This window comes from Streptomyces sp. NPDC003036, assembly GCF_040611175.1.
GTDB lineage: Bacteria > Actinomycetota > Actinomycetes > Streptomycetales > Streptomycetaceae > Streptomyces.
Window position 1 is genome coordinate 1 of the sequence record NZ_JBEXNO010000038.1, and the last position, 56,821, is coordinate 56,821.

General features: G+C 71.6%; 52 protein-coding genes and 1 pseudogene (1 of these 53 cut by a window edge). 38 read left to right on the plus strand and 15 right to left on the minus strand.

Going from position 1 to position 56,821, the window contains the following annotated elements; genetic code table 11:
- The 3 genes and pseudogenes from ABZX67_RS25200 to pucD form a co-directional block, all read left to right on the plus strand.
- Positions 1–134 (plus strand): annotated as a pseudogene (locus ABZX67_RS25200) (xanthine dehydrogenase family protein subunit M); the annotation flags it as partial.
- Between the two features lie 2 nt (positions 135–136).
- Positions 137–739, plus strand: a complete 603-nt coding sequence (locus ABZX67_RS25205; RefSeq protein ID WP_355363998.1) for a (2Fe-2S)-binding protein — start codon at positions 137–139, stop codon at positions 737–739.
- Positions 740–741: 2 nt separating this feature from the next.
- Positions 742–3,132, plus strand: a complete 2,391-nt coding sequence (gene pucD, locus ABZX67_RS25210) for a xanthine dehydrogenase subunit D (RefSeq protein WP_355364001.1) — start codon at positions 742–744, stop codon at positions 3,130–3,132.
- Between the two features lie 89 nt (positions 3,133–3,221).
- Here pucD and ABZX67_RS25215 read toward each other — a convergent pair whose 3' ends face one another.
- Positions 3,222–3,605: a DUF5997 family protein gene (locus ABZX67_RS25215; RefSeq protein ID WP_355364004.1), complete on the minus strand. Its 384-nt coding sequence runs from the start codon at positions 3,603–3,605 to the stop codon at positions 3,222–3,224.
- Between the two features lie 58 nt (positions 3,606–3,663).
- On the opposite strand from ABZX67_RS25215, the gene ABZX67_RS25220 reads away from it, so the two are divergent.
- Positions 3,664–4,482 carry a LysR family substrate-binding domain-containing protein gene (locus tag ABZX67_RS25220; RefSeq protein WP_355364007.1) on the plus strand — a complete coding sequence of 273 codons (819 nt, stop codon included), beginning with the start codon at positions 3,664–3,666 and terminating at the stop codon, positions 4,480–4,482.
- Between the two features lie 22 nt (positions 4,483–4,504).
- Here the strand turns inward: ABZX67_RS25220 and ABZX67_RS25225 are convergent, their stop codons facing one another.
- A complete protein-coding gene (locus ABZX67_RS25225; RefSeq protein ID WP_355364010.1) occupies positions 4,505–4,753 on the minus strand; it encodes an SCO4226 family nickel-binding protein in 249 nt (82 codons plus the stop codon).
- 499 nt (positions 4,754–5,252) lie between these two features.
- On the opposite strand from ABZX67_RS25225, the gene ABZX67_RS25230 reads away from it, so the two are divergent.
- The 7 genes from ABZX67_RS25230 (at position 5,253) to ABZX67_RS25260 (ending at position 13,126) form a co-directional block, all read left to right on the plus strand.
- Positions 5,253–6,830 (plus strand): S8 family peptidase, encoded by a 1,578-nt coding sequence (locus ABZX67_RS25230; protein ID WP_355364013.1) that lies wholly within the window; start codon positions 5,253–5,255, stop codon positions 6,828–6,830.
- Between the two features lie 135 nt (positions 6,831–6,965).
- Positions 6,966–8,162: a DUF4190 domain-containing protein gene (locus ABZX67_RS25235; protein WP_355364016.1), complete on the plus strand. Its 1,197-nt coding sequence runs from the start codon at positions 6,966–6,968 to the stop codon at positions 8,160–8,162.
- 100 nt (positions 8,163–8,262) lie between these two features.
- Positions 8,263–9,015 carry a GntR family transcriptional regulator gene (locus ABZX67_RS25240; RefSeq protein ID WP_355364019.1) on the plus strand — a complete coding sequence of 251 codons (753 nt, stop codon included), beginning with the start codon at positions 8,263–8,265 and terminating at the stop codon, positions 9,013–9,015.
- A 196-nt stretch (positions 9,016–9,211) separates the two neighbouring features.
- A complete protein-coding gene (locus tag ABZX67_RS25245; RefSeq protein ID WP_355364022.1) occupies positions 9,212–9,391 on the plus strand; it encodes an SPOR domain-containing protein in 180 nt (59 codons plus the stop codon).
- A 53-nt stretch (positions 9,392–9,444) separates the two neighbouring features.
- Positions 9,445–9,846, plus strand: coding sequence for a (deoxy)nucleoside triphosphate pyrophosphohydrolase (locus ABZX67_RS25250; RefSeq protein WP_355364025.1), 402 nt, complete (start codon positions 9,445–9,447; stop codon positions 9,844–9,846).
- A gap of 171 nt (positions 9,847–10,017) precedes the next feature.
- A complete protein-coding gene (locus ABZX67_RS25255) occupies positions 10,018–10,437 on the plus strand; it encodes an ATP-binding protein (RefSeq protein ID WP_355364028.1) in 420 nt (139 codons plus the stop codon).
- A 178-nt stretch (positions 10,438–10,615) separates the two neighbouring features.
- Complete coding sequence (locus tag ABZX67_RS25260) at positions 10,616–13,126, plus strand: SpoIIE family protein phosphatase (protein ID WP_355364205.1); 2,511 nt, start codon at positions 10,616–10,618, stop codon at positions 13,124–13,126.
- A gap of 18 nt (positions 13,127–13,144) precedes the next feature.
- Here the strand turns inward: ABZX67_RS25260 and ABZX67_RS25265 are convergent, their stop codons facing one another.
- From ABZX67_RS25265 to ABZX67_RS25285, 5 genes are all read right to left on the minus strand, one after another.
- Positions 13,145–13,855: a PspA/IM30 family protein gene (locus ABZX67_RS25265; RefSeq protein ID WP_355364031.1), complete on the minus strand. Its 711-nt coding sequence runs from the start codon at positions 13,853–13,855 to the stop codon at positions 13,145–13,147.
- A gap of 90 nt (positions 13,856–13,945) precedes the next feature.
- Entirely contained in the window at positions 13,946–14,737 is a 792-nt protein-coding gene (locus ABZX67_RS25270) for a succinate dehydrogenase/fumarate reductase iron-sulfur subunit (protein ID WP_355364034.1), read from the minus strand.
- Positions 14,734–16,641 (minus strand): fumarate reductase/succinate dehydrogenase flavoprotein subunit, encoded by a 1,908-nt coding sequence (locus ABZX67_RS25275; RefSeq protein WP_355364037.1) that lies wholly within the window; start codon positions 16,639–16,641, stop codon positions 14,734–14,736. Before ABZX67_RS25275 ends, ABZX67_RS25270 begins: the two co-directional genes overlap by 4 nt.
- Complete coding sequence (locus ABZX67_RS25280; protein WP_355364040.1) at positions 16,641–17,480, minus strand: hypothetical protein; 840 nt, start codon at positions 17,478–17,480, stop codon at positions 16,641–16,643. Before ABZX67_RS25280 ends, ABZX67_RS25275 begins: the two co-directional genes overlap by 1 nt.
- A 61-nt stretch (positions 17,481–17,541) precedes the next feature.
- Positions 17,542–17,772, minus strand: a complete 231-nt coding sequence (locus ABZX67_RS25285; protein ID WP_355364043.1) for a hypothetical protein — start codon at positions 17,770–17,772, stop codon at positions 17,542–17,544.
- Positions 17,773–18,032: 260 nt separating this feature from the next.
- Here ABZX67_RS25285 and ABZX67_RS25290 point away from each other — a divergent pair, with 260 nt between their 5' ends.
- The 12 genes from ABZX67_RS25290 (at position 18,033) to ABZX67_RS25345 (ending at position 35,184) form a co-directional block, all read left to right on the plus strand.
- Complete coding sequence (locus tag ABZX67_RS25290) at positions 18,033–20,354, plus strand: ABC transporter substrate-binding protein (RefSeq protein WP_355364046.1); 2,322 nt, start codon at positions 18,033–18,035, stop codon at positions 20,352–20,354.
- Positions 20,355–20,667: 313 nt separating this feature from the next.
- Positions 20,668–22,575 carry a translational GTPase TypA gene (gene typA / locus ABZX67_RS25295; protein WP_355364049.1) on the plus strand — a complete coding sequence of 636 codons (1,908 nt, stop codon included), beginning with the start codon at positions 20,668–20,670 and terminating at the stop codon, positions 22,573–22,575.
- A gap of 558 nt (positions 22,576–23,133) precedes the next feature.
- Positions 23,134–24,165, plus strand: a complete 1,032-nt coding sequence (locus ABZX67_RS25300) for an ABC transporter permease (RefSeq protein ID WP_355364051.1) — start codon at positions 23,134–23,136, stop codon at positions 24,163–24,165.
- A 96-nt stretch (positions 24,166–24,261) separates the two neighbouring features.
- A complete protein-coding gene (locus ABZX67_RS25305) occupies positions 24,262–26,067 on the plus strand; it encodes an ABC transporter substrate-binding protein (protein WP_355364054.1) in 1,806 nt (601 codons plus the stop codon).
- A 115-nt stretch (positions 26,068–26,182) separates the two neighbouring features.
- Positions 26,183–27,160 (plus strand): ABC transporter permease, encoded by a 978-nt coding sequence (locus ABZX67_RS25310; protein WP_355364057.1) that lies wholly within the window; start codon positions 26,183–26,185, stop codon positions 27,158–27,160.
- 10 nt (positions 27,161–27,170) lie between these two features.
- Positions 27,171–28,232, plus strand: a complete 1,062-nt coding sequence (locus ABZX67_RS25315) for an ABC transporter ATP-binding protein (RefSeq protein ID WP_355364060.1) — start codon at positions 27,171–27,173, stop codon at positions 28,230–28,232.
- Between the two features lie 24 nt (positions 28,233–28,256).
- Positions 28,257–29,393 (plus strand): dipeptide ABC transporter ATP-binding protein, encoded by a 1,137-nt coding sequence (locus tag ABZX67_RS25320; RefSeq protein ID WP_355364063.1) that lies wholly within the window; start codon positions 28,257–28,259, stop codon positions 29,391–29,393.
- Positions 29,394–29,604: 211 nt separating this feature from the next.
- Positions 29,605–31,224 carry an ABC transporter substrate-binding protein gene (locus ABZX67_RS25325; protein WP_355364066.1) on the plus strand — a complete coding sequence of 540 codons (1,620 nt, stop codon included), beginning with the start codon at positions 29,605–29,607 and terminating at the stop codon, positions 31,222–31,224.
- 63 nt (positions 31,225–31,287) lie between these two features.
- Positions 31,288–32,211 (plus strand): ABC transporter permease, encoded by a 924-nt coding sequence (locus tag ABZX67_RS25330; RefSeq protein ID WP_355364069.1) that lies wholly within the window; start codon positions 31,288–31,290, stop codon positions 32,209–32,211.
- The gene (locus ABZX67_RS25335) at positions 32,204–33,157 is read left to right on the plus strand and encodes an ABC transporter permease (RefSeq protein WP_355364072.1); all 954 of its coding nucleotides are present in this window, start codon (positions 32,204–32,206) and stop codon (positions 33,155–33,157) included. The genes ABZX67_RS25330 and ABZX67_RS25335 overlap by 8 nt, the downstream gene beginning before the upstream one ends.
- Before the next feature lie 10 nt (positions 33,158–33,167).
- Positions 33,168–34,160 (plus strand): ABC transporter ATP-binding protein, encoded by a 993-nt coding sequence (locus tag ABZX67_RS25340; RefSeq protein WP_355364075.1) that lies wholly within the window; start codon positions 33,168–33,170, stop codon positions 34,158–34,160.
- A complete protein-coding gene (locus ABZX67_RS25345; protein WP_355364078.1) occupies positions 34,144–35,184 on the plus strand; it encodes a dipeptide ABC transporter ATP-binding protein in 1,041 nt (346 codons plus the stop codon). The genes ABZX67_RS25340 and ABZX67_RS25345 overlap by 17 nt, the downstream gene beginning before the upstream one ends.
- Before the next feature lie 140 nt (positions 35,185–35,324).
- Here ABZX67_RS25345 and ABZX67_RS25350 read toward each other — a convergent pair whose 3' ends face one another.
- On the minus strand, positions 35,325–37,472 hold the full coding sequence (locus tag ABZX67_RS25350) for a prolyl oligopeptidase family serine peptidase (RefSeq protein WP_355364081.1): 2,148 nt from the start codon (positions 37,470–37,472) through the stop codon (positions 35,325–35,327).
- Between the two features lie 157 nt (positions 37,473–37,629).
- On the opposite strand from ABZX67_RS25350, the gene ABZX67_RS25355 reads away from it, so the two are divergent.
- The 5 genes from ABZX67_RS25355 (at position 37,630) to ABZX67_RS25375 (ending at position 42,298) form a co-directional block, all read left to right on the plus strand.
- Complete coding sequence (locus ABZX67_RS25355; protein ID WP_355364084.1) at positions 37,630–37,824, plus strand: hypothetical protein; 195 nt, start codon at positions 37,630–37,632, stop codon at positions 37,822–37,824.
- A gap of 61 nt (positions 37,825–37,885) precedes the next feature.
- A complete protein-coding gene (gene mshB, locus ABZX67_RS25360) occupies positions 37,886–38,794 on the plus strand; it encodes an N-acetyl-1-D-myo-inositol-2-amino-2-deoxy-alpha-D-glucopyranoside deacetylase (protein WP_355364087.1) in 909 nt (302 codons plus the stop codon).
- Positions 38,791–39,159, plus strand: coding sequence for a DUF6113 family protein (locus tag ABZX67_RS25365; protein WP_355364090.1), 369 nt, complete (start codon positions 38,791–38,793; stop codon positions 39,157–39,159). The genes mshB and ABZX67_RS25365 overlap by 4 nt, the downstream gene beginning before the upstream one ends.
- Positions 39,160–39,310: 151 nt before the next feature.
- On the plus strand, positions 39,311–41,203 hold the full coding sequence (locus tag ABZX67_RS25370) for a hypothetical protein (protein ID WP_355364093.1): 1,893 nt from the start codon (positions 39,311–39,313) through the stop codon (positions 41,201–41,203).
- Positions 41,204–41,605: 402 nt separating this feature from the next.
- Complete coding sequence (locus ABZX67_RS25375; RefSeq protein WP_355364096.1) at positions 41,606–42,298, plus strand: PepSY domain-containing protein; 693 nt, start codon at positions 41,606–41,608, stop codon at positions 42,296–42,298.
- A gap of 30 nt (positions 42,299–42,328) precedes the next feature.
- Here the strand turns inward: ABZX67_RS25375 and ABZX67_RS25380 are convergent, their stop codons facing one another.
- Positions 42,329–43,156, minus strand: coding sequence for a transglutaminase-like domain-containing protein (locus ABZX67_RS25380; RefSeq protein ID WP_355364099.1), 828 nt, complete (start codon positions 43,154–43,156; stop codon positions 42,329–42,331).
- Positions 43,157–43,161: 5 nt separating this feature from the next.
- On the minus strand, positions 43,162–44,193 hold the full coding sequence (locus ABZX67_RS25385; RefSeq protein WP_355364102.1) for a GNAT family N-acetyltransferase: 1,032 nt from the start codon (positions 44,191–44,193) through the stop codon (positions 43,162–43,164).
- Between the two features lie 115 nt (positions 44,194–44,308).
- Between ABZX67_RS25385 and fdxA the strand changes: the two genes are divergently transcribed.
- Positions 44,309–44,632, plus strand: coding sequence for a ferredoxin (gene fdxA, locus ABZX67_RS25390; protein ID WP_355364105.1), 324 nt, complete (start codon positions 44,309–44,311; stop codon positions 44,630–44,632).
- Between the two features lie 122 nt (positions 44,633–44,754).
- The gene (gene dapC / locus ABZX67_RS25395) at positions 44,755–45,867 is read left to right on the plus strand and encodes a succinyldiaminopimelate transaminase (RefSeq protein WP_355364108.1); all 1,113 of its coding nucleotides are present in this window, start codon (positions 44,755–44,757) and stop codon (positions 45,865–45,867) included.
- Between the two features lie 110 nt (positions 45,868–45,977).
- On the opposite strand, the gene ABZX67_RS25400 is transcribed toward dapC, so the two are convergent.
- Positions 45,978–46,409, minus strand: coding sequence for an ATP-binding protein (locus ABZX67_RS25400; RefSeq protein WP_355364111.1), 432 nt, complete (start codon positions 46,407–46,409; stop codon positions 45,978–45,980).
- A 301-nt stretch (positions 46,410–46,710) separates the two neighbouring features.
- Positions 46,711–47,655, minus strand: coding sequence for a hypothetical protein (locus tag ABZX67_RS25405; RefSeq protein WP_355364114.1), 945 nt, complete (start codon positions 47,653–47,655; stop codon positions 46,711–46,713).
- A 42-nt stretch (positions 47,656–47,697) separates the two neighbouring features.
- Here ABZX67_RS25405 and dapE point away from each other — a divergent pair, with 42 nt between their 5' ends.
- Positions 47,698–48,789 (plus strand): succinyl-diaminopimelate desuccinylase, encoded by a 1,092-nt coding sequence (dapE, locus tag ABZX67_RS25410; protein ID WP_355364208.1) that lies wholly within the window; start codon positions 47,698–47,700, stop codon positions 48,787–48,789.
- A 77-nt stretch (positions 48,790–48,866) separates the two neighbouring features.
- Positions 48,867–49,637 carry a TIGR00730 family Rossman fold protein gene (locus tag ABZX67_RS25415; RefSeq protein ID WP_355364117.1) on the plus strand — a complete coding sequence of 257 codons (771 nt, stop codon included), beginning with the start codon at positions 48,867–48,869 and terminating at the stop codon, positions 49,635–49,637.
- A gap of 44 nt (positions 49,638–49,681) precedes the next feature.
- On the opposite strand, the gene folP is transcribed toward ABZX67_RS25415, so the two are convergent.
- Positions 49,682–50,542, minus strand: coding sequence for a dihydropteroate synthase (folP, locus tag ABZX67_RS25420; RefSeq protein ID WP_355364120.1), 861 nt, complete (start codon positions 50,540–50,542; stop codon positions 49,682–49,684).
- Positions 50,543–50,646: 104 nt separating this feature from the next.
- Between folP and ABZX67_RS25425 the strand changes: the two genes are divergently transcribed.
- A complete protein-coding gene (locus ABZX67_RS25425; protein ID WP_355364123.1) occupies positions 50,647–51,018 on the plus strand; it encodes a hypothetical protein in 372 nt (123 codons plus the stop codon).
- A complete protein-coding gene (locus ABZX67_RS25430) occupies positions 51,015–51,599 on the plus strand; it encodes a DNA-3-methyladenine glycosylase I (protein ID WP_355364126.1) in 585 nt (194 codons plus the stop codon). The genes ABZX67_RS25425 and ABZX67_RS25430 overlap by 4 nt, the downstream gene beginning before the upstream one ends.
- 9 nt (positions 51,600–51,608) lie before the next feature.
- On the opposite strand, the gene ABZX67_RS25435 is transcribed toward ABZX67_RS25430, so the two are convergent.
- The gene (locus ABZX67_RS25435; RefSeq protein WP_355364129.1) at positions 51,609–52,397 is read right to left on the minus strand and encodes an enoyl-CoA hydratase-related protein; all 789 of its coding nucleotides are present in this window, start codon (positions 52,395–52,397) and stop codon (positions 51,609–51,611) included.
- A 308-nt stretch (positions 52,398–52,705) separates the two neighbouring features.
- Here ABZX67_RS25435 and ABZX67_RS25440 point away from each other — a divergent pair, with 308 nt between their 5' ends.
- Entirely contained in the window at positions 52,706–52,873 is a 168-nt protein-coding gene (locus tag ABZX67_RS25440; RefSeq protein WP_003985072.1) for a DUF3117 domain-containing protein, read from the plus strand.
- Between the two features lie 82 nt (positions 52,874–52,955).
- On the opposite strand, the gene ABZX67_RS25445 is transcribed toward ABZX67_RS25440, so the two are convergent.
- Complete coding sequence (locus ABZX67_RS25445; protein WP_355364133.1) at positions 52,956–53,621, minus strand: O-methyltransferase; 666 nt, start codon at positions 53,619–53,621, stop codon at positions 52,956–52,958.
- 136 nt (positions 53,622–53,757) lie between these two features.
- On the opposite strand from ABZX67_RS25445, the gene sigE reads away from it, so the two are divergent.
- From sigE to ABZX67_RS25460, 3 genes are all read left to right on the plus strand, one after another.
- Positions 53,758–54,528 (plus strand): RNA polymerase sigma factor SigE, encoded by a 771-nt coding sequence (gene sigE / locus ABZX67_RS25450; protein ID WP_355364136.1) that lies wholly within the window; start codon positions 53,758–53,760, stop codon positions 54,526–54,528.
- The gene (locus tag ABZX67_RS25455; protein WP_355364139.1) at positions 54,525–55,364 is read left to right on the plus strand and encodes a zf-HC2 domain-containing protein; all 840 of its coding nucleotides are present in this window, start codon (positions 54,525–54,527) and stop codon (positions 55,362–55,364) included. Before sigE ends, ABZX67_RS25455 begins: the two co-directional genes overlap by 4 nt.
- A gap of 106 nt (positions 55,365–55,470) precedes the next feature.
- Positions 55,471–56,821: the 5' portion of a trypsin-like peptidase domain-containing protein gene (locus ABZX67_RS25460; protein ID WP_355364142.1), read on the plus strand. It continues 260 nt past the right edge of the window; only the first 1,351 of its 1,611 coding nucleotides appear in the window; it begins with the start codon at positions 55,471–55,473; its stop codon lies beyond the right edge, outside the window.

A 56,821-nucleotide genomic window follows, 5' to 3' on the forward strand; every position in this document is an offset into this window, starting at 1 on the left:
CGATCGACGACGTACGAGGCACGGCCAAGTACCGCCGTCACGCCGTCGGGATCATGGCCCGCCGCACGCTCGGCTGGACCTGGGAGCAGTACCGCAACGGCACGGGCCGTGGCGTCGCGGAAGGAGTGGCGTGACCATGCGCGTCAATTTCACGGTCAACGGACGTCCGCAGGAAGCCGACGACGTCTGGGAGGGCGAGTCCCTCCTCTACCTGCTGCGCGAGCGAGTGGGTCTGCCCGGCTCCAAGAACGCGTGCGAGCAGGGCGAGTGCGGCTCCTGCACCGTGCGCCTGGACGGCGTCCCGGTGTGTTCGTGCCTGGTCGCCGCCGGCCAGGTCGAGGGCCGCGAAGTCGTCACCGTCGAGGGCCTCGCCGACTACGCCGAACAGCGTGCCGCGCACGGGGGTCGCGGCACCCACGACGGCAAGGCAACCCACGACAGCACTGCCACCGGCGCGCGGACCGGCGACGAGGCCAGCCCCTCCCCGCGGGCGACGCTCTCGCCGATCCAGCAGGCGTTCATCGACGCGGGCGCCGTCCAGTGCGGCTTCTGCACCCCGGGCCTCCTCGTCGCGGCCGACGAGATGCTGGAGCGCAACCCCTCCCCGACGGACGAGGACATCCGCGAGGGGCTCTCCGGAAACCTCTGCCGCTGCACCGGCTACGAAAAGATCCTCGACGCGGTCCGCCTGGCGGCCGCCCGTCGGGAAGCTCAAGGACTCCAGGAAGGCGTGATCTGATCATGGCCGGAACCACCACGGGTATCCCCACCAACGTCACCCAGCGCTCGCGGGCCAAGGGCGGTATCGGCGAGTCGACGCTCCGCCCCGACGGCACCCTCAAGGTCACCGGCGAGTTCGCCTACTCGTCGGACATGTGGCACGAGGACATGCTCTGGGGCCAGATCCTCCGCTCGCCCGTGGCGCACGCCGAGATCGTGTCCATCGACACCTCCGAGGCCCTGGCCACGTCCGGCGTCTCCGCGGTGATGACGTACGACGACCTGCCGGCCCCGATGAAGTACTACGGCATGGAGTTCCAGGACACCCCGGTCCTCGCCCACGGCAAGGTCCGGCACCACGGCGAGCCGGTCGCGCTCGTGGCCGCCGACCACCCGGAGACCGCCCGCCGCGCCGCCGCGAAGATCAAGGTCGAGTACCGGGAGCTGCCGCTCGTCACCGACGAGGCCTCCGCGCTCGCCCCCGACGCCGTACTCGTGCACGAGAACCGCGTCGACCACCATGCCGCGCACGTTCCCCACCCCAACATCGTGCACCGCCAGCCGATCATCCGCGGCGACGTGGAGGAGGCCCGCAAGCGCGCCGATGTCATCGTCGAGGGCGAGTACACCTTCGGCATGCAGGACCAGGCCTTCCTCGGCCCGGAGTCCGGCCTCGCCGTGCCCGCGGAGGACGGGGGTGTCGACCTCTACGTCGCCACCCAGTGGCTGCACTCGGACCTCAAGCAGATCGCCCCGGTCCTCGGCCTGCCCGAGGAGAAGGTCCGCATGACGATGGCCGGTGTCGGCGGCGCCTTCGGCGGCCGCGAGGACATCTCGATGCAGATCCACGCCTCCGTGCTCGCGCTCCGGACGGGCAAGCCGGTCAAGATCGTCTACAACCGCTACGAGTCGTTCTTCGGCCACGTGCACCGGCACCCGGCGAAGCTGTACTACGAGCACGGCGCCACCAAGGACGGCAAGCTCACGCACATGAAGTGCAAGATCGTGCTGGACGGCGGCGCGTACGCGTCGTCCACGGCCTCGGTCGTCGGCAACGCCGCGTCCCTCTCGGCCGGTCCGTACGTCATCGACGACGTCGACATCGAGGCGGTCGGCCTCTACACGAACAACCCGCCCTGCGGCGCCATGCGGGGCTTCGGCGCGGTCCAGGCGTGCTTCGCGTACGAGGCCCAGATGGACAAGCTCGCGGCGAAGCTGGGCATGGACCCGGTGGAGTTCCGCCGGCTCAACGCCATGGAGCAGGGCACGCTCATGCCGACCGGTCAGCCGGTCGACTCGCCCGCCCCGGTCGCCGAGCTGCTGCGGCGCGTCAAGGAGCGTCCGCTGCCGCCGGAGCGCCAGTGGGAGACCACCGCGGGCGCCGACGTCCGCGCGCTGCCGGGCGGTCTGTCCAACACCACGCACGGCGAGGGCGTCGTCCGCGGCGTCGGCTACGCGGTCGGCATCAAGAACGTCGGCTTCTCCGAGGGCTTCGACGACTACTCCACCGCCAAGGTCCGCATCGAGGTGATCAACGGCGAGGCCGTCGCCACGGTCCACACGGCCGCGGCGGAGGTCGGCCAGGGCGGTGTCACGATCCACGCGCAGATCGCCCGTACCGAGCTCGGCGTCCAGCAGGTCACCATCCATCCTGCCGACACCCAGGTGGGCTCGGCCGGTTCGACGTCGGCGGCCCGCCAGACGTACATGACCGGGGGCGCCATCAAGAACTCCTGCGAGCTCGTCCGCGAGAAGGTCCTGGAGATCGGCCGCCGCAAGTTCGGCACCTACCACCCCGCGTGGGCCACCGCCGAACTCCTCCTGGAGGGCGGCAAGGTCGTCACCGACGGCGGCGAGGTCCTCGCCGACCTGGTGGACGTCCTGGAGGACCAGGCGGTGGAGGTCGAGGAGGAGTGGCGGCACCGCCCCACCGAGCCCTTCGACCTGCGCACGGGCCAGGGCAACGGCCACGTCCAGTACTCCTTCGCCGCACACCGCGCGGTCGTGGAGGTCGACACCGAGCTGGGCCTCGTCAAGGTCATCGAGCTCGCCTGCGCCCAGGACGTCGGCAAGGCCCTCAACCCGCTGTCCGTCGTCGGCCAGATCCAGGGCGGCACCACCCAGGGCCTGGGCGTCGCCGTGATGGAGGAGATCATCGTCGACCCGAAGACCGCGAAGGTGAAGAACCCCTCCTTCACGGACTACCTGATCCCCACCATCCTCGACACCCCGACCATCCCGGTCGACTACCTCGAACTGGCGGACCCGAACGCGCCGTACGGCGTGCGCGGCATCGGCGAGGCCCCGACCCTGTCGTCCACTCCGGCCGTCCTCGCGGCGATCCGGAACGCGACGGGCCTGGAGCTGAACAAGACGCCGGTACGGCCGGAGCACCTCACGGGCACGCTGTAAGGGCGCCTGTTGGAGAGAAGGGCCGGCTCCCTCGGGAGCCGGCCCTTCCGTTACGTACCGTAAGCGCGGTCAGGAACGTGCGTCGCGGGCTACTCGCCCTGCTCCGCCTGCTTCGCCTTCAGGCGCGCCGCCTCCTTGCGGACCTCGGCCTGCGTGGCGCGCTCCTTCTGGAGCCACTCCGGGGACTCCTGCTTCAGCGCCTCGATCTGCTCGGTGGTGAGGGCCTCCGTCACTCCGCCGCGGGCGAGGCCCGAGATGGAGACGCCCAGCTTGGCGGCGACGACGGGGCGGGGGTGCGGGCCGTTGCGGCGCAGTTCGCGCAGCCACTCCGGGGGGTCGGACTGGAGGGCGGTCAGCTCGTCGCGCGTGACGACACCCTCACGGAACTCGGCGGGGGTGGCCTCGAGGTACACACCCAGCTTCTTCGCCGCGGTCGCGGGCTTCATCGTCTGGGCGGTCTTGTGCGACGTCATGATGTCAAGGATATCGAGCATGCGCGCGACCGCCGACCACGCCCGGTAACCTGGCCGGGTGACAGGCTCGGAAGCACTTCCCTCGTTCCGGCTCGCGTACGTCCCGGGCGTGACCCCCGCCAAGTGGGTGCGGATCTGGCAGGAGCGCCTGCCCCACATCCCGCTGGAGCTCGTCGCGGTGCCGGCCGCCGAAGCCCCCGGCGTACTGCGCCGGCGCGATGCCGACGCCGGTTTCCTGCGGCTGCCGGTCGACGGGACGGACCTCAGCGCGATCCCCCTCTACACCGAGACGACGGTGGTCGTGGTCCCGAAGGACCACATCGTGGCGGCGGTCGAGGAGGTCTCCGCCGACGAGCTGGCCGACGAGGTCGTCTTCCACCCCCTCGACGACACCCTCGACTGGGAGCACCCGCCGGGGCGGCCCGCGATCGAGCGCCCCGCCACGACGGCGGACGCCATCGAGCTGGTGGCGGCAGGGGTGGGCCTGCTCCTCGTCCCGCAGTCGCTGGCGCGTCTGCACCACCGCAGGGACCTCACGTACCGGCCGGTGACCGGTGTTCCGCAGTCGCGTGTCGCGCTGTCGTGGCCGGAGGACGCCACCACCGACATGGTGGAGGACTTCATCGGGATCGTCCGGGGGCGGACCGTCAACAGCACCCGGGGCCGCGCCGCCGCCCCGGCCGCTCAGCCGAAGCAGCGCAAGCGCCCCGAGACGACGGGCACCGGCGCACGGCGGAAGCCCGCCGCCGGAGGCTCGGCCGGGAAGTCGACCGGGAAGTCGACCGGGAAGTCGGCCGGAAAAGCCTCCGGAAAGTCGACCGGGAAGCCGGCCGGCCGCAGCGGCGGCAAGAGCGGGAAGCCCCGCCGCCGGTCGTAGTCCGGGATCGGTGATCCTGGCGTCACACCGACAGCGGCACCTCGTGGATCTCGTCGGCCGCGTGGCCGGTCCGTTCGTGGATGCGCTTCACGGCGTCCGCCGAGGGGCCGGTGGACAGGCAGTAGACCGTGCCGGACTGCGGGTCGGCCCATGCCCTCTCGAAGTGGACCCCTTCCTCCTTCTCGATGGCGAGGTCCGCCTCGTGCGCCTCGCGCAGCTGGTCGGACGTGATGCCCTTCATTCCGCGGTGGACGTCCATGTACGTGCCCATGGCTCCCACACCTCCGGGGTCGTCGTTGTGGGCCTCTCTTCCATGCTGCACCGGTAACCGGCCCCCTGCGCGCCGCACGCCACGCCGCACACCCGCGGGCTCGGCGAACAGGCTCCGTTCGGCCAAGTCTCCGCACGGGGTACGGAACTGATTTCCGGCCACGGTCGGGAAGGCGCCGCCGTCGCGGACGCCCCGGCGTGCGGAGGCCAGACCCAGGTCAGGGCGGATACGGGGCAGCGGACTCCGCAATGCGGACAGGCGCAGCCCCCTGCCGGGACCGGGGGCTCCGGTATGGCGGCCGTGTGGCGACCTTGTTACCGGAGCGTCGGCACCCTTGTGCGATTCCTATGGATCAGCCAATCTTTCGCTCGGCAGTCAGGTACGGGAAACGCCGCGTACGCGGCGGCGTCTCCTTGACGTGCGGCTTGTCATGCGCATGTCCGTACCTGGGTGCCGCACCCCCACAGCAGCGCACCACCCGATGAGGAGGACCCCTCACATGTCAGTGATGCGTACCTCGCGGCGAAGACTCGCCGCGGCCAGCGCCATAGCCGTCGCCGCCCTGGCTCTCGGCACCGCGTCCGCCCTGCCGTCCGCCGCGGCAGAGCAGGCCCCGGAAGGCGTCATCCAGTACGCGGGCGCTCCCAACGCCGTCGCGGGCAGCTACATCGTCACCCTGGACGAGTCCGAGGCTCCCGCCGAGTCCAAGGCGGGCCGCGCGGTCGCCGCGAAGTACGGCGCGAAGATCGAGAAGACGTTCACCTCGGCCCTCAACGGTTACGCCGTCGAGCTCTCCGAGGCCCAGGCGAAGAAGCTCGCCGCCGACCCGGCCGTGGACTCCGTCGTCCAGAACCGCGTCTTCAGCATCAACGGCACCCAGCCGTCGCCGCCCTCCTGGGGCCTGGACCGCATCGACCAGCGCGCCCTGCCGCTCAACCAGAGCTACACCTACCCCGAGCCGGCCGGGGACGGCGTCACCGCGTACATCATCGACACCGGCGTACGCATCACCCACGGCGACTTCGGCGGGCGGGCCACGTACGGCTACGACGCCGTCGACAACGACAACACCGCGCAGGACGGCAACGGCCACGGCACGCACGTCGCCGGCACCGTCGCCGGCAACGCGTACGGCGTGGCCAAGAAGGCCAAGATCGTCGGCGTCCGCGTGCTCAACAACTCCGGCTCCGGCACCACCGCCCAGGTCGTCGCCGGCATCGACTGGGTGACCCGCAACGCCGTCAAGCCGGCCGTCGCCAACATGAGCCTCGGCGGCGGCGCCGACTCGGCGCTCGACACGGCCGTACGCAACTCCATCGCCTCCGGCGTCACGTACGCCATCGCGGCGGGCAACGACGGCCGCGACGCGTCCAGCACCTCGCCGGCCCGCGTCAGCGAGGCCATCACGGTCGGCTCCACGACCAACAGCGACGCGCGGTCCAGCTTCTCCAACTACGGCAGCATCGTGGACATCTTCGCGCCGGGCTCCTCCATCACCTCGGCCTGGAACACCGGCGACTCCGCCACCAACACCATCTCCGGTACGTCGATGGCCACCCCGCACGTCGCGGGCGCCGCCGCGCTGTACCTGGCCAACAACCGGACGGCGACCCCGTCCCAGGTCGCCTCGGCGCTGACCTCCGCCGCCACCACCGGCGTGGTCACCAACCCGGGCACCGGCTCCCCGAACCGCCTGCTGTACGTCGGCGACGGCGGCACCACGCCGCCTCCCGGCAAGCGGTTCGAGAACACCGCCGACTACGCGATCAACGACAACGCCACCGTCGAATCGCCGGTCACCGTCTCCGGCGTCACGGGCAACGCCCCGTCCGCCCTCCAGGTGCCCGTGAACATCGTCCACACGTACATCGGCGACCTCCAGGTGCAGCTGATCGCGCCCGACGGCACCGCGTACACGCTCAAGGCCTACGGCACCGGCGGCAGCGCCGACAACATCAACACCACGTACACCGTCGACGCCTCCTCGGAGGTCGCGAACGGCACGTGGAAGCTGCGGGTGAGCGACAACGCCAACTACGACACCGGGAAGATCGACTCCTGGGCCCTGCAGTTCTGACGTTCTGACGCTCCCGTCCCACCGCACGTGAAGGGCGGCCGCCATCCCATGGCGGCCGCCCTTTCGCGTGTCGCGTACGATGCCGCGCGCCCCGTTCAAATGATCGATTCCGCCCCGACAGGAGCACCGCAAGCCGTGGAACCGTCCTCCCAGGGGTGGCCCCCGCCCCAGCAGCCCCACCCCGCCTACGGGATACCGGGTTACGGCATCCCCGGCGCACCCGGCCCGCTCCCGCCGCCCGTGCCCCCCATCAACGGGCTCTCCATCGCGTCCCTGATCGTGGGCATCCTCTGCTGCGTACCGCCGCTCGGCATGATCCTGGGGGCCATCGCCCTCGCGCGGATCAAGAAGAAGGGCGAACGCGGCAAGGGGCTGGCCATCGGGGGCATGGTCATGTCCCTGGTCGGCACGCTGCTGGTGACGGCCGGGATCGCCAGTGGTGGCTTCCGCGAGGCCTACGACGGTGTGCGGGAGGCGATGCGGGAGGAGCGGAGCTCCCGCTCCACGTTCGACCTCCGCAAGGGGCAGTGCTTCGACCGGACCGCCGGCGGGCCCGAGTCGGAGGCGGCCGAGGTGGAGATCGTCCCGTGCTCCCGGCCGCACGACGGCGAGATCACCGGCTCCTTCAAGCTCACCGGTTTCGGCAAGGAGTGGCCGGGCGAGAAGGCGCTCGACGCCCAGGCCGAGGAGCGCTGCGAGACGATCAGCAACGCGTACGCGATGGACGCCTGGGCCCGCCCGGACAACGCCTGGCTGTACTACTACCAGCCGAGCAAGGACAGCTGGCGGTACGGCGACCGCGAGGTGAGCTGCTCGGTCGCCGCCGAGACCGGCAAGCTGACCGGGTCGGTGCGCGCGGACTCCACGACCCTCGACGCGCACCAGTTGGTCTATCTGCAGGCGATGAACCCGATCGACACCGTCCTGATGGAGGAGCCGGAGGACAGCGTCGAGGACGACCCGGAAGGCAACGCGGCCTGGGCCCGTGACGTCGAGGCGACGCTGACGGCGTCGGCCGCGGCGCTGGAGAAGTACCAGTGGCCGGCCGTGTCCAAGAAGGCCGTGACGGAGCTCGTGGCGCAGCTGAAGTCCGCCCGCGGGCACTGGAGGAAGGCGGCCGACACCTCGGACCCGGACGCCTTCTGGGAGCACTACGAGCGGGGGTACGACGCCCTTCCGTACGACCTGGGGGCCGAGGCGCGCACCGCGCTGGGGCTGGCGGACACCCCGCCGGACGACCCGAGCGAGGACCCGGAGGACCCGGAGGACCCGGAGGACCCGGGGCAGTCGGGGGGGTCGGGCTCGGGTTCCGGTGCGGGGACGGCCGTCTGAACGGCCGTCATCACTTTGGGTGAATCTCTGGCTCATGCTTGCGGCGCTCAACCGTCGGTTGCCACGCTGTAGCTGTCTGTCAAGCTGATGGGAGTGGCCCGTGACATTCGGTGAGCAGCCCGCCTATCTGCGCGTCGCGAGCGATCTTCGGCAGAAGATCGTCAATGGCTCGCTGCCGCCGCACACCCGTCTCCCCTCGCAGGCCCGCATCCGCGAGGAGTACGGGGTCTCGGACACCGTCGCCCTGGAGGCCCGCAAGGTGCTCATGGCCGAGGGTCTGGTGGAGGGCCGCTCCGGCTCGGGGACGTACGTCCGGGAGCGGCCCGTGCCGCGCCGGATCGCGCGCTCCGGCTACCGCAGGCCCTCCGGAGCCACCCCCTTCCGGCAGGAGCAGGCGGACGAGGGCGCGCGCGGCACCTGGGAGTCCAGCAGCGAGCAGGAGCGCGCGAGCACGGCCATCGCCGAGCGGCTCGGCATCGCGCCCGGGGAGCGGGTGATGCGCACGCGGTACGTCTTCCGGGAGGGCGGCGAGCCGATGATGCTCTCCACCTCCTGGGAGCCGCTCGCCGTCACCGGGCGCACGCCGGTCATGCTGCCGGAGGAGGGGCCGCTCGGCGGCTGCGGGGTCGTCGAGCGGATGGCGGCCATCGACGTCGTCGTGGACAACGTGGTGGAGGAGGTCGGCGCGCGGCCCGGGCTCGCCGAGGAGCTGCTGACCCTCGGGGGGGTGCCGGGACACGTGGTGATGGTGGTGGAGCGGACGTACTTCGCGTCGGGGCGGGCGGTGGAGACGGCCGATGTGGTGGTGCCCGCCGACCGCTACCGGCTCTCGTACCACCTGCCGGTGCGCTGACGGCCTCTCGGCTTCGCGCAAGGGGCGCACTCGGCCGAGTGCGCCCCCTTTCTGTGCCGGTTCCCTGGCCGGAACCGTATCTCTTTGTGAAAACCCGTATCCGCTGCGTGAAGGTCAGGCGTAAGCTCGGGCATATGCGGAGTGCGGTTTCCTCGGGATCCTTAGAGATATGCCCGCCGGTGGGGGGAGAAGTGCGATGAACGACAGCGGTGCGGTACTCCCCTGGCTGGTCATTCGCCAGGACGACAACGGCAACCAGTACCGGGTGGGCAGGTGCGCCACCAGGGACGAGGCGCAGAAGCTCGCCGACAGCCTCGACTCACGCGGGCACGAGCAGACGTACTGGGTCGAGCGGGTGGGTCAGACGACCGTCTGACCCTTCTCGACCCTTCCGGCTGCGCTGACCGGGCGCGGGTTACGCTCCGGCGCATGACGGATCGTGTGGTGGTGGCCGGAGCCGTGTTCGACGAGGGGCGGCTCCTGGCCGCGCGCCGCAGCGCCCCGCCGGCGCTCGCCGGCCGCTGGGAGCTGCCCGGTGGCAAGCTGGAGGCCGGCGAGACGGCGCAGGAGGCGCTCGTACGGGAGCTGCGCGAGGAGTTGGGCGTGGAGACCGCGCCGGTCGAGCGCGTACCCGGCGAGTGGCCGCTGGCGCCGGGGTACGTCCTCCAGGTCTGGACGGCGCGGCTCCTCGCGGGGGAGCCGCAGGCACTGCAGGACCATGACGAGCTGCGCTGGCTGGACCGCCGTGAACTGGACAGTGTCGACTGGCTGGATCAGGACCGGCCCGCCGTCGCCGCGGTGGCGGGCTACTTCCCCGCGGAGCAGTCCTGAAAGGTGGCCCTGAAAGGCGGCCCTGAGAGGCCGCCCCGCCCCGGGGCCTGACGCACCGCTGTACGCCGTTCGTGCCACCATGCGCCCCCCAGCGCGATAGTGCGCCCCGAATATCGGGTATGTGCCGATTAACCCCCCAAAAATGGACGTGGGTCTGCCTCGCTCTGGGAAGTGGTCGGCGTGATCGACACCAAAGGCGAGTGCGTCGCCGAGTGGACCTTCCCGGCCGAGCTCGACGCCGTACGGACCGCCCGGCACGCCGTCCGGGAGACGCTCCGCGGTTGGGATCTGGAGGCGGCCGTCGGGGATGTGACGGTGCTGCTGGTGAGCGAGCTCGTGACCAATTCCATGCGGTACGCCTCCGGGCCCATCGGGGTCCGGCTGAGCCGTCCGCCGCACCGGGACGGGGTGCCCGCCCTCACCGTGGAGGTCTCCGATCCGCTTCCGGATCCGCCCTTGGAGCGACCCGCCGGGCCCGACGAGGAAGGCGGCCGCGGGCTTCAGCTCGTGGCCTGTTCCGCCCGCCGCTGGGGGGCCCGCAGGGGTCGCGCGGGAAAGACTGTGTGGTTCGAGCTGGTCCTGCCTGGTTAGAAGAGTGAAGGGACGATCACTTTCCGGGCAGGCTCAAAACGACCGAGACCACCCTGTGATCGTGAACGGCGTGCCGACGGGGGCCGTAGTGCTGAATACTGCGGGAATGGCCGGTCCGGTGCGGTGAGCTGGAGGGGACGGTCGCGTGAGCGAGATACCTGAGACGGCGAGCGGCGTCATGTGGCAGAGCAGCCCGCCTGGCTCGATCTATGACTACATCAGAGTCGCGTCCTTCTCGATAGGCCCCGACGGCCTGGTCGATCAGTGGAGCCTCCGCGCCGCCGAGCTGTTCGGCATCCCGGCCCGCGAGGTCAGGGGCAAGGACCCGGTCGAGGCGTTCATGCCCCCCGACCTGCGCCCGCGCGGTCACCGCAAGGTCGCCGAGATCCTCGACGGCAAGGAATGGACGGGCCTCGTCCCCTTCCGTATCCCGGGCGAGCGCGTCACCCGCGGCATAGCCGAGCTGTACGTGATGCCGAGCGAGACCGCGGACGGTGAGCGGGGCGCGCTGTGCATCGTCGTCGACGTCCGCGCGCTGCGACGGATCGAGACCGATCTCGCCGCATCACAGGCGATTTTCGGTCAATCACCTTTCGGGTTCCTCCTCTTCGGTACCGACCTGACGGTCCAGCGTGCCAACCGCCGCTTCGCCACCGTCTTCGGCGGCTCCGTCGACGACCACCGGGGCCGTACCGTCCACGACTACCTCTCGCGCCCCGAGGCGGAGCGGATGACCGCCGCGCTGCAGCGCGTCCTGCGGACCGGCGAGGCCGTCACCGACCTCCAGCTGACCGGCTCCGTGCCCGGTGGCACCGATCACCGCCACTGGTCGATCAACCTCTACCGGGTGCACAGCGGCACCGGCCGCCCCATCGGCGTCGCCGGCCTCGGCACCGACGTCACCCGCCGCCAGATCGCCGCCCGCGAGGCCGCCAGCGCCCGCCGCAACCTCGCCCTCCTCAACGAGGCCAGCGCCCGCATCGGCAACAGCCTCGACCTGGAGACCACCGCCCGCGAGCTACTCGACGTCGCCGTCCCCGGCTTCTGCGACCTCGCCTCCGTCGACCTCTACCAGGGCCTGCTCACCGGCGACGAGGCCCCGCCCGGGCGCGCCGCCGACGGAGGCGCCGACCTGCGCCGCGTCGCCTTCGCCAGCGCCGTGTCGGACACCCCGCTGGTGAGCCAGAGCGTCAACCCCGGCGAGGTGCCCCGCTGCTGCGACACCGCGCCCATCGACGTCGGGGCCGTCCACCGCTACCCCTTCAACTCACCCTGCGCGGCCGCCCTGCGCACCGGCCGCCCGCAGACCCTGCCGGCCGCCGACGGCAGCCTCGTCCAGTCCACCCTCGTGGTGCCGATGGTCGCGCACGACACCGTCGTCGGGCTGGTCCAGTTCTCCCGTACGAAGGGCAGTGAGCCCTTCGGCGAACGCGACCGGGCCCTCGCCGTCGAGCTCGCCGCCCGCGCCGCCGTCTGCATCGACAACGCCCGGCTCTACCGCCGCGAGCACGAACGCGCGCTGATCCTCCAGCGCAGCCTGCTGCCGCCCGGCGACCCCGAGGCCGCCGGCCTCGACATCGCCTGCCGCTACCTGCCCGGCAACACCGCCACCGAGGTCGGCGGCGACTGGTTCGACGTCATCGAGCTGCCCGGGCACCGCACCGCCCTCGTCGTCGGCGACGTCATGGGCCGCGGGCTGCGCGCCGCCGTCGCGATGGGCGAACTGCGCACGGCGGTCCGCACCCTGGCGCAGCTCGACCTGGAGCCGGCCGAGGTGCTCTCCCACCTCGACGAGATCGCCCGCGGTCTCGGCACCCCCACCGGCGCCGGCCGCGCCGGCCGCGGCGCGGTCGAACGTTCCGAGGTCTACCTCGCCACCTGCGTGTACGCCGTGTACGACGCCGTCACCCGCCGCTGCACCTTCGCCAACGCCGGGCACCTCCCGCCGGTGCTGGTCGAGCAGGGCGAGGAGGCGCTCCTCCTCGACGTACCGCCCGGCATGCCCCTCGGCGTCGGCGTCGGCGGCGAGCCCTTCGAGGAGGTCGAGATCGAGCTCCCCGAGGGCGCGCTGCTCGCCCTCTACACCGACGGGCTCGTCGAGTCCCGCGACCACCCACTCGACGAGGGCCTGCGGGCCTTCCGCAGCGCGCTCACCGACCCGGCGCGGCCGCTGGAGGACGTCTGCGACCACGTCCTGACCACCCTGGACACCCGCCACGGCGAGGACGACATCGCCCTGCTCATGGCCCGCGTCCAGGGCCTGCCCGCCGAGGCGGTCGGCGACTGGCGCCTGCCGCGCGAGCCGCGCTCCGTCGGCCGCGCCCGCGAGCTGGCCCGGGCCCAGCTGACCGCCTGGGAGCTGGGGCCGCTCGTCGACACCGTGGAGCTGCTCGTCAGCGAGCTGGTCACCAACGCCCTGCGGTACGGCGAGGGCGAGATCCGGCTGCGGCTGCTGCGCGACCGGACCCTGGTGTGCGAGGTGTGGGACGCGGGCCTGGTCCAGCCCCGCCGCCGCCGCGCCCGCGACACCGACGAGGGCGGCCGGGGCCTCCAGCTCGTCGGCCTGCTCAGCACCTCGTGGGGCTCGCGGCGCACACCGCGCGGCAAGACGGTCTGGTTCGACCTGCCGCTCCCCTCGGGCACGAGCCCCTCGGAACCGACGGTCGACCAGCTCCTGAGCATGTTCTGAGCCGAAGCCGAAGGAGTTTTACGCAGCCGCCTTCAGCGCCGCCAGCCGCGCCTCGATCTCCGCGCGGCGGGTGGCGAGGTCGGGCAGGTCCAGCCGTTCGAAGAGGCCGTCCAGGGACGAGGCCGCGAGCTCCTGCTTGCCCAGCGCCTTGGCCTCCTCGCGGCGCACCTTGTCGTCGAAGCGGCTGAGCTCGCTCGTGGGGTCGAGGACGTCGATCGAGCGGACCACGTCCAGCTTCGGCGTACGGCTGACGGCGGTCGCGTCCGAACGCGCCGCCTCCAGCGCGGTCAGCTTCTGCCGCATCCGCTCCAGGCCGTCCCGCAGCGTCGCCACGAGCTCCCGCTGGGCCGCGATCGTCGGCTCGGCGGCCCGTGCGTCCTCCTCGGCCTGGAGCTGGTGTCCGAGGGCCACCTTCGCGAGGGTGTCGAACTTGTCCGCGAGGCCGCCGCGGTTCGCCATCCGCAGGTCGTCGGCCTTGCGACTCGCCTCACGGGCCTTCTCGCCCCACTCGTGGGCCGCCGTGACGTCCTCCCCGTGGTCCTGCTCCAGCAGCCGCAGGCCGTCGAGGGTGCTCTCCACCGCCCGCTCGGCCTCGGCGATGTGCGTGGAGTAGTCGCGGATCAGCTCGTCCAGCATCCGCCGCGGATCCTCCGCCTGGTCGAGCAGCGCGTTGACGTCGGCCTTCGCCAGCTGGGCCACGCGGCCGAGGACGGTCTGCTTGCTGGTCATGGCACCTCTCCTCGATGACACCGGCTCCTCGATGACACAGGCCCCCCGTACGCGTACGGGGGGCCGGTACCCAGCGTCACATCTGTGAGGCTATGTCCCCTTCTGGGGCTTCGCGACCGGACGCCGGCCGATCTTGCTGCCGAGCCACACCAGCGGGTCGTACTTGCGGTCCACGGCCCGCTCCTTCAGCGGGATCAGGGCGTTGTCCGTGATCTTGATGCCCTCGGGGCAGACCTCGGTGCAGCACTTGGTGATGTTGCAGTAGCCCAGCCCGTGCTCGTCCTGCGCCGTCGCCTTGCGGTCCAGGCCGCTGTCCGCCGCCGCGTCCAGCGGGTGCATGTCGAGCTCCGCGATCCGCATCAGGAAGCGCGGCCCCGCGAAGGCCGTCTTGTTCTCCTCGTGGTCGCGCACCACATGGCAGGTGTCCTGGCACAGGAAGCACTCGATGCACTTGCGGAACTCCTGCGGACGGTCCACGTCCACCTGCTGCATCCGGTACTCGCCCGGCGCCAGCCCCTGCGGCGGCACGAACGACGGCACCTCGCGCGCCTTCTCGTAGTTGAAGGACACGTCCGTGACCAGGTCCCGCACCACGGGGAAGGCCCGCAGCGGCGTCACCGTGATCGTCTCGTCCCGTGAGAACGTCGACATCCGCGTCATGCACATCAGCCGCGGACGGCCGTTGATCTCCGCGCTGCACGAGCCGCACTTGCCCGCCTTGCAGTTCCACCGCACCGCCAGGTCCGGGGCCTGGGTGGCCTGGAGCCGGTGGATGATGTCGAGCACGACCTCGCCGTCGTTCACCTCGACGGTGAAGTCCTTCAGACCGCCGCCGGCCGTGTCGCCCCGCCACACCCGGAAGCTCGCGTCGTACGTGGTCACTCGTAGAGCTCCTCTTCGGCGAGGTACTTGACCAGCTCCTCCTTGTCGAAGAGAGCGAGCAGGTCGGTACGGATGGGCTCGGTCGTCGTGCGTTCCAGGGTGATCTGCCCGCGCGCGGAGTCGGGCGCCGCGAGCTTGCACAGCAGGTTGATCCGCCGCCACTCGCGGTCCATGCCCGGGCAGTCCTCCCGGGTGTGGCCGCCGCGGCTCTCCCGGCGCTCCAGCGCCGCACGCGCCACGCACTCGCTGACCAGCAGCATGTTGCGCAGGTCCAGCGCCAGGTGCCAGCCGGGGTTGAACTGCCGGTGGCCCTCGACGACCGCCCGCCCCGCCCGCCGGCGCAGCTCGACGAGGGTGCGCAGGGCCTGCGCCATCTCCTCCTCGCGGCGGATGATGCCGACGAGGTCGTTCATCGTCTGCTGGAGCTCCTGGTGGAGCGTGTACGGGTTCTCCGGGACCTCGGCGGGCTCCAGGCCCTCGGGGCCGAACGGCCGCAGCGCCTCGGCGGCCGCCGCGTCGACCTGCGCGGCGTCCACCTGCGGGCGCTCGCCGAGGCCGGCCGCGTACTCCGCCGCGTACAGCCCGGCCCGGCGCCCGAAGACCAGCAGGTCGGAGAGGGAGTTCCCGCCGAGCCGGTTGGAGCCGTGCATGCCGCCCGCGACCTCACCGGCGGCGAACAGGCCGGGGACGCCGACCGCCGCGGCCGTGTCCGAGTCGACGGCCACGCCGCCCATCACGTAGTGGCAGGTCGGGCCGACCTCCATCGGCTCGGCGGTGATGTCGACGTCCGCCAGCTCCTTGAACTGGTGGTACATCGACGGCAGTCGCCGCTTGATGGTCTCGGCCGGCATGCGCGTCGACACGTCGAGGAACACCCCGCCGTGCGGGGAGCCGCGCCCCGCCTTGACCTCGGCGTTGATCGCGCGGGCGACCTCGTCGCGGGGGAGCAGCTCGGGCGGACGCCGGTTGTTGTCCGGGTCCTCGTACCAGCGGTCGCCCTCCTCCTCCGTCTCGGCGTACTTCTCCTTGAAGACGTCCGGGACGTAGTCGAACATGAACCGCTTGCCGTCGCTGTTGCGCAGCACGCCGCCGTCGCCGCGTACGGACTCGGTGACGAGGATGCCCTTCACGGACGGCGGCCAGACCATGCCGGTGGGGTGGAACTGGACGAACTCCATGTTCACCAGCGGCGCGCCCGCCAGCAGCGCCAGCGCGTGGCCGTCGCCGGTGTACTCCCAGGAGTTGGAGGTGACCTTGAAGGACTTGCCGATGCCGCCGGTCGCGAGGACCACGGACGGGGCCTCCAGGACGAAGAACCGGCCGGACTCGCGCTCGTAGCAGAAGGCCCCGGAGACCCTGCCGTCCTCTTTCAGCACACGTGTGACCGTGCACTCCTGGAAGACCTTCAGCCGGGCCTCGTAGTCCCCGAAGCGCTCCTTGTCCTCCTGCTGGAGGGAAACGATCTTCTGCTGGAGCGTACGGATGAGCTCCAGGCCGGTGCGGTCGCCGACGTGCGCCAGGCGGGGGTACTCGTGGCCGCCGAAGTTGCGCTGGGAGATGCGGCCGTCCTTGGTGCGGTCGAAGAGGGCGCCCCAGGTCTCCAGCTCCCACACCCGGTCGGGGGCCTCGCGTGCGTGCAGCTCGGCCATGCGCCACTGGTTGAGGAACTTGCCGCCGCGCATGGTGTCGCGGAAGTGCACCTGCCAGTTGTCCCCGGCGTTGACGTTGCCCATGGAGGCGGCGATGCCGCCCTCCGCCATCACGGTGTGGGCCTTGCCGAACAACGATTTGCAGACCACGGCCGTACGGGCGCCCCGCTCGCGCGCCTCGATGGCGGCCCGCAGCCCCGCCCCGCCGGCGCCGACCACGACGACGTCCCACTGCTGCCGTTCCGCTTGACTCATCAGAAGAACCTCGGATCCTCGAAAGCGCCCGTGGCGAGCAGGTACACGTAGAAGTCGGCGAGCGCGACGCTCAGCAGCGACGCCCAGGCGAGCTGCATGTGACGGGCGTTCAGCTTGCCGACCCAGCTCCACAGCCGGTAGCGCACCGGATGCTTCGAGAAGTGCTTCAGCCGGCCGCCGACGATGTGCCGACAGGAGTGGCAGGAGAGGGTGTACGCCCAGATCAGCCCGATGTTGACGAGGAAGACCAGCGTCCCCAGACCCATGTGCCCCCACGCGTACGACGCGTCGCGGAAGGCGAGCACGGTGTCGTACGTGAGGATGCCGGCGACCGGCAGGGCGGCGTAGAAGAAGTACCGGTGGATGTTCTGCATGATCAGCGGGAAGCGGGTCTCGCCGGTGTACTTCTTGTGCGGTTCGGCGACCGCGCACGCCGGAGGCGACGCCCAGAAGCCCCGGTAGTACGCCTTGCGGTAGTAGTAGCAGGTCAGCCGGAAGCCGAGCGGGAAGATCAGGATCAGCAGGGCGGGGGAGAGGCCCCACCAGCTGCCGAAGATCTCCCAGTTGGGCCCGTCCTTCATCGGCGCGCAGTTCTCGGCGAGGCACGGCGAGTAGAACGGCGAGACGTAGGGAGCGGCGTAGTAGTCGCTGTTGGCGAAGGCGCGCCAGGTGGAGTAGACGATGAACGCCAGCAGTCCGGCGGCCGTGGCGGCGGGTGCGAGCCACCAGCGGTCGGTACGCAGGTGGCGGGGCGCGATGGCGGCACGGGTGGCGCTGTGCACGCCGGTGCGCGATGGATCCGCCGGTTCGGTGTGTGGTTGTTGGGTCCCTGTGGCCAACGGGGTCTCCTAGGAGGGGCCTGTGGGTGGGTGTGGGCGAGCGTGCCGACCCCCGGTCCCGTCAGGGGGCGCGCCGGCCCCGGGCGCCCAGACCCTCGTCGTCCGTGTCGGTCCAGAGAGACGAGTCGTACGGATCGTCCGGGATGGTCACCAGGCCCTCCGGCCTGCCGACGGCCGCGGGCGGGGACGTCCCCTCGCGCTGCTGCGTGAGGTTCTGCTCCAGCCGGATGATCGAACGGGCGAGCTCTTCGAGGTTCCGCTTGACCTCGGTCAAATCGTCCTGAAGTGCCATGGAATACCCTCACTTCGCGATCGCGGGGGTGGCAAAGGGGTGGCAAACACGCGCCTGCGAGTGTTGCGCGTCACATCACCCGTTGGGAAGCCGCGTGCATGGATTCCACTCTTCTGGAGGCACCGTTGGGCCGCACGGGTGGCATTTCGCGGACCGCACCGCCGTGTCGCCGCCGCGGGCCCGGCCGGTGGTTTTCAGTGTAGGGGCAATAGGTCTGATCATCTCTAAATTCCACAAAACAGGACGAAGAGGTATAAGACATGTCCCACCTCGGCGCTCCTCTCCGGTCCGTCGCCCTCCTCACCGGGGGCGTCATCGCCGCCTCCGTCCTCACCCTGACCGGATGCGGCTCCGGCGACGAGGAGAGCACCGCGCGGCCCGTCCCCCAGGACATCGCGCCCGCCGCGCGCGACCGGGTCGCCGACGGCGGGACGCTGCGCTGGGCCGTCGACGCCGTGCCGGCCACGCTCAACGCCTTCCAGGCGGACGCCGACGCCACCACCGCCCGCATCGCCGGGGCCGTCCTGCCCGCCCTCTTCACCCTCGACGACCGCGGTCGCCCGCAGCGCAACCCCGACTACCTCGAATCGGCCGAGATCATCGAGACCGAGCCCAAGCAGGTCGTCCTCTACAAGCTCCACCAGCAGGCGGTGTGGAGCGACGGGCGCGAGATCGGAGCCCCGGACTTCGCCGCCCAGTGGCGCGCGCTCAGCGGCAAGGACTCCGCGTACTGGACCGCCCGCAACGCCGGGTACGAACGCATCGAGAAGATCGAGCGCGGCGCGAGCGACCTGGAGGTGCGGGTCACCTTCAACAAGCCGTACGCCGACTGGCGCGCCCTGTTCACGCCGCTCTACCCCAAGGACGTCACCGGCAAGCCGGACACCTTCAACGACGGCGCCCGGACGCGGCTCGCCACCTCCGCCGGCCCCTTCCGGCTGAAGGCCGTCGACACCGACGCCGGCACGGTCACCCTCGTACGCAACCCCCGCTGGTGGGGGCGGCCCGCCAAGCTCGACACGCTCGTGCTGCGCGCCGTCCCGCGCACCGGGCGCGCCGCCGCGCTCGCCGCCGGGACGGTGGACCTGGCCGAGATCGACCGCGCGACGGCCGACCGGATCGCGCAGGCGGCACAGGAGCGCAAGGAGGGCGCCGCGGGTGCCGAGGGCGCCGCGGGACCGCAGGCCGCCGCAGGCCCCGCGTCCGCACCCCTCGCGCCGTCCGCCGCGCTGAAGTCCTGGGCCCTGGCGTACGGCTCCGACGAGGTCACGGCCGCGCGCGTCCAGGCGGTGCGCGCGAAGGAGCGGCAGGCGGCCGCGGCGCGGGCGGCCGAGCGCGAGGCGCTGCGCGGCTTCACCGTCCGCAAGTCGCTGGAGCCCGCCTACACGCAGCTCGCGCTGAACGGCGAGTCCGGGCCCCTCGCGGACGAGCGGGTGCGCCGGGCCGTGGCCCGGGCGCTGGACCGGCGCGTGCTCGCCGAGGCCGTGCTGAAGCCGCTGGGACTGCCCGCGCACCCGGTCGGCAGCCACCTGGCGCTGGCGGGCCAGTGGGCGTACGCGGACAGCAGCGGCGCGCTGGGCGAGCAGGACACCGAGGAGGCCCAGGCCCTCCTGGCGGACGCGGGCTGGACCCCCGGCGGCGCGGCCCGCAAGCCCGCCGGGCCGAAGGACGGGACGAAGGCGGGCGCCGAGGCATCCCCGGGCACGCCGAGGGCGGCGTCCGTGCCGGCGGCCCGCACGGCCGCGCACCCGCAGGGCGCCCCGGACCGGCCCTCGAACGACGGCCTCTACATCGTGGGCGACGACAAGTCCCCCGGCGACGACGACGGCACCCGCATTCTGGCCCCCGCCCCCGTCGAGGCGGTCCGGGGCGCGCTGCTGCGGCAGGCGGCCTCCGTCGGCGGGACCGACGACGCCGAGAACCCCGGCAAGGTGGACACCTCCGACCAGGCCGACAAGGCGAAGGGCGGCGTCCCCGGCGCGTACGCCCCGCGGGGCACCGCCGCACCCCGGCCCGCCTCACCCTCCGCCGAGGCGGCGGGCGGGCCGCTCGGCAGAAACGGCAAGGAGCTGACCCTGCGGTTCGTCCTGCCGTCCGGGCCCGGCTCGGAGGCGCTGCGGACCGTCGGCGGGAAGATCACCAGGATGCTGGACCGGATCGGGATCCGCACCCAGGTCGTCAAGGTCTCCGACGAGAGCTACTTCAAGGACCACATCGCCGCCGGCGACTACGACCTCGCCCTCTACTCCTGGCCCGCCACCGCCTACCCCGCGACCGACGGCCGGCCGATCTTCGCCAAGCCGCAGCCCGCCACGGACGGGTCCCTGCTCGTGGAGCAGAACTACACGCGTGTCGGTACGGACCACATCGACCAGCTCTTCGACCAGGCGGCCGCCGAGCTCGACGAGAAGGCGGCGCGGGAGCTGGTGAAGCAGGCCGACGCCCGGATCTGGGCCGCGGCCGGGTCCATCCCGCTCTACCAGCGGCCCCAGCTGGTCGCGGCCCGGCCGAACGTGGTCAACGCCGGGGCCTTCGGCTTCGCGACGCCCCGCTACGAGGACATCGGCTTCCGGCGGAAGTGACGGAAGCCGTGTAAGGAAGCGGCGCGACGGAAGCCGCGCAACAGGTCAAGCTCAGAATCCGCTCAAGTCGTTTGCCCACCGGACCCACCGGTGGGCAAGCTCACGTCCGGCCCCGCAGGCCCCTCCTCACCAGCACCCCCCAGTGCCGCAGAGCCGTACCACCCGCCGCATGTCCGTGCTTCCCGAATGGGCCGGGAAGCCGCTTCCGCGCGTGCCCCGTACCATGGAACACAGCCGTGGCGCGACCGCCCGGCGGGCGTACGAGGACCAAGAGACGCCGCACCCACGATTTTGAGAGAAGCGCCAGCCACTTATGCCCACGCGCCACGACATCCGTAACGTCGCCATCGTCGCCCACGTCGACCACGGCAAGACGACCATCGTCGACGCCATGCTCAAGCAGGCCGGTGCCTTCGCCGCGCACCAGCTCGACTCGGTCGACGACCGCATGATGGACTCGAATGACCTGGAGCGTGAGAAGGGCATCACGATCCTCGCCAAGAACACGGCGGTGAAGTACCACCCCAAGGACGGCGGGGCGCCCATCACGATCAACATCATCGACACCCCCGGCCACGCCGACTTCGGTGGTGAGGTCGAGCGCGGTCTGTCGATGGTCGACGGCGTGGTGCTGCTCGTGGACGCCTCCGAGGGCCCGCTGCCGCAGACCCGCTTCGTGCTCCGCAAGGCGCTCCAGCGCCGGATGCCGGTGATCCTCTGCATCAACAAGACGGACCGCCCGGACTCCCGGATCGACGAGGTCGTCAACGAGACGTACGACCTGTTCCTGGACCTGGACGCGGACGAGGAGCAGATCGAGTTCCCGATCGTCTACGCCTGCGGCCGCGACGGCATCGCCTCGCTGACCAAGCCGGAGGACGGCACCGTCCCGGCCGACTCCACCAACCTGGAGCCGTTCTTCTCCACCATCCTGGAGCACATCCCGGCCCCGGTGTACGACGAGGAGGCCCCCCTCCAGGCCCACGTCACCAACCTCGACGCCGACAACTTCCTCGGCCGCATCGCGCTGCTCCGCGTCGAGCAGGGCGAGCTGCGCAAGGGTCAGACGGTCGCGTGGATCAAGCGTGACGGCTCGATCTCCAACGTCCGCATCACCGAGCTGATGATGACCGAGGCGCTCACCCGCAAGCCGGCCGAGGTGGCGGGCCCCGGTGACATCTGCGCCGTCGCCGGCATCCCGGACATCATGATCGGCGAGACGCTGGCCGACCCGGAGAACCCGATCGCGCTGCCGCTGATCACGGTCGACGAGCCGGCGATCTCGATGGTCATCGGTACGAACACCTCGCCGCTGGTCGGCCGTGGCGCCACCGGCAAGGGCGCGGACAACAAGGCCGCCGTCAAGGACCGCAAGGTCACCGCCCGCCAGGTGAAGGACCGCCTGGACCGCGAGCTGATCGGTAACGTCTCGCTGCGCGTGCTGGACACCGAGCGCCCCGACGCCTGGGAGGTGCAGGGCCGCGGTGAGCTGGCGCTGGCCATTCTGGTCGAGCAGATGCGCCGCGAGGGCTTCGAGCTGACCATCGGCAAGCCGCAGGTGGTCACCAAGGAGATCGACGGCAAGGTCCACGAGCCCGTCGAGCGCATGACCATCGACGTGCCCGAGGAGCACATGGGCGCGGTCACGCAGCTCATGGGCGTCCGCAAGGGCCGGATGGACAACATGTCCAACCACGGCTCCGGTTGGGTCCGCATGGAGTTCGTCGTGCCGTCCCGCGGCCTCATCGGCTTCCGTACCGAGTTCCTGACGCAGACGCGCGGCACGGGCATCGCCCACTCCATCCACGAGGGCCACGAGCCGTGGTTCGGCACGCTGCAGACCCGTAACAACGGCTCGCTCGTCGCCGACCGCTCCGGCGCGGTCACCGCCTTCGCGATGACCAACCTCCAGGAGCGCGGCGTGCTCTTCGTGGAGCCGGGCACCGAGGTGTACGAGGGCATGATCGTCGGTGAGAACGCCCGCTCCGACGACATGGACGTCAACATCACCAAGGAGAAGAAGCTCACCAACATGCGGTCGTCCTCGGCCGACTCCTTCGAGGCGATCGTCCCGCCGCGCAAGCTCTCGCTGGAGCAGTCGCTGGAGTTCTGCCGCGACGACGAGTGCGTCGAGGTGACGCCGGAGGCCGTCCGCATCCGCAAGGTCAACCTGGACCAGCGCGAGCGCGCCCGCGCCGCGTCGCGCGCCAAGCACGGCTGACCGTGCGGTAGTACGGCTGAGCCGTACTAAGTCCTCGTGCCGAACGGCCGCTGGGGTTCCGACCCCGGCGGCCGTTCGGCGTTCTTCACGGTGGTGCAGGGGCGGACAGGGGCGCTCCGGACGAGTCCTAGGGCTCCGGAGGGGCCGCGTCAATGCCTTTTCCCTGCCGAAGTGTTCGTATATCGACCGTCGCTCTCCGGAACGTGGGTTAACGGTCCGTTTCGCGGGTGTCTGTCTGTACTCAGTTTGTCCGGATTTCGGGCTTCGGGGTCTTGGCGATGTTGTCAAAACGAGACCCTTTAAGTGTGGTTTACGGCCCGGCTGTACTTAATAGTTGGCTCCATTGAGCTCGGGTCAATGGGTCACGCACTGTGGGGAGTGCGCCGACTCACGAGCACACTGGGGTACTTGGGGATCTCGCCGTCAGGGGTGTCGGTGGGATGCCGCGTATCCCTCTTGCGGTAACAAGTGAACTCATGAGGAGGACCCCATGCGTGGTGCCATAAGCACCGATCGGGTCGTGTCTGCGGTAGTGATCCCCACGGGGGCGGAACGACCGTGACAAGTCCAGCGCAGACCGAGGGCGCTGAAGCGTCCGCCGTCTTGGAAGTGGTTGCCCCGTCGAAGGACGAGGCGTCGTCGACCAAGGACCCCGCCGGGCTCTCTCCCGGGCAGTTGATGTGGCGTCGATTCAAGCGTGACCGCACCGGAGTCGTCTCCGCTGTGATCGTCATCTTCTTCTTCGTCATCGCACTCCTCGCCCCGCTCATCGCGAAGGTGTACGGCAAGAACCCGTACACCCTCTACGGGCAGGAGACCATCGGGCTCCTCGACGAGTTCTCCATCCCGACCGGGTCGTTCGGCGGCATGTCCGGCGAGTTCTGGTTCGGCATCGAGCCCATCCTGGGCCGTGATGTGTTCACGCAGCTGCTCTACGGCATGCGTACGTCCATCTACACGGCTCTGGCCGCGACGATCCTCATGGTCGTCGTCGGCGTGGTGATCGGCCTGGTAGGCGGGTACTACGGCGGGAAGGTCGACTTCTGGGTCGGCAGGGTCACCGACTTCCTGCTCGCGCTCCCCAGCCAGCTGTTCTTCATCGCGGCGATGCCCGTCGTCGTGGCGGCGTTCGTCCATCCCGACGAGGAGACCCCCACGGCGCTGCGTGCCGGCGCGATCATCGTGGTCCTGTCGTTCCTTGGCTGGATGGGCCTGTCCCGACTGATCAGGGCGTCGACACTCTCCTTGCGCGAGCGGGAGTTCGTCGAGGCCGCGAAGATCGCGGGAGCCTCTCCCTGGCGGATCATCCGCAAGGAGCTGCTGCCCAACCTGGTCACCCCGATTCTCGTGCAGGCGACGCTGATGCTGCCCTCCACGATCCTTTCGGTGGCCTTCCTGTCCTATGTGGGCGTCGGCTTCGTCGAGCCCACTCCGGACTGGGGCCGGATGTTCTCCATCGGCGCGAGCATCTACGAGCAGGACCCCGCCTACATGTTCTTCCCCGGGGTCGCCATGGTCATCTTCGTCGTGGCCTTCAACCTGCTCGGTGACTCGGTACGCGACGCGTTCGACCCGAAGTCCGGTCGCTGACGTCATACCAGCGGGATAGCTGTCACCACGCCGCCTGCGCGCGGTGTACCCGGACAGCACAGTTGGATCACTACTGACAGATAGGTACTCATCACCATGAGCATCTTTGGCACGCGCGCGACACGTGCTGTCGTGGTCGCCCTGGCGGCCGGCTCGCTGGCGCTGACGGGTTGCAGCAGCAACAACGGCGGCAAAAGCGGTTCCGAGTCCAAGGGACACAGCAAGGAGGACGCGGCCAAGCAGGCCGCGGCCGTCTCCTTCGGTGACGCCAAGGCGTCGACCGGCCCGGCGGCGGAGGTCCCGGGCGCCAAGCCCGGCGGCACGATCAACATCTACCAGACGGACGACTTCTCGCACCTGGACCCGGCGCAGACCTACGTGAGCGACGGCCGTGCCCTCGGCCGCCTCCTCCACCGGGGTCTGACGCAGTACCAGGAGGACGACAACGGCAAGCTCACCGTCGTCGGCGACATCGCCACCGACGCCGGCAAGACCACCGACGGCGGCAAGACCTGGACCTACACCCTCAAGAGCGGTGTGAAGGACCAGAACGGCACCGAGATCACCTCGGCCGACGTCCGTCACACCATCGAGCGCCTGTACGCGCCGTTCATCACCGACGGCCCGGTCTACCTGCAGAACTGGCTGTCCGGTGAGGGCACCACGTACCGCAAGGCCCTGCCCGACGGTCCGTACAAGGGCAAGCACCTGCCGGACACGGTGCTCGCGACGCCGGACCCGAAGACGGTCGTCTTCAAGTTCAAGGAGCCGCAGGCGGACCTCCCGCAGGCGCTGGCCATGGTCGGCTACTCCATCGTGCCGCAGAAGGCCGACACCAAGGAGAAGTACGACACCGCCCCCAGCTCCCTCGGCCCCTACAAGATCGCCGAGTTCAAGCCGGGCAAGTCGATGAAGCTCGTCAAGAACACGCACTGGGACCCGAAGACCGACTCGGTGCGCCACCAGTACGTCGACGGCTTCAACATCACGTTCAACATGGACGACGAGTCCCAGACCAAGGCGATCCTGGCCGACCGCGGCGAGGCACAGAACGCCATCCAGCTGACCGGCACGGTCGCCACGACCCAGGTCCGCAACGTCATCTCCGACCCCGAGGCGAAGAAGCGCACCATCCAGGGCTACCAGCCCTACGTCTGGCAGCTGAACTTCAACCTCGACCGGATGAAGGACAAGAAGGTCCGCGACGCCATCGCCCTGGCGATGCCGAACGCGAACATCTTCCAGCCTGACGGCGGCGCGTACGGCGGCGAGATCGCCACCGGTCTGGTCGCCCCCACCGTGCCGGGCTTCGAGAAGGACTACGACCCCTTCGGCAAGCTGAAGAAGCCGCTCGGTGACATCGAGAAGGCCAAGAAGCTGATCAAGGAGGCGGGCGCCGAGGGCAAGAAGGTCGTCTACGCCTACGCGAACACGCCGAAGCGCCAGCAGCAAGCCGTGGTCATCGAGAACGCGCTCACCAAGATCGGTCTCGACGTCCAGAAGAAGGAGATCGACGGCGCCACCTGGTACGAGCAGGTCGGCAAGGTCGACAACGGTCTCGACCTCTACATGACCGGCTGGGGCCAGGACTGGCCGTCCATGTCCACGGTCATCCCGCCGCTGTTCGACGGTACGCAGCTGCAGGACGGTTCGTCGGTGTACTCCCACATCAACGACCCGAAGGTGAACGCCGAGATCGCCCGGATCAAGAAGATCACGGACCCGGCCGAGGCCCAGAAGGCGTGGACCGCGCTGCACCACGACATCGTGGAGCGCATCAACCCCGCGGCTCCGCTGTACTTCACCAAGTCGCTGCAGATTCAGGGCTCCAACGTGGGCGGTGCGCGCTACTCGCACGAGATGAGCGTCATCGACATCACGCGCCTGTACCTGAAGAAGTAACGACAGCTCAGGCAGGCCGGCTTTCGGGGGTGTGCGCCCGGCGGAGTGCGCACCCCCGGAAGGCCGGCCCCCGCACGACCCCTCACAGCCGCCGTCCTGAGAGCAGCGACCAGCCATGCTTCGATTCCTTCTGCGCCGGACGCTCGGCGCAGTCCTGATCCTCTTCTTGATCAGCGCCTTCACGTTCTTCATGTTCTTCGCCATCCCGCAGGACCCCGCCCTGCTGGCATGCGGCAAGAACTGCACGCCCGACGCGCTGGCAGTCATCCACAAGAACCTGGGCCTGGACAAGCCGGTGCCCGTCCAGTTCTGGGAGTACATGGTCGGCATCTTCGCCGGACGCGACTTCTCGGTCGGCCACTGCGCGGCCCCGTGCTTCGGTGTCTCCTTCGACAACCAGCAGATGGTCTGGGACACGATCATCGACCGTCTCCCGCTGACGGTCTCGCTGTCGCTCGGCGGCCTCGTGGTCTTCCTGTTCGTCGGCCTCGCCGCCGGCATGATCGCCGCCTGGCGCAAGGGCACCGCGACCGACAAGGTCTTCAGCGGCGGCTCGCTGGTCCTGTCCTCGCTGCAGATCTACTTCCTCGGCCCGGTCGTCCTCGGCATCTTCGTCTACAGCACCGGCTGGCTCAACAAGCCGAAGTACGTGCCGTTCAGCGAGAGCCCCGGCGGATGGTTCATGGGCCTGCTGATCCCATGGCTGGTGATGTCGGTGATCTTCACCGCCAACTACACGCGTATGGCCCGCTCCACGATGATCGAGCAGCTGCAGGAGGAGCACGTCCGCGCCGCCCGTGCCAAGGGCATGTCGAGCCGCTACGTCTTCTTCCGCTACGCGTGGCGCGGTTCGCTGATCCCGATCGTCACCATCCTCGGCATGGACCTGGGTTCGCTGTTCGGTGGGGCGATGGTCACGGAGCTCACCTTCGACCTGGCGGGTATCGGCCGACTGGCCCTCCACTCGGTCACCAACAAGGACCTGCCACTGACCATGGGCGTCATGGTCTTCAGCGCCGCCCTCATCCTCATGTTCAACATCATCGTGGACGCGCTGTACGCCATCATCGACCCGCGCGTGCGTCTGTCCTAGGAGAACGACCGTGACCACACTCACCAAGACCGAGGACGCCCCGGCCCCGACCGAGTCGGACGCGTTCCTGTCGGTGCGCGACCTGCGTGTCCAGTTCTCCACCGAGGACGGCATCGTCAAGGCCGTGGACGGGCTCTCCTTCGACCTCATGCGCGGCAAGACCCTGGGCATCGTGGGCGAGTCGGGCTCCGGCAAGTCGGTGACCAACCTGTCCATCCTGGGCCTGCACAACCCGCGCTCCACCACCATCACCGGCTCCATCGAGCTGGACGGCGAGGAGATCACCGACGCCTCGACCAAGCGGCTGGAGACGCTGCGCGGCAACAAGATGGCGATGATCTTCCAGGACGCGCTGACCGCCCTGTCGCCGTACTACACGATCGGCCGCCAGATCTCGGAGCCGTTCCGCAAGCACACCGGCGCCAGCAAGAAGGAAGCCCGCGACCGGGCCATCGAGATGCTCGGCAAGGTCGGCATCCCGTCGCCCGAGACGCGCGTCGACGACTACCCGCACCAGTTCTCCGGCGGTATGCGCCAGCGCGCCATGATCGCCATGTCGCTGGTCTGCAACCCCGCGCTGCTCATCGCCGACGAGCCCACCACGGCCCTCGACGTGACCGTGCAGGCGCAGATCCTCGACCTGCTCAAGGACCTCCAGCAGGAGTTCGGCTCCGCGATCATCCTGATCACGCACGACCTCGGCGTCGTCGCCAACATGGCCGACGACCTGCTGGTGATGTACGCCGGCCGGGCCGTGGAGCGCGGTTCCGTGCGCGAGGTGCTCAAGGCGCCCCAGCACCCGTACACCTGGGGTCTGCTCAGCTCCATGCCCCGCCTGTCGGGGGACGTCAGCGAGCCGCTGCGCCCGATCCCCGGCTCTCCGCCGAGCCTGCTGAACCCGCCGACCGGCTGCCCGTTCCACCCACGGTGCGAGTTCCGGGACCTGGTCGACGGGGACCGCTGCGTGACCGAACGCCCGCTGCTGCCCGAGGGACGGGGCTCGGCGTGCCACATCGCGGCCGAGCGGAAGCAGCAGGTTTTCATCGAGACGATTCAGCCCCGGCTGGGCTGACGACCGGCGACTGGGGCTAAGACCATGAGCGAGAACAACACCACCAAGGCCGCCGGCGAGGCGGTCCCGCAGCAGCGCGACCGGTCATCGGCCGAGCCGCTGCTGGAGACCAAAGGACTGACCAAGCACTTCCCGATCATGGGGGGCTTCCCCATCAAGCGGAAGGTGGGCGCGGTCCAGGCCGTCGACGGCGTGGACCTGGCCGTCTACCCCGGCGAGAGCCTGGGCCTGGTGGGCGAGTCGGGCTGCGGCAAGTCGACCACCGGCAGGCTTCTGACGCGTCTGCTGGAGCCGACCGGCGGCACCATCACGTACCGCGGCCAGGACATCACGCACGCCAAGCGCAGGCAGCTGGCGCCGATCCGGTCCGAGATCCAGATGATCTTCCAGGACCCGTACGCGTCGCTGAACCCGCGGCAGACCGTCGGCACGATCATCTCCGGTCCGATGGAGATCAACGGCATCAACCCGCCCGGCGGCCGTGAGAAGCGGGTGCGGGAGCTGCTGGAGATCGTCGGGCTCAACCCGGAGCACTACAACCGCTTCCCGCACGAGTTCTCGGGCGGTCAGCGCCAGCGCATCGGCGTGGCCCGGGCGCTCGCCCTGGAGCCGAAGCTGATCGTCGCGGACGAGCCGGTCTCCGCGCTGGACGTGTCCATCCAGGCGCAGGTCGTCAACCTGCTCCAGGGCCTCCAGCGGGACATGGGCATCGCGTTCGTGTTCATCGCGCACGACCTCGCCGTCGTACGGCACTTCTCCGAGCGCGTGGCCGTGATGTACCTGGGCAAGGTGGTGGAGGTCGCGGACCGCGACTCGCTCTACAACCGCCCGCGCCACCCGTACACGCACGCGCTGCTGTCGGCCGTGCCGGAGGCGGACCTCGACACCGAGCGCCGGGAGCGCATCCGCCTCTACGGCGACGTGCCGTCGCCGATCATGCCGCCGTCCGGCTGCCGCTTCCGTACGCGGTGCTGGAAGGCGCAGGACATCTGCGCGAGCGAGGAGCCGCCGCTCGTCCGGGTCGAGGGCAACCGTGAGGGGCACCTGACGGCGTGCCACTTCCCGGAGGAGCCGACGACCGAGGCGCGCGGCGAGGACATCGTCCTCGACCCGGCGCTGGCGGCCCTGGAGGCCGAGGCGACGCCGAAGAAGACGGTGTAAGCACACGCCGGACCGAAGGGCCCCGTACCGCCGTGAGCCACGGCGGTACGGGGCCCTTCTGCGTGCGCCCGCCACCCCTGCGGACGCGATGGGCGTGCGGGGCCGCCCGGTATGGGGTGGTATGTGGGTCCAGGCCGGGAGCGAGGACCGAGGAGCGGGCGAGGCCGAGGACCGAGGCCCCGGGGACCGACGACCCCACGGGAGGCACCCCATGCGCGGAGCCACGCACGTCAGGTCGGCCGCATGCGCCGTGGCCGTCGCCCTCGCGGCGACCGCCTGCGGCGGGGGCGCCGCCGGCGGTGGCGCCGACGGGATCGTGCGCTCCTCCTGGGGCGACCCGCAGAACCTCATCGAGCCGGCCAACACCAACGAGGTCCAGGGCGGCAAGGTCCTCGACATGGTCTTCCGCGGCCTCAAGCGGTACGACCCCGAGACCGGCGAGGCCCACGACCTGGTGGCCGAGAAGATCGAGACGACCGACTCCAAGAACTTCACCATCACCCTCAAGCCCGGCTGGACCTTCAGCAACGGCGAGCCCGTCACCGCCCGCTCCTTCGTCGACGCCTGGAACTACGCCGCCCACCTCGACAACAAGCAGAACAACGCGCCCTTCTTCAGCGACATCGTCGGCTACGACGACGTCCACCCCGCCTCCGGCGCCCCCCGGGCCAAGACCATGAGCGGACTGGTCGTCAAGGACGACCGCACCTTCACCGTGGCGCTCAAGAACACCTTCTCCACCTGGCCCGAGACCCTCGGCTACCACGCCTTCGTCCCCCTGCCCCGCGCCTTCTTCACCGACCACGACGGCTGGCTGGACAAGCCCGTCGGCAACGGCCCCTACGCCGTGGAGTCGTACCAGAAGGGCTCCGCCATGAAGCTGCGCCGCTGGGACGGCTACCCCGGCCCCGACAAGGCCCGCAACGGCGGCGTGGACCTCGTCGTCTACACCGACAACAACACCGCCTACACCGACCTGATGGCGGGCAACCTCGACCTCGTCGACGACGTACCCGCGCAAGCGTTGAAGAACGCCGCCGCCGACCTCGGCGACCGCTACATCAACCAGCCCGCCCTCATCCTCCAGACCCTCGCCTTCCCGATGTACCGCCCGGAGTGGTCCAAGCCCGGCATGGAGAAGGTCCGCCGCGGCCTGTCCATGGCCATCAACCGCGACGAGATCACCCGCCAGATCTACCAGGGGACCCGGACCCCCGCGAAGGACTGGACCTCCCCGGCCCTCGGCCGCGAGGGCGGCCACACACAGCTGTGCGGCGACGCCTGCGCGTACGACCCCGCCCGGGCCAAGAAGCTCATCGAGGAGGGCGGCGGCCTGCCCGGCGGACGGCTGACGCTGACCTCCAACGTCGACACCGGCTCCCACCGCGCCTGGATGGACGCCGTCTGCAACAGCGTCAACAACGCGCTGGGCAAGGGCCCGGTCTGCACGGTCGACCCCGTCGGCACCTTCGCCGACTACCGCAGCCGCACCACGACCTTCCGGATGTCCGGGCCCTTCCGCTCCGGCTGGCAGGCCGACTACCCGCTCATCCAGAACTTCCTGCAGCCGCTGTACTACACCGGCGGCTCCGCCAACCACGGCAAGTTCAGCGACCAGCGGTTCGACGCCCTCATCGACAAGGCCAACCGCACGACCGACCAGGCCCAGGCGGTCAAGGACTTCCAGGCCGCCGAGCGGATCCTCGCCGAGCAGATGCCAGTCATCCCGCTCTGGTACCAGAACGGGAGCGCCGGCTACTCCGAGCGCCTGAGCGACGTGGCCCTGAACCAGTTCAGCGTCCCCGTCTACGACCGGATCAAGGTCGGCTGACACCCGCGCCCGCGCCCGCACCGCGACCGACACCGCCCGCGACCGACGACGACCGGAGCTCCCATGGGACGGTATGTGATCCGGCGGCTGCTCCAGATGATCCCGGTGTTCATCGGCAGCACCTTCCTCATCTTCTTCATGGTGTACGCCCTCGGCGACCCGGTCGCCGCCCTCTTCGGCGACCGCGAACCCGACCCCGCCACCGCCGCCCGCATCCGCGCGGAACTCCACCTCGACGAGCCCCTGTGGAAGCAGTACCTGCTCTACATGGGCCAGATCTTCCGGGGCGACTTCGGCACCGCCTTCAACGGCCGCCGGGTCACCGAACTGATGGCCTCGGCCTTCCCCGTCACCCTCCGCCTCACCCTCGTCGCCATCGTCATCGAGGTCCTCATCGGCGTCACCCTCGGCGTCGTCAGCGGCCTCAAGCGCGGCCGCCCCCTCGACACCGGCCTGCTCGTCCTCACCCTCGTCGTGATCTCCGTCCCCACCTTCGTCTCCGGCTACCTGCTCCAGTTCCTCCTCGGCGTGAAGTGGGGCTGGGTGCGCCCCTCCGTCTCCCCGGACGCCCGCCTCGACGAGCTGATCCTGCCCGGCACCGTGCTGGCCCTGGTGTCGCTGGCGTACGTCACCCGCCTGAGCCGGACGTCCATCGCCGAGAACATCCGCGCCGACTACGTCCGCACGGCCATCGCCAAGGGCCTGCCCCGCCACCGCGTCATCACCCGGCACGTGCTGCGCAACTCGCTCATCCCCGTCGTCACCTTCATCGGCGCCGACATCGGCTCGCTCATGGGCGGCGCCATCGTCACCGAGCGGATCTTCAACATCCACGGCGTCGGCTACCAGCTCTACCAGGGCATCCTGCGCAACAACGCGCCCACGGTCGTCGGCTTCGTGACGATCCTGGTGATCGCCTTCCTGGTGGCGAACCTGCTCGTCGACCTGCTGTACGCGGTCCTGGACCCGAGGATCCGTTATGCCTGAACCCGACCTCGACCGGCACGACGCCGTCGCCCCGACCGGCGCGGGCGGCGCCATGGACCTCGCCCTCACCGAAGCGGCGTCGCTCCGCGCCGACGGCCGCCGCCCCCGCTCCCTGTGGAGCGACGCCTGGCACCAGCTGCGCCGCAACCCCGTCTTCCTCGTCTCCGCCCTCCTCATCCTCTTCCTCGTCCTGATCGCCCTCTGGCCGCAGATCCTCACCTCCGGCGACCCGCTGCGGTGCGACCTGTCCAAGTCGCAGCAGGGCTCGGCGCCGGGTCACCCGTTCGGGTACGACACCCAGGGCTGCGACGTCTACACCCGTACGGTGTACGGCGCCCGCGCCTCCATCACCGTCGGCGTCTGCGCCACCCTCGGCGCCGCGCTGCTGGGCAGCCTCCTCGGCGGGCTCGCCGGCTTCTTCGGCGGCTGGTGGGACGCGCTGCTGTCGCGCACCGCCGACGTGTTCTTCGGCATCCCCGTCGTCCTCGGCGGCCTGGTGTTCCTGTCCGTCGTCACCAGCTCCGCCGTGTGGCCGGTGGTCGGCTTCATCGTGCTGCTCGGCTGGCCCCAGGTCGCCCGCATCGCCCGCGGCGCCGTCATCACCGCCAGGGAGCACGACTACGTCCAGGCCGCCCGGGCGCTCGGCGCGGGCAGCGGCCGCATGCTGTTGCGCCACGTCGCGCCCAACGCCGTCGCGCCGGTCATCGTCGTGGCGACCATCGCCCTGGGCACGTACATCGCCCTGGAGGCCACGCTGTCCTTCCTGGGCGTCGGCCTGCGCCCGCCGACCGTCTCCTGGGGCATCGACATCTCCAATGCCGCCCCGCAGATCCGCAACGCCCCGCACATGCTGCTGTGGCCGGCCGGGGCCCTGTCCCTCACCGTGCTCGCCTTCATCATGCTCGGCGACGCGGTCCGCGACGCCCTCGATCCGAAGCTGCGCTAGGGGAGCCACCATGTCCGACACCCTGCTGGAGGTACGCGACCTGCGCGTGGAGTTCCGTACCCGCGACGGGGTCGCCAAGGCCGTTAACGGCGTCTCGTACGCGGTCGACGCCGGCGAGACCCTCGCCGTGCTCGGTGAGTCGGGCTCCGGCAAGTCCGTCACCGCGCAGGCCGTCATGGGCATCCTGGACACGCCGCCGGCCCGGATCACGGGCGGCGAGATCCTCTTCAAGGGCCGCGACCTGCTCACCCTCAAGGAGGACGCCCGGCGCCGGATCCGCGGCGCCGAGATGGCGATGGTCTTCCAGGACGCCCTGTCGGCGCTCAACCCCGTGCTCACCGTGGGCGACCAGCTCGGCGAGATGTTCGTCGTCCACCGCGGCATGTCGAAGCGCGACGCCCGCGCCAAGGCCGTCGAGCTGATGGACCGCGTCCGCATCCCGGCGGCCCGCGAGCGGGTCGGCCAGTACCCGCACCAGTTCAGCGGCGGCATGCGCCAGCGCATCATGATCGCCATGGCCATGGCGCTGGAACCCGCCCTGATCATCGCCGACGAGCCCACCACCGCCCTCGACGTCACCGTCCAGGCCCAGATCATGGAGCTCCTCGCCGAGCTGCGCCGCGACCTCGGCATGGGGCTCATCCTCATCACCCACGACCTCGGCGTCGTCGCCGACGTCGCCGACCGGATCGCCGTCATGTACGCGGGCCGGATCGTGGAGACCGCGCCCGTCCACGAGCTCTACAAGGAACCCGCTCACCCCTACACGGCCGGGCTGCTCGACTCGATCCCGCGCCTCACCGACAAGGGCAGGGAGCTGTACGCCATCAAAGGCATGCCGCCGAGCCTGCTGGACATCCCGCCCGGCTGCCCCTTCCACCCGCGCTGCCCGCGCGCCCGCGACGTGTGCCGCATCGACGAACCGCCGCTCCACGAGGTGTCCGACGAGCGGGGCAGCGCCTGCCACTTCTGGAAGGAGACCCTCCATGCCGCCGATTCTTGAGGTGCGCGGGCTCGTCAAGCACTACCCCCTCACCCGGGGCGTCCTCTTCAAGAAGCAGACCGGCGCCGTCAAGGCCGTCGACGGCGTCGACTTCGCCCTGGACGCGGGCGAGACGCTCGGCATCGTGGGGGAGTCCGGCTGCGGCAAGTCCACCCTCGCCCGGATGCTCGTCAACCTGGAACGGCCCACGGCCGGGCGGATCCTGTACAAGGGCGAGGACATCACCCGGCTCTCCGGCCGCGCCCTGAAAGCCGTCCGCCGCAACATCCAGATGGTGTTCCAGGACCCGTACACCTCCCTGAACCCGCGCATGACGGTCGGCGACATCGTCGGCGAGCCGTACGAGATCCACCCCGAGGCCGCGCCGAAGGGCGACCGGCGCCGCAGGGTGCGGGAGCTGCTCGACGTCGTCGGCCTCAACCCCGAGTACATCAACCGCTATCCGCACCAGTTCTCCGGCGGCCAGCGCCAGCGCATCGGCATCGCGCGCGGCCTCGCCCTGCGCCCCGAGATCATCGTGGCCGACGAGCCGGTGTCCGCCCTCGACGTCTCCGTACAGGCACAGGTGATCAACCTGCTGGAGCGCCTCCAGGCCGAGTTCGGGCTCAGTTACGTCTTCATCGCGCACGACCTGTCGATCGTGCGGCACATCTCCGACCGGGTCGGCGTGATGTACCTCGGCAGGATCGTCGAGACCGGCACCGACACCGAGATCTACGACCACCCCACGCACCCGTACACCCAGGCCCTGCTGTCGGCGGTGCCGGTGCCCGACCCGGCGGCGCGGGCGTCGCGCGGCGAGCGGATCCTGCTCACGGGCGACGTGCCGTCCCCCGCCGACCCTCCTTCGGGGTGCCGGTTCCGCACCCGGTGCTGGAAGGCGCGCGACACGTGCGCCAAGGAGGTGCCGCCGCTGGCCGTGCCGGTGCCGCTGGCGCACCGGGAGGGCCCGGCGCGGCACGCCTCGGCCTGCCACTTCGCGGAGGAGAGACGGGTGGTGGCGGCCCCGGAATCACTCGCCTGACGGGCGCTCAGGGCTTAACAGCCGGGTAACGGCGCGGAATTCGTTCCGATATACGGACACGCCAGCCTGGAGGGCGTACGGCCGTGCGGGTGCCGTGGACCGGCCGGGGCGCAGCGATGTCACCCCGGCCGGTCGCCGTATCAGGACAGGCCCAGTGACCGCTTCAGGAAGTCCACCTGGAGCAGCAGCAGGTTTTCGGCCACTTGCTCCTGCGGCGTCATGTGCGTCACGCCCGTCAGCGGCAGCACCTCATGGGGTCGGCCCGCCGCCAGCAGCGCCGACGACAACCGGAGCGTATGGGCCATCACCACGTTGTCGTCCACCAGACCATGGATGATCATCATCGGCCTGGCCGGCTCCTGCGGCGCCACCAGACCGTCGTCACCCACCAGCGAGTTCGCCTCGTACACCTCCGGCGCCTCCTGCGGTGTCCCGAGGTACCGCTCGGTGTAGTGCGTGTCGTACAGGCGCTGGTCGGTCACCGGCGCCCCCACCACCCCCGCGTGGAACACGTCCGGCCGCCGCAGCACGGCCAGACCGGCCAGCAGGCCGCCGAACGACCAGCCCCGGATCGCCACCCGGTCCAGGTCGAGCGGGAAGCGGTCCGCCAGCCCGTGCAACGCCTCGACCTGGTCGTCCAGCGTCAGCGTCAGCCGGTCCTTGACCGCCTTCTCCCAGGCGGGCGAGCGCCCCGGCGCGCCCCGCCCGTCCGCCACGATCACCGCGAAGCCCTGGTCGGCGAACCACTGCGACGTCAGGTGCGCGTTGTGCGAGGCCAGCACCCGCTGCCCGTGCGGCCCGCCGTACGGGTCCAGCAGCACCGGCAGCGGCCCGTCGCCCTCCTCGTACGCGCGCGGCAGCAGCACCGCGCACGGGATGCGGTGAGGGCCCGACTCGGTCAGCGTCAGGCGCGGCGAGAGCACCGGAGTCTCGGCGTACGAGGCGATCTCCGCCACCGGCTTGCCGTCGCGCAGCACCCGCACGGTCTGCCCCGGCGTGCCGGGCCGCGACGACGCCAGGACCGTCACCGCACCGGACCGCACCGCCGAGTGGACACCCGGCCCCTCGGACAGTCTTTCGACGCCGAGTTCATTGACCCGGTACACATGAATCTCGCCAATTTCCGGGTCCGGTCCGGGCGCCTCCTCGCCCGCCGACGCCTGCACGAGTACATCGTTGTCGCCGACGTCCAGCACGGCCCGCAGCTGCGTCTGCGCCCCGGTCAGCGCACGGTCGCCCACGGCCAGCACCCGGGCCCCCGCCTCGTCCGCGATCCGCACCAGCCGCCCGTCCGGAGCCCAGGCCGGCACCCCCGGCAGCAGCTCCAGCCACACCGGGTCCTCGTCCACGTGCACCGTGCGCGTCGCCCCGGACTCCGTGTCCACCGCCAGGTACGCCTGCGTCCGCTGGTCCCGCGCCTGCACCAGCAGCAGCGGAGCGCCCGCCGACGACCAGTGCACCCGCGCCAGGTACGGGTAGCGCGCCCGGTCCCACTCCACCTCCGTACGGGACCCGTCCAGCCCGACGAAGCACAGCCGCACGTCCGCGTTGGCCGTCCCCGCCGCCGGATACGCCACCTCGGACGGCTCCCGGTCCGGATGCGCCGGATCCGAGATCCACCAGCGCTGTACGCCGCTCTCGTCGACCCGCGCGACCAGCAGGCGGTCCGACTCCGGCGACCACCAGAAACCGCGCGAGCGGCCCATCTCCTCGGCCGCGATGAACTCCGCGAGCCCATAGGTGAGGTGCGCGTCCTCCGGTTCCGCCAGGGCCCGGTCGCCCTCCCCGTCCGCGCCGGTCACCCGCAGCGCGCCCTGCGCCACGTACGCGATGTGCCGGCCGTCGGGCGAGGGGCGAGGGTCGATCACCGGTCCGCGCGCGGGCAGTTCGCGCGCCGTCCCGGCGCGCAGCTCCGCCGCATACAGCCGCCCGGACAGCGCGAACGCCGCCAACTCCACCGCGGCGTCCACCGCGTAGCCGACGATGCCGCCGGCACCCTCCCGGCTGCGCTCACGGCGCGCCCGCTCCTCCGGCGGCAACTGCTCCTCGGCGCCGCCGAGCAGCGCTTCCGGATCGGCGGCGAGGCGCTCGCGCGGCTCGCCCTCGAGGTCGAGCAGCCACAGCTGGTGGGCGCGGTGGGTGGAGCCGGGTGAGCGGAGGAAGACGACCCGGTGTCCGTCGGGTGAGACGGTGAACGCCCGGGGTGCGCCGAGGGTGAAGCGCTGGGTCCTGGCGTACTGACGGGGGAACGAAAGCTGTTGCCTTGAGGTCTGTTGCCTGGAGGTCATGCGTCCGAAACTAGCGGTCGTGCGCCCCCATGTGCTGCTGTGCACCGATCGATGCGTGAGATCGGATAGTTATGATCCGTACGGCCAGATGGGTATGTACCCTCCGGCACATGCGCGCTGCCCGGTCCGACGTGAATATCTATGGAGGTGAACCGCCGTGGCACTCTCGATTTCGGTGGTTGTGCTGCTGGCGATCGTCGTCTTCCTGCTGATCAAGAAGTCCGGGCTGAAGGGCGGGCACGCGGCCGTCTGCATGCTGCTCGGCTTCTACCTGGCGAGCTCCTCCATCGCGCCGACCATCAGTGAGCTGACGACCAACGTGGCCGGCATGATCGGCGGCATCAAGTTCTGAGCGGCCCGTCCCGTCCCGTTCCGGGCCGTCCGTCCGGCGCCGTCCGTTCTAGGGTGTCCGTATGACGGAACAGCCCTCCCGTCGTCTGCTCCTGGTGCACGCGCACCCCGACGACGAGTCGATCAACAACGGCGCCACGATGGCCAAGTACGCGGCCGAGGGCGCCCAGGTCACCCTCGTGACCTGCACACAGGGCGAGGAGGGCGAGGTCATCCCGCCCGCCCTCGCCCGTCTCGCACCCGACCGGGAGGACCGGCTGGGCCCCCATCGCGTCGGCGAACTGGCCGCCGCGATGAAGGAGCTGGGCGTCACCGACCACCGCTTCCTGGGCGGGCCCGGCCGCTTCCGCGACTCCGGGATGATGGGCGCCCCGCAGAACCACCGCGACGGCGCCTTCTGGCACACGGACGTGGACGACGCCGCGCCGTACCTGGTCGAGATCATCCGCTCCGTACGGCCGCAGGTGCTCATCACGTACGACCCCGACGGCGGCTACGGCCACCCCGACCACATCCAGGCCCACCGGGTCGCCATGCGCGCCGCCGAACTGGCCGCCGAGCCGGCCTACCGGCGCGACCTCGGAGACCCGCACGAGATCGCCAAGATCTATTGGAACCGGGTGCCGCGGGCGGTCGCCGAGGAGGGCTTCGCGCGGCTGCGCGCGGCCGGCGCCTTCCCGGAGGCGGCGGCGGTCGAGGACGTACCCGGTCTCGTGGACGACGCGCTCGCCGGCGCGCTCGTCACGGCGGAGATCGACGGGAGCGCGTACGCGGAGCGGAAGGCGGCCGCGATGCGGGCGCACGCCACGCAAATCACCGTGGAGGGCGCGTTCTTCGCGCTGTCGAACAAGCTGGGGCAGCCCCTCTTCACCACGGAGTACTACCAGTTGGCGCAGGGCCGCTCCGGCGCGCCCGCGGGGGAGCGGGAGCGCGACCTGTTCGCGGGGCTCGCGGACGGGGCCGGGGCATGAGCGCCGCACGCGCCCTCTCGTACGCCGGACTCGCCGTCCTGGGCTTCCTGGTGGGCGTCGCGGGCTCGCTGGTCCAAGGCGGCTGGGTGCCGGGCGGGTTGCTGCTCGCGCTGGCGGGCACCGCGGGGCTCTTCTACGGCGCCCTGCGCCTCACCGGCACACCGGTGGGCGTGGGCGCGGCCGGTGCGGGATGGCTCGCCGCCGTCCTGCTGCTCAGCCGCGGACGCCCGGAGGGCGACGGGGTCTTCGCGGGCGGCATCGTCGAGCTGGTCTACCTGCTGGGCGGCATGGCCGTCGCTGTGATGTGCGCCACCATGGCGCGGGTGCCGCCATCGGGCGGCCCGAGCGGCCGACTTGGCGTGTGACGTGCCCGGACCCGCCGGACTTCATCCGGAATGACCGTTCCGGTTCTCCCGGCCGCGGGGTGCGTCCCGGCGGCGGCCAGTATGGTGGTGCGCGCCGCCGGGCGCCCGCGGGTGTGAGTGCGGGCGGCGGAGCCAACCGGGAGAACCTGCTTTGAGTCGTGAAACTGACAGTTCGTCCTCCGGCCCCCAGGGGCGCGGCGGAGCCGCGTACCCCTCGGGTACACCGCCGTACGGATCGCGCCAGTACGACGCTCCGGAGGAGGCGGCCCGGACCGCCGCGGAGCCGGACGAGCCCAGGACCGAGACCACGCTGACGACGCGCATCCGGATCAACATCCCGGGTTCGCGGCCGATCCCGCCGGTCGTCATGCGCAAGCCGATGAGCGAGGCGGAGGCCGGGGCCGGTGCCGCGGCCGCCGCCCCGGCGGAGGAGGCGGCGAGGCCGGAGCCCGCGGAGGAGGAGCCGAAGGCGCCGACGCAGGCCCAGGCCCAGACCCGGGCGACAGCACCGGCGCAGGGCCAGGGGCAGGGCAAGGCCCAGGGTCAGGACAAGCCGGCGAGCGACTGGTTCGCCCCGCGCAGGCCGCCCGCGCCGGCCCCCGAGCCCGCGCCGCCCGCAGCGTCCACGCCGCCTGCCGCGTCCGCGCCGTCCGCGTCCGAGCCTTCCGCGCCCGTGTCGTCCCTCCGGGACCTCGTGGGGATGGACGACGCGCCGCCGCCGTACTACGGCCCCGGCCCCACCGGGCCGACCACCGGCCCGGCGACCGGCACCATGGGCACGGTCCCGCGCATGTCGGACGACACCGCCGTACTGACGCCGCAGAAGCCCGCGCCCGAGCCCGATTTCGCCGAGCAGGCCTACGCCCCGGCCCCGGCCGGTCCGGCGGGTCCGCCGCCGGGCGGGCACGTCTCCGGGGACACGCTGACCAGCGGCCTCCCGGTGGTCCCCGCCGACCACGGCGCGCCGTCCCCGTCCCCCTCGCCGTTCCCGGTGACGGGCCCGGCCCAGGTGGCCGCGACGCACGCCACCGGGGAGCCCGCCGCCGCCCCGGCACCCGCGCGACCGGCCCCCGCGGCCGCCCCCGCCCCGAAGAAGAAGGGCCGCTCCAAGCTGGTCCTGCTCGGTGCGGGCGTCGTGGGCCTGGCCGGTGTGGCGTACGGCGCCGGCCTCCTCCTCAACCACGCCGAGGTCCCGAAGGGCACGACGGTCCTCGGCGTCGACATCGGCGGCGGGACGAAGGAGGAGGCGGTCCAGAAGCTGGAGACCGCATTCGGCAAGCGCGCCACCGCCCCGCTCCAGCTGTCCGTGGGCGGCAAGAAGGAGGAGCTGGCCCCGGACAAGGCGGGCCTGTCCCTGGACGCCGAGGAGACGGTCCGTGCGGCCGCGGGCAGCGACTACAACCCCGTCTCCGTCATCGGCTCCCTCTTCGGCGCCGAGCGCGCGGCCCAGCCGGTGTTCCCGGTCGACGAGGAGAAGCTCAGCGTCGCCCTGACGGACCTGGCGGGTGCCTCCGGCTCGGCCACCGAGGGCACGATCACCTTCCAGCCGAACAAGCCGGTCGCGGTGCCCGGCAGGGCCGGCAAGTCGCTCGACGTCCCGCGCTCGATGATCTCGGTGCGCGACGCGTACCGCGCCCACGTCGAGACGGGCACGGAGAACGTCGTCGAGCTCCCCGTCACCACCAAGCAGCCGACGATCACCCAGGCCGAACTGGACCGGGCGATGAACGAGTTCGCCAAGCCCGCGATGTCCGGCCTGGTCACGATCAAGGCCGGCGGCAAGCAGATCCAGTTCGGCCCGGCCCGCTCGCTGCCGAAGATCCTCTCCATGAAGCCGGTCAACGGCCGCCTGGTCGAGGTCTACGACAAGAAGGCGATCAACGACCTGCTGGACGGCGTCTTCGACGGCGTCATGATCACCAAGGCCGACGGCCGCAAGCACCAGGTCTCCGCCGACGACGTCGCCCACGCCCTCCAGACGGCCCTGCTGGGCAAGACCCCGGCGGAGCGCACGGAGGAGATCGACCTCGACGGCGAGGGCTGACCCGCCCCGTACGGAGAGAGCCCCCGCCCGGACCGGGCGGGGGCTCTTTCGCTTGTGCGGCGAGCGTTTCATGCGTGCGGGGACCGCTCAACACGCCTGCGGGCCTTGGGCGTCCCCACGCGCGCGAGTGGATCCCCGCGTCCGACAAGCGCAGCACCGCGAGCCGTCGAAGTGTCGCCGTGGCGGACCGGCAACGACACCGCCAACGGAGGCCCCCACTCCGACACCTGCACCACCGACCCGGGCGGCAGCCGCATCAGCCGCCCCTGACCGGGAGATCCCCCGCCGGCCGCCACCGGAGCCCCGGCCACGGAATCGGGCCCCGGTGGCGGCTTCGGCCGATCGGGTTGGGCTTGCGCCCACTCCGCATGGCCGCCCCGCTCCGGCGGTACGGGTGGCCACATGAGCGTGACGAACCGCACCCTCCGTGTCCGTGCCGTCGCCGCCGTGTGCGCCCTCGCCGGTTCCGCCGCGCTGGTCACCGCCTGCGGGGCCGAGGAGGTGACCCGGGCCGGGGCCGCCGCGCCCACCCCCACGCACGCGCCGCCGAGCCGCCCCTTCACCCAGGACCAGGCCGACCGCAAGGCCCTGGTCCCGGCGGCCAAGATCCCCTGGGACAAGGCGGCCGCCACGGCGGTCGGCGAGGTGCCGCAGGGCAAGCTCGTGGAGATCGACCTCAAGCGCGCGACCGCCGCGAGCCCCAGCCCCGCCACGCCCAGCCCCGGCACCCCCACGCCGGGCACGCCCCTGTGGGCCGCCGAGGTCGCCACCACCGACGGCACCGTCCGCACGGTCCACGTCGACGCCGTCACGGGCAAGGTGACCCGGTCCGAGGCCGACCCGGACCAGGACGCCGACGACAAGCGTGAGCTCGCCGACCGGCTCCGCACGGCACGGCAGGTGCCCGAGCAGGCCGTCAAGACGGCCACCGACAAGAAGAAGGGCACCGTCACCGCCGTACACCTCGACGAGGACGCCGCCAACAAGCTCATCTGGTCGGTCGACGTCGTCACGACCGACGACTGGTACAAGACGACGTTCGACGTCGACGCGACCACCGGCAAGATCCTGCGCGAGCACGTCGACCGCGACTAGCCCGGGAACGGGCGGAACGGCACGGCAGCCTCAGTTCAGCATCGCCCGCGCCGCCCGCGCCAGGTCCCGGATCTTCCCCGCCGCCACCGGTTCGACCCCCGCCACCACCTCCGCGTACGCGTCCATCTCCGCCGCCCCCGCGACGAAGTCGCCCCGCTGGATGAGCAGCTGGGCGCGCTCGTACCGCAGCCGCGCCGGATGGGCGGGCAGGAGCAGCGACAGCTCGACCGCCCACAGCGCCACGTGCGAGCACTCGGGCCGGGGCGCGGCCCAGGCGCGGATGTTGTTGAGGATCCGCAGCACGACGTCCAGCGGGTCGGCGGGGCGCAGCATCGACGGGCGCAGCGGCTCGCCGGTCGCCCCCGCCACCAGCATCTCCACGTCCGTACCGGTCAGCAGCCGGCCCCGGTCGAACGGATCCACCAGGACCTGCTCGTCCGGCCCGCCGAAGCCCACGACGAAGTGGCCCGGCAGCGCGACGCCGTGCACCGGCGCGCCCGCCCGCCGCGCCACCTCGATCCAGACGACGGACAGCAGGATCGGCAGGCCCCGGCGCCGCCGCAGCACCTCGGGCAGCAGCGACGACTCCAGGCGCTCGTAGTCGCCGGGCGTGCCGTGGAAGCCGCACCGCTCACCGAGCAGCTCGGCGAGCGCGGCGGCCCAGGCGCGCGGCTCGCGCAGGCCGTACGGCACCAGCCCGGCCAGCCGGTCCAGTTCGATCTCGGCGGCGTCGATCCCGGCCTCACCCAGCTCCGGGTCGGCCTCCGCGCCCACCAGCAGGCACAGCGTCGCGAGGTCCGGCCGTTCCTCGCGGGCCTCCTCGGCGAACCGGCGCCGCCACTCGCTCGTGTGCTGCATACGGGTCACGTACCCGATTCGGGGGACCGGAAGTGCGGGCGGAAGTGGTGGTAGCGGTGGTGGAGGGCGAAGCCCATCCCGTCGTAGAGCGCGCGGGCACCGCCGTTGTCCTCCTCCACCTGGAGCCAGGCCGCCGACGCGCCCTCCTCCAGCGCGCGCCGAGCCAGCGCCGCCATGACGGCCGTGGCCAGCCCCCGGCGCCGGTACGCGGGGTCCACCTCGACCGCCGCGAAGCCGGCCCACCGCCCGTCGACGACGCACCGCCCGATCGCGGCCGGCACCTCGCCGCCCTCCGGGTCCGGTACGGAGGCGAACCACACCGACGGCCCGCCGGCCAGCACCTTCAGGACGTGGGGCCCGGGCAGCCCGGAGCGGTTGTACCGCCGCAGCCACGCCTCGTCGAGCGACCGGGACAGGACGACGCCCCCCGCACTCCCCGCCTCGACCAGGTCCGCGACCGGCGCGAGCCCCCCGATCCGCACCTCCGCCGTCACCTCGCGCCGCCAGCCCCGCTCCTCCAGCGCCGCGCACAGCCGCTCCTGGGTGCCCTCGGCCCCGGTCGCCGCCTGGATGTACGGGGGCAGGCCCCGCTCCTCGTACCAGGAGCGCACCCGCGCGAGCGCCTCGTCCAGGGGTATGCCGGGATCACCGAGCGGCAGCGCCGAGTTGGCCCGCCGCGTGAATCCGCCGGAGGCCCGCAGCGTCCACTCGCCGAGGGGCTCGCTCTCCACCGGCGGCCAGGCGCGCGCGAGCACCGGCGCCAGCTCCGAGAAGTCGGCCGCGGGGCCGCGCCGACGGGCCGGTGCGGCCGGTACCACCTTGGCCGCGACCAGCGAGGATTCCGCAATTCGGACAGTCTCACCGGTCCGGCGTGTGATCAGCAGCACACCCTTGTCCCATGATGTGAGAACCCCGACCGTGTCGGTGAACGTCTCCCGGCCCGCGCCGGGGTCGCCCAACCGGCGCACGGAGACGCGTTTCCCCACGTCAGCCGGGGTGATGCGGACCTCCAGCCGTCCGCCAGCAGTGAATTCCACAGCTCCGCGCGCCCCTCATGTTCGGATCGTTACCAAGAACGGAGATACTAGGTGCGGGCATCGACGACGCCGCGCTCCCGCGCAAGCCAGAGCCCTACCAAGGAGGAACGACAGCGTGACTTACGTCATCGCACAGCCTTGTGTCGACGTGAAGGACAAGGCGTGCATCGAGGAGTGCCCCGTCGACTGCATCTACGAGGGCCAGCGGTCCTTGTACATCCACCCGGACGAATGCGTCGACTGTGGTGCTTGTGAGCCGGTCTGCCCGGTCGAGGCGATCTTCTACGAGGACGACACTCCGGAGGAGTGGAAGGACTACTACAAGGCGAACGTCGAGTTCTTCGACGACCTGGGCTCGCCGGGTGGTGCCTCCAAGCTCGGCCTGATCGAGCGCGACCACCCCTTCATCGCCGCGCTTCCGCCGAACCCGAACGGCTGACAGCGCGCCCTCGGTCCCGTACGGCTTCGTCCGCTGTACGGGACCGACGTGTTTGCCCGTAGTCGTACGCCAAGAGCAGTCGTACGCATCGAAGGCGTACGGAGAGAAAGAGAGCCCGCACCGTGTCCCCCGCTTCCTCGCGTGTCTCTTCGCGCCTGCCCGTTTTCCCGTGGGACAAGCTCGAGCCGTACAAGAAGACGGCCGCCGCCCACCCGGACGGCATCGTGGATCTGTCCGTCGGCACGCCGGTCGACCCCGTCCCCGAGCTGATCCGGCGTGCCCTGGCCGGCGCCGCCGACTCGCCGGGCTATCCGATGGTGTGGGGGACGCCCGAGCTGCGCGACGCGATCACCGGCTGGTGCGAGCGGCGCCTGGGCGGGCGCGGCCTCGGGCACACGAACGTGCTGCCGGTGGTCGGCTCCAAGGAGCTGGTGGCCTGGCTGCCCACGCAGCTCGGGCTGGGTGCGGGCGACGCGGTCGCCTACCCGCGGCTCGCGTACCCGACGTACGAGGTCGGCGCGCGGCTGTGCGGCGCGACGCCGGTCGTGTACGACGACCCGACGGAGCTCGACCCGGCCGCGCTCGGCCTGAAGCTGCTCTGGCTGAACTCGCCGTCCAACCCGACGGGCCGGGTGCTCGCCAAGGACGAGCTGATCCGGATCGTCGCCTGGGCGCGCGAGCACGGCGTGCTGCTCTTCAGCGACGAGTGCTACCTGGAGCTCGGCTGGGAGGCCGACCCGGTCTCCGTCCTGCACCCGGACGTCTGCGGCGGTTCGTACGAGGGCATCGTCGCCGTCCACTCGCTCTCCAAGCGCTCCAACCTGGCCGGCTACCGCGCCGCGTTCCTCGCCGGCGACGAGGCCGTGCTCGGCGAGCTGCTCCAGATCCGCAAGCACGGCGGCATGATCACGCCCGCGCCGGTGCAGGCGGCGACGATCGTGGCGCTCGGCGACGACGCCCATGTGGCGGAGCAGCGGGCCCGGTACGCGGCGCGGCGCGCGGCGCTGCGCGGGGCCCTGGAGTCGCACGGCTTCCGCATCGAGCACAGCGAGGCGAGCCTGTACCTGTGGGCGACGCGCGACGAGCCGTGCTGGGAGACCGTCGCGTACCTGGCGGAGTCGGGGATCCTGGTGGCGCCGGGGGACTTCTACGGCGAGGCCGGGGAGCGGTTCGTGCGGGTGGCGTTCACGGCCACGGACGAGCGGATCGAGGCCGCGGTGAAGCGGCTCGGCTAGCGGCCTGGCGGCCCGCCGCGTGCACGCCGAAGGGCCCGAGGAGCGGTGCATCCGCTCCTCGGGCCCTTTCGCCGTGTCCGTGCCTGTGCCTGGGCCGGTAGGCGGCCGGGTCAGCCGAGCGCCGGGAGCCCGCCGGTCGGGAGCTGGCCGGCCGCCGGCAGGCCGCCGCCGAGCGCGTCGGTGGGCGCGGCGGAGGCGGCGCCGCCGACGAGGTCACCGGCGTTGCCCGCCGCGTCGCCGACGGTCTGCTGGGCGGCCGGGGTGGTGGACTCGCCCGTCTTGGCGACGGTGTCGCCCACGGCCGGCACGGACTTCTTCACCGTCGAGCTGCCGGCCTCGCCGGCCAGGTCGGTGGCGCCCCGGGAGGCACCGCCCACGGTGTCGGCGGCCGACGCGGTGTCGAGGCTGGAGACGCCGCCGAGGTCGGTGGCCTGGGGCAGATCCACGGCGTTTGCGGAGCCGGCCGCACCGACCACGGGAGCTGCGCCCGCTGCGATCAGCAGCGCGGCACGGGCGATCCGACGGGTCAGGGGGAGGGACATGATGCTCCTTCGACGGGAGAGGACGTTGTCTGTCCGACGATCGGACGCTGTGACAACCGGTCGGAGGGCGGGGGAGGTTGCGGTGGGCCAAGGTAAAGAGTTGGTAATGCATCGCATTATCTGCTTCCCGCAAAAACGGGCAAAGTGAGGTGTAGGGGCGGGGTGCCGGTGCCGTGTGAAGAACCGTCACTTCCCCGGCGCGGCAAGGGAAAAGGCGAGGATCGGCGCCACGCGGCGCAGGGTGGGTGGAAAAAGGGGCAGCGGCGAGTCGCCGGGTAATTCGGGAGAGTGAATTCCAGCGCTACTGTGCGACCCGGATACGGACTTCGCCGGTGTGTGCATGGTCCGTTTCGCGGGAATCGTCCGCCGCCCGCCAGCCCTCGGCCGACCGCTCCACGCTCCAGACGCGGCCCGCGTACGACACCTCCGCGATCCCCAGCGCGTCCGCCTGGGCCACGGCCCACTGCGCCAGCTCCCAGCCGCGCCGCGAGCCGCCGGTGCCGTCGTCCCCGCCCTCGCCCGCGGCCGCGCCCTCCGGCCCGGCGGACTCCAGCGACCCCGCCGCCGGCAGGGCGATCTCCGCGGAGGCCGCGCCCCCGGCCTTCGGCAGCACCTCCGCGCCGAACGACCGCACCAGCTCCGCGCGCACCTTCGCCGGGTCGCCCGCCTCCGGTACGCCGCTGCCCGGCGTGCAGGTCAGCGAGGCCGCCGAGCGCCCGGTCAGCGCCGCGGCCAGCAGCGCGGCGTTCGGCTCGTGCTTGGCGTACGCCTGCGGGAAGCCGCTGCGCTGCACGCGCTGCGCGGCGACCGTCAGCGGCAGGCGCGAGTACCCCGGGACCTCGGCGAGGCGCTCGTAGAACCGGCTCGCCGAGAAGACCGGGTCCATGATCTGCTCCTGGGTGCCCCAGCCCTGCGAGGGCCGCTGCTGGAACAGGCCGATCGAGTCCCGGTCGCCGTGCCGGATGTTGCGCAGGGCCGACTCCTGCAGGGCGGTCGCCAGCGCGATGGTGACCGCGCGCTCCGGCATCCCGCGCGTCGTTCCGACGGCGGAGATCGTCGCGGCGTTCGACGCCTGCTCGGGGGTGAGCCGGTACGTGTGCGTGCCGGTGCCCACCCTGCAGTGCGGACCGCCCTTGCCGGTCGTCATGTACTGCACGACCACGTACCCGACGACTGCCAGCAGTACGGCGAACGCGGCGACGAACCTGGGGTTGCGGGGGCGGGTGGACTCGGACACGCAGCCCACCGTACTGGAGGCCGGGATAGGCTCGTCACCATGTCCGAAACCATGCCCGCGACCGCCCCCGCAGCCACGCTGGACCTGAACCTGGACGGTCCGGCGCTGACCGCCGCGCTGGTCGACTTCCCCTCCGTCAGCGGCACCGAGAAGCCCCTCGCCGACGCGATCGAGCAGGCGCTGCGGACCCTGCCGCACCTGACGGTCGACCGGTACGGCAACAACGTCGTCGCCCGCACCCGCCTGGGCCGCGCCGAGCGCGTCGTCCTGGCCGGGCACATCGACACCGTGCCGATCGCCGACAACGTCCCCTCGCGCCTGGACGAGAACGGCATCCTGTGGGGCTGCGGCACCTCGGACATGAAGTCGGGCGTCGCCGTCCAGCTGCGCATCGCCGCGACCGTGCCGGAGCCCAACCGCGACCTGACGTTCGTCTTCTACGACAACGAAGAGGTCGCCGCCCACCTGAACGGCCTCGGGCATGTGGCCGCCGCACACCCCGACTGGCTGGAAGGCGACTTCGCGATCCTGCTGGAGCCCTCCCAGGGCGAGGTCGAGGGCGGCTGCCAGGGCACCCTGCGGGTCCACCTGCGGATGAAGGGCGAGCGGGCCCACTCCGCGCGCAGCTGGATGGGCTCCAACGCCATCCACGCCGCGGCCCCCGTCCTGGCCCGGCTGGCCGCGTACGAGCCGAGGCGCCCGGTGATCGACGGGCTGGAGTACCGGGAGGGACTCAACGCCGTCGGCATCGAGGGCGGCGTCGCGACGAACGTGATCCCCGACGCGTGCACCGTCGTCGTCAACTTCCGCTACGCGCCCGACCGGTCCATGGAGGAGGCCGAGGCGCACGTGCGCGAGGTCTTCGCGGACTGCGGCGTCGACGAGTTCGTGGTCGACGACCACACCGGCGGCGCGCTGCCCGGCCTGTCGCACCCCGCCGCGGCGGCGTTCATGGAGGCGGTGGGCGGCACGGCGCAGCCCAAGTTCGGCTGGACGGACGTGGCCCGTTTCAGCGCCCTGGGCGTGCCCGCGGTCAACTACGGCCCCGGCAACCCGCTCTTCGCGCACAAGCGGGACGAGCACGTGGCCGTCGACAAGATCACCCACTGCGAGCGGCGCCTGTACGACTGGCTCACTGCCTGACCACCGTAATTTCGCCATTCGTCATGTGCGTCGCCCTACCCTGAGCGGGAAACGATGTTCAGCGGAGGGAGCAGGTCATGGGCAACCCCGAGGCCGAGGCCGAAGGACTGCGAGCGCTCGCGGAACAGCGACTGGGGCCGGTGCTGCGCCGCCGTGAGCAGGTGCAGCCCGGTACGACCGATCAGCGGCTGCTGGACACCGCGGGCGACTCCGAGTGGGTGCACACCGACCCCTGGCGGGTCATGCGCATCCAGTCCGAGTTCGTGGAGGGCTTCGGCGCCCTCGCCGAACTCCCCGGCGCGATCAGCGTCTTCGGCTCCGCCCGCACCCCGGTGGACTCGCCGGAGTACGAGGCGGGCGTCCGCATCGGCAAGGCGCTGGTGGAGGCCGGCTTCGCGGTGATCACGGGCGGCGGCCCGGGCGCGATGGAGGCCGCGAACAAGGGCGCACGCGAGGCGAAGGGCATCTCCGTCGGGCTCGGCATCGAGCTGCCCTTCGAGCAGGGGCTGAACCCGCACGTCGACATCGGCGTCAACTTCCGCTACTTCTTCGTGCGGAAGACGATGTTCGTGAAGTACGCACAGGGCTTCGTCGTCCTGCCGGGCGGGCTGGGGACGCTGGACGAGCTCTTCGAGGCCCTGACCCTGGTGCAGACCAGAAAGGTGACCCGCTTCCCGATCGTGCTCTTCGGTACGGAGTACTGGTCGGGCCTGGTCGACTGGCTGCGGAACACGGTCATCGCGCAGGGCAAGGCGTCGGAGCGGGACCTGATGCTCTTCCACGTGACGGACGACGTGGACGAGGCGGTGGCGCTGGTGACGAAGGAGACGGGGGCGTCTCCACGCTGACGGGACCGGGACCGGGGGCGGAGCCCCCGGTCCCGCGCCGGTGTCTACGCCAGGCCCCGCCGGGCGACGGCCGGCGGGCGGTGGCCCGCGATGGAGGCCACCATGTCCAGCACCTGCCGGGTCTCGGCGACCTCGTGGACGCGGTAGACCTGCGCGCCCAGCCACGCCGAGACCGCCGTCGTGGCCAGCGTGCCGAGGACGCGCTCCTTGACCGGCCGGTCGAGCGTCTCGCCGACGAAGTCCTTGTTGGAGAGCGAGACCAGCACCGGCCAGCCCGTCTCCACCATCTCCGGCAGGCGGCGCGTCGCCTCCAGGCTGTGCCGGGTGTTCTTGCCGAAGTCGTGACCCGGGTCGATGAGGATCCCGTCGCGCCGCACACCGAGCGCGGCCGCCCGCTCCGCGAGGCCCACGGTGACGCGCAGGATGTCCGCCATCACGTCGTCGTACGTCGTGCGGTGCGGCCGCGTGCGCGGCTCCGCGCCGCCCGCGTGCGTGCACACCAGGCCCGCGCCGTACCGCGCGGCGACCTCCGCGAGCTTGGGGTCCACACCGCCCCACGCGTCGTTCAGCAGGTCCGCCCCCGCCTCGCAGACCGCCTCGCCCACCTCGTGCCGCCAGGTGTCGACGCTGATCACGACGTCCGGGTGGCGGCGCCGCACCTCGGCGACGAAGCCGACCGTGCGGCGCGCCTCCTCCGCGGCGGAGACCTCCTCGCCGGGCCCGGCCTTCACCCCGCCGATGTCGATGATGGCGGCGCCCTCTGCCACCGCCTGCTCGACGCGGGCGAGCGCGGGCTCGTCGCGGAACGTAGCGCCCTGGTCGTAGAACGAATCCGGCGTCCGGTTCACGATCGCCATGATCACCGGCTCGTGCGCCCCGAATTCACGCCGTCCCAAGCGCAGCATCCCGTTCGTCCTCCTCGCGTTACGTCGTCTGCGACCTTAGCTGTCAGTGGCACATGGCACGATCGTGAGCAGACGGTTCGGCTCTTACCGGGAGGGGCACGCCTGTGTTCTGGTTCTTGATGATCGCGATGGTCGTGGTGATCGCCGCGGTCACCCTCGCGGTGGTCGGCGGCGGTGAGAGCGAGGTCCTTCCCGAGGCGGTGCCCGAGCAGCTGGTGGACCCGCTGCCGCTCACGCGGCCCGTCGGCCGCGCCGACGTCGACGCGCTGCGCCTGCCCGTCGCGCCGCGCGGGTACCGGATGGCGGACGTCGACGACGTGCTGAGCCGGCTCGGCGCGGAGCTCGCCGAGCGCGACGCGCGGATCGCCGAGCTGGAGGCGGCGCTGGCCGGGGCCCAGGCCACCGCCGTCGGCGGGGCGGACCTCTTCGACAAGAAGCCGGCCCGCCCGGAGGACGACGAGGAGCGGGGCCGGTGACCGGCGGAGTCGTACCCGGCCCGGACGGGAAGCCGCGCTGCCCCTGGGGCGTCTCCGCGACCGAGTACGTGCCGTACCACGACGAGGAGTGGGGGCGGCCGGTCCACGGCGACGACGCCCTCTTCGAGCGGCTCTGCCTGGAAGCCTTCCAGTCGGGCCTGTCCTGGATCACGATCCTGCGACGCCGCGAGGGCTTCCGCCGCGCCTTCGCCGATTTCAAGATCGCGGCGGTGGCGGAGTTCACCGAAGCCGACCGGGAGCGGCTCCTCGGCGACGAGGGCATCATCCGCAACCGCGCCAAGATCGACGCCTGCCTCGCCAACGCGCGCGTGCTGGCGGGCTGGTCACCGGGCGAGCTCGACGCCCTCGTCTGGGGCCACGCCCCGGACCGCACCGGGCGGCCGGCACCCCGCACGCTCGCGGAGGTGCCGGCGGTGACGGAGGAGTCGACCGCGCTGTCGAAGGACCTGAAGAAGCGCGGGCTGCGCTTCATCGGCCCCACGACGGCGTACGCCCTGATGCAGGCCTGCGGACTGGTCGACGACCACCTGGCGGACTGCGTGGCCCGGCGCGCGGCGTAGGGGGCGCGGCTAGCGGCCGAGGTACTTCGGCTGCTCCTTGGCCAGGAAGGCCTGGACCGCGATGGTGTGGTCCTCCGACGCGCCCGCCTTCGTCTGGAGTTCGTCCTCCTTCTCCAGGGCCTCCTCCAGCGTGCGGGACGCGCCGTACGCCAGGGACTCCTTCAGCGCCGCGTACGCGAGCGTCGGGCCCTTGGCGAGGGTGCGGGCGACCGAGGCGGCCTCGGCGGGCAGGTCCGCGGCGGGGACCAGCCGGTTCGCGATGCCCAGCTCGTACGCCTCCTGCGCCTTGATCGAGCGGGGGAAGAGCAGCAGGTCGGCGGCGCGGCCGGGGCCCACCACGCGGGGCAGCGTCCAGGAGACGCCCGAGTCGGCGGTCAGCGCCACGCCGGCGAAGGAGGTGTTGAAGGAGGCGGTGTCGGCCACGACGCGGTAGTCGGCGGCGAGCGCGAAGCCGAAGCCGGCCCCGGCGGCGACCCCGTTCACCCCCGCCACCACGGGCTTCTGCATGCCGGCGATGGCCCGGACGATCGGGTTGTAGTGCTCGCGCACCGTGCTCATGGTCCGGCCGGAGCCGTCGCCCAGGAGGGAGATGTGTTCCTTGAGGTCCTGGCCGACGCAGAAGGCGCGGCCCGTCGCGGTCAGCAGCACCGCCCGTACCGCCGGGTCGTCGCCGGCGGCGTGCAGGGCGTCCCGCAGGGCCACCTTGGCGTCGATGTTCAGCGCGTTCATGGCGTCCGGCCGGTTGAGCGTGATCGTCGCGAGCCCCTCGCTCACCTCGTACAGCACGGTGTCGGCCATGGCGGATCCCCTCAGTCGTGACGACGGTGTCCGCTCAGCATGGCGGAGATCTTCGCCCCCCTCCATGTGACCTGCGTCAAAGAAACTCCGGTGACGCCGCCGTACGCGGCGGCGAAGTATCGCAGGCGGATCGCCGAATTATGCGGTTTTGCGAGAGCGCGTTGCGGAAGCGATGCGGTCCGATGTTGGTCATCGGGTCCCGCCATGCGGGATAATGACCTGGAAGCAATGTGTTCGATGCCGGTGATGCGTGCCCATGCCAGAGGGCCGTCGGCGACGATGAGCTGGTTTCAGGAAGGGGAACGAGCATGGCGGCCATGAAGCCGCGAACGGGTGACGGCCCGCTCGAGGTGACCAAGGAGGGGCGGGGCATCGTCATGCGCGTTCCGCTCGAAGGCGGCGGTCGGCTTGTCGTCGAGCTGACTCCGGACGAGGCGAAGGCACTCGGCGAGGCGCTGGAGAAGGTCACGGTCTGACACTGCCCACGGTTTTTCCGACAGCCCCGGCGTGAGGGTACGCGCCGGGGCTGTCGCGTTCCCGCGGCGGTACGGACGGAACCTAGCCGCGCCGTACCGCGCAGAGCAGGCCGTCGCCCACGGGGAGCAGTGACGGCAGGAGTTCCTGGCTCTCGCGTACCGTGCGCAGCAGCTCCCGCAGGCGCTGCACCTCGGCCGGCTGGGCCGCCGAGTCGACCGTGCGGCCGTCCGCGAAGACGCCCTCGAAGCAGACGAGCCCGCCGGGCCGCAGCAGGCGCAACGATTCAGCGAGGTAGTCGAGGCACTCCGTGCGGTCGCCGTCGCAGAAGACCAGGTCGTAGCCGCCGTCCGCGAGCCGGGGCAGGACGTCCAGGGCGCGGCCGGGGATGAAGCGGGCCCGGTTGCCGGCGAAGCCCGCCGCCCGGAAGGCCTGCTTGGCGAACTGCTGCCGCTCCGGCTCCGGGTCCACCGTGGTCAGGACGCCGTCCGGGCGCATGCCGTGCAGCAGGTAGATCCCCGACACCCCGGTGCCGGTCCCGATCTCGGCCACCGCCTTGGCGTCCGCCGTGGCCGCCAGCAGACGCAGCGCGGCGCCGGTGCCTGGCGACACCGAGGGCAGCCCTGCCTCCCGGGCCCGGTCACGGGCCCAGCGCAGTGCTTCGTCCTCGGCGACAAAGGCGTCGGCGAACGCCCAGCTCGTCTGCCGGTTGGCGGTAATGACCCTCTCCTGTCCCCGTAGTTGGCGCAACGGTGACTGTATCCGCTCGGGGCCGGGAACCCGCAGATGGGACCGGGCGTTAAGGAGGGGCAGAGGGATCAAGACACGGGAGACGGTCCCAAATTCACGTAAAGATTCTTATCCGGAGCTAACGGGCGAGGTGGCTATGGTAGGGGCTCCACTGGACACCACCAGAGCCGACAGGGGAGGTGCGGCTGCGCCTGTGGATCGGGGAGGAGTGCCGCTGCTGCGGCGCTTTCTCAGGTCGGCGGGTGAGCCGAAATCCGTGACCTACACCGCTGACCGTTCTCACGCCGTCGACGACTCCGCACCCACCACCGCGACCTTCGCCTCGGATGCGGAATCGCAGGCGTGGGCTCCGCCCTCGTGGGAGGAGATCGTCAGCACCCACAGTGGCCGCGTCTACCGCCTCGCGTACCGCCTGACCGGCAATCAGCACGACGCCGAGGACCTCACCCAGGAGGTCTTCGTCCGCGTCTTCCGCTCCCTGTCGACGTACACGCCGGGCACGTTCGAGGGCTGGCTGCACCGCATCACCACCAACCTCTTCCTGGACATGGTCCGCCGCAAGCAGCGCATCCGGTTCGACGCGCTCGGCGACGACGCGGCGGAGCGGCTGCCCAGCCGCGAGCCGTCCCCGCAGCAGGTCTTCCACGACACGCACTTCGACGCCGACGTGCAGCAGGCGCTCGACACGCTCGCGCCCGAGTTCCGCGCCGCGGTCGTGCTCTGCGACATCGAGGGGCTGTCGTACGAGGAGATCGCCGCGACCCTCGGGGTGAAGCTCGGCACCGTCCGCAGCCGCATCCACCGCGGCCGCTCCCACCTGCGCAAGGCCCTCAAGCACCGGTCGCCCGAGGCCCGCGCCGAGGGGCGCGCGTTCGCGGCCGTGGGCGGGGAGGGCGGACCCGCGTGAGTGGCACACGTCCGACCCCCGCGGAACAGCATCTGGGGGACCGGCTCGCCGCGCTGGTGGACGGCGAGCTCGGCCATGACGCCCGCGAGCGGGTCCTCGCGCACCTGGCGACCTGCGCCCGGTGCAAGGCCGAGGCCGACGCCCAGCGCCGGGTGAAGAGCGTCTTCGCCCAGGCCGCCCCGCCGCCGCCCTCCGAAGGGCTGCTCGCACGCCTCCAGGGGTTGCCCGGGGGTCCTGCCGGGCGCGATGACGACGACGAACGACGCTCCGGCGGCGGACCGGGCGGACGGAGACCCTTCGCCGACGGAGTCTTCGAGGTGACCCGCGACGGCTTCGCGCTGCCCGGCGGGCCCGGCTCCGGCTTCCCCATCCACGAGGTGGGACGCCCGGCCGCGGACCGCTCGCCGTGGCGCGGGCGCCGGTTCGCGTTCGCCGCCGCGAGCGCCGTGTCGTTCGCGGCGATCGCCCTGGGCGGCGCGCTGCCCACGGCCGCCACGCTCGACACCCGGGGCGAGGGCGGCAACAACGTCACTCCCCTGCGTACCCCCGGCCAGACGGCCAACGCCACCACCAACGCCGCGAGCGACCGCCGCCGCGGCGGCCTCCCCGCCAACGGTGGCGGCACCGCTACCCCGTCCCCGTTCGTGCGGACGCAGGCGCGGCAGACGGGCGCCCCGCCCTTCCTCCCGGCGACGCTCCCCGCGACCTCGCTGACGGGCGCGGTGCCACCGGCGCCGCGGGCCCCGCGGCTGCACCTCGCCACGGCGCCGGGCCTGGGCACCGTCGCCACGACGGCGCCGTCGCAGGGCGTTGTGCCACTGATCGTCCGACGCTGACCGGGAGCCCTGCGCGAGGACCACGGACCTGGTTGAATCCATGCCGCAGGGCGCCTTGAGCTCGACAAGGCGCGGGACGGGACAGCAGCACGGCAGCGGGGAGCACATGAACGACGGGAAGCCCACCGGTACGAAGCCGAAATGGTGGAGCCGTCCGGCCCGCCCCGCCCCGGCGTCCCCGCCGGCGCCCGACCATCAGCCGGCACCGGTCGCGGCGCCCGTACCGGTCGCGGAGCCGGCGCCGGTCGCCGAGGCCGCGCAGCCCGTACCGGCCGCCGCGCCGCCGCAGCCGCAGCCGTTGCACGAGCCGGACGAGTACCGCACGCCGCCGTACGGGGAGCCCGGGCCCTGGGCGCCCGCACCCCCCGTGCAGCGGCCGGTGGCGACCCCGCCGCACGGCACGCAGGTGCCTCCGGCACCGCAGGCACCCGCCGTACCGGCCGTACCCGCCGTACCCGCCGTACCCGCCGTACCCGCCGTACCTTCCGTAACCTCCGCACCGCCCGCGTACGGAGCCCCGACCCAGTGGCTGCAGTACGACCCCTGGAGCAGCCCGGGCGGCCGCCCGCAGCCGCTCACGCACGCCGGTGAGCCGCCCGCGCGCAAGGCCCCCCGGCGCGGGCTCGCGCTCACCGGCGCGCTGCTGCTCGCGCTGGTCAGCGGCGTCCTCGGCGGTGGCGTCGGCGCGTACATCGAGCGCCACGGCGGGCTCACCACCGTCGAGCTGCCGCAGGCCGGCCCCGAGGGGGCCGACCGCGCCCCGGACAGCGTCGCCGGGATCGCCGCCAGCGCCCTGCCCAGCGTCGTCACCCTCCACGTGAGCGGCGGGGGCGAGCAGGGCACCGGCACCGGCTTCGTCCTCGACGAGCGCGGCCACATCCTCACCAACCACCACGTCGTCGACCCCGCCGGCGCCTCCGGCGACATCACCGTGACCTTCAGCAGCGGCGAGACGGCCTCCGCGAAGCTCATCGGCAAGGACAGCGGCTACGACCTCGCGGTCGTCCAGGTCACCGGGGTCTCCAACCTCAAGCCGCTGCCCCTCGGCAACTCCGACAACGTCCGCGTCGGCGACCCGGTCGTCGCCATCGGCGCGCCCTTCGACCTCCAGAACACCGTCACCTCCGGCATCATCAGCGCCAAGGAGCGGCCCATCACGGCGGGCGGCGAGAAGGGCGACGGCAGCGACGTCAGCTACGTCGACGCGCTCCAGACCGACGCGCCGATAAACCCCGGCAACTCCGGCGGCCCGCTCGTCGACTCCAAGGCCCGCGTCATCGGCATCAACAGCGCCATCCGCGCCGCCGACAACGGCGCGGGCCTCGACGGCGGCCAGGCGGGCTCGATAGGGCTCGGTTTCGCCATCCCCATCAACCAGGGCAAGCGCGTCGCCGAGGAGCTGATCAACACCGGTAAGGCCACCCACCCGGTCATCGGCGTCAGCCTCGACATGAAGT

Excerpts from the sequence above, each read along its gene's own strand:
- ABZX67_RS25275 (WP_355364037.1), bottom strand. The coding sequence starts at position 16,641 with ATGAGTCAAGCGGAACGGCAGCAGTGGGACGTCGTCGTGGTCGGCGCC.
- ABZX67_RS25400 (WP_355364111.1), bottom strand. The coding sequence starts at position 46,409 with ATGTCCCTCCCCCTGACCCGTCGGATCGCCCGTGCCGCGCTGCTGATC.
- ABZX67_RS25245 (WP_355364022.1), top strand. The coding sequence starts at position 9,212 with ATGAACGACAGCGGTGCGGTACTCCCCTGGCTGGTCATTCGCCAGGAC.
- ABZX67_RS25230 (WP_355364013.1), top strand. The coding sequence starts at position 5,253 with ATGTCAGTGATGCGTACCTCGCGGCGAAGACTCGCCGCGGCCAGCGCC.
- ABZX67_RS25375 (WP_355364096.1), top strand. The coding sequence starts at position 41,606 with ATGAGCGTGACGAACCGCACCCTCCGTGTCCGTGCCGTCGCCGCCGTG.
- ABZX67_RS25290 (WP_355364046.1), top strand. The coding sequence starts at position 18,033 with ATGTCCCACCTCGGCGCTCCTCTCCGGTCCGTCGCCCTCCTCACCGGG.
- mshB (WP_355364087.1), top strand. The coding sequence starts at position 37,886 with ATGACGGAACAGCCCTCCCGTCGTCTGCTCCTGGTGCACGCGCACCCC.
- folP (WP_355364120.1), bottom strand. The coding sequence starts at position 50,542 with ATGCTGCGCTTGGGACGGCGTGAATTCGGGGCGCACGAGCCGGTGATC.
- ABZX67_RS25215 (WP_355364004.1), bottom strand. The coding sequence starts at position 3,605 with ATGACGTCGCACAAGACCGCCCAGACGATGAAGCCCGCGACCGCGGCG.
- ABZX67_RS25325 (WP_355364066.1), top strand. The coding sequence starts at position 29,605 with ATGCGCGGAGCCACGCACGTCAGGTCGGCCGCATGCGCCGTGGCCGTC.
- ABZX67_RS25345 (WP_355364078.1), top strand. The coding sequence starts at position 34,144 with ATGCCGCCGATTCTTGAGGTGCGCGGGCTCGTCAAGCACTACCCCCTC.
- ABZX67_RS25435 (WP_355364129.1), bottom strand. The coding sequence starts at position 52,397 with ATGGCCGACACCGTGCTGTACGAGGTGAGCGAGGGGCTCGCGACGATC.
- ABZX67_RS25265 (WP_355364031.1), bottom strand. The coding sequence starts at position 13,855 with ATGACCAGCAAGCAGACCGTCCTCGGCCGCGTGGCCCAGCTGGCGAAG.
- ABZX67_RS25330 (WP_355364069.1), top strand. The coding sequence starts at position 31,288 with ATGGGACGGTATGTGATCCGGCGGCTGCTCCAGATGATCCCGGTGTTC.
- pucD (WP_355364001.1), top strand. The coding sequence starts at position 742 with ATGGCCGGAACCACCACGGGTATCCCCACCAACGTCACCCAGCGCTCG.
- ABZX67_RS25440 (WP_003985072.1), top strand. The coding sequence starts at position 52,706 with ATGGCGGCCATGAAGCCGCGAACGGGTGACGGCCCGCTCGAGGTGACC.
- typA (WP_355364049.1), top strand. The coding sequence starts at position 20,668 with ATGCCCACGCGCCACGACATCCGTAACGTCGCCATCGTCGCCCACGTC.
- ABZX67_RS25260 (WP_355364205.1), top strand. The coding sequence starts at position 10,616 with ATGTGGCAGAGCAGCCCGCCTGGCTCGATCTATGACTACATCAGAGTC.
- ABZX67_RS25250 (WP_355364025.1), top strand. The coding sequence starts at position 9,445 with ATGACGGATCGTGTGGTGGTGGCCGGAGCCGTGTTCGACGAGGGGCGG.
- ABZX67_RS25225 (WP_355364010.1), bottom strand. The coding sequence starts at position 4,753 with ATGGGCACGTACATGGACGTCCACCGCGGAATGAAGGGCATCACGTCC.
- sigE (WP_355364136.1), top strand. The coding sequence starts at position 53,758 with ATGGTAGGGGCTCCACTGGACACCACCAGAGCCGACAGGGGAGGTGCG.
- ABZX67_RS25365 (WP_355364090.1), top strand. The coding sequence starts at position 38,791 with ATGAGCGCCGCACGCGCCCTCTCGTACGCCGGACTCGCCGTCCTGGGC.
- ABZX67_RS25340 (WP_355364075.1), top strand. The coding sequence starts at position 33,168 with ATGTCCGACACCCTGCTGGAGGTACGCGACCTGCGCGTGGAGTTCCGT.
- ABZX67_RS25415 (WP_355364117.1), top strand. The coding sequence starts at position 48,867 with ATGGGCAACCCCGAGGCCGAGGCCGAAGGACTGCGAGCGCTCGCGGAA.
- ABZX67_RS25305 (WP_355364054.1), top strand. The coding sequence starts at position 24,262 with ATGAGCATCTTTGGCACGCGCGCGACACGTGCTGTCGTGGTCGCCCTG.
- ABZX67_RS25320 (WP_355364063.1), top strand. The coding sequence starts at position 28,257 with ATGAGCGAGAACAACACCACCAAGGCCGCCGGCGAGGCGGTCCCGCAG.
- ABZX67_RS25380 (WP_355364099.1), bottom strand. The coding sequence starts at position 43,156 with ATGCAGCACACGAGCGAGTGGCGGCGCCGGTTCGCCGAGGAGGCCCGC.
- ABZX67_RS25335 (WP_355364072.1), top strand. The coding sequence starts at position 32,204 with ATGCCTGAACCCGACCTCGACCGGCACGACGCCGTCGCCCCGACCGGC.
- ABZX67_RS25350 (WP_355364081.1), bottom strand. The coding sequence starts at position 37,472 with ATGACCTCCAGGCAACAGACCTCAAGGCAACAGCTTTCGTTCCCCCGT.
- ABZX67_RS25205 (WP_355363998.1), top strand. The coding sequence starts at position 137 with ATGCGCGTCAATTTCACGGTCAACGGACGTCCGCAGGAAGCCGACGAC.
- dapE (WP_355364208.1), top strand. The coding sequence starts at position 47,698 with ATGCCCGCGACCGCCCCCGCAGCCACGCTGGACCTGAACCTGGACGGT.
- ABZX67_RS25285 (WP_355364043.1), bottom strand. The coding sequence starts at position 17,772 with ATGGCACTTCAGGACGATTTGACCGAGGTCAAGCGGAACCTCGAAGAG.
- ABZX67_RS25310 (WP_355364057.1), top strand. The coding sequence starts at position 26,183 with ATGCTTCGATTCCTTCTGCGCCGGACGCTCGGCGCAGTCCTGATCCTC.